Source organism: Kitasatospora sp. NPDC059648 (assembly GCF_042734825.1).
In the GTDB taxonomy this organism is placed as follows: Bacteria; Actinomycetota; Actinomycetes; order Streptomycetales; family Streptomycetaceae; genus Kitasatospora.
The window spans coordinates 1-46081 of the sequence record NZ_JBHWDU010000053.1 but is presented as its reverse complement, the minus strand read 5'-3'; the positions used below and the strand labels follow the sequence as shown (position 1 = coordinate 46081).

The following is a 46081-nucleotide window of genomic DNA, read 5'->3' as shown; positions in this document are numbered from 1 at the left end:
CGGCCGGGGGGCCGGGTTTTTCCCGTGTTCCCCGCAAAACGCGTCTTTCCCCACAACCCCCTGACAATCCCTGACGAGCGGTCAGGGCTCGTTTTGGCTGGTCAGGGATTTTCCCTGACATCCCTGACGGTTACGGGGCTTCCGCTCCGTCCACGGGGGTCGCAAGGGAGGGGTGGACACGGAACGTGATGGCGGGTTGGCGGCCTCGACGGCCGTCGGTGGGGGCCTGGTCGGAGCGGAGGTAACCGTGCTGTTCGAGCAGGGTCAGGGCGGGTTCGACGTCGGCGACCTTCTTGAATCGGCGGCTGCTGGCGACGGCGTCGTGGGCCTTGATGTGGGTGCGGTGGGCGCCGTCCTTCTTGGGCCGCTGGAGCCACTGGAGGATGGCATGGGCGTCCTCGGTGGCGGGGTCGGCGGCGATGAGGTCGAAGACGGCGAGGGTGTGGGCGGTGTAGTAGTCGGCGATCCGGGCGGCGCGCTCGACGGTGGCCGCGTCCAGGTCGGCCCGCCAGGCGCCGGGGTCCTGGTCGGAGGCGATGTGGTCGGCGAGGTGGAGCAGGACGGCGATGCGGGCGATGTGGCCGACGAGCTTGCCGGCCCAGTCCCGGATGTGGGCGAGCGGCTGGTCGGGGCGGAGCTGGACCTCGACGCGTTCCTGGAGCTTCTCGATGGCGAGGTCGGCGGCCTGGTCCATGACGACGGTGACCGGTTCGGTGAGGTCGGTCATGGCGCGGAGCAGGCGGGTGAGGTTGCGGTCGTAGGCGTTGGCCACGGTGTCGGGGATCGGGGTGGTGCGGATCTTGCGGTAGCCGAGGTTGGAGGGCGGGAGGGAGTAGAGGAAGCGGGCGAGCAGGCCGCGGTCGCGGGCGCCGGGGGCGGCGCCGAGTTCCTGGAGGACGGCGGGCTGCGGGGTGACGCCGATGGTGAGGGCGGGCCGGTCGGCGGTGGGCTGTTCGCGGGTGATGCGGTCGGTCTGGAGGCGTTCGCCCTTGTGGGCCTGGAGGAACACGCCCAGGTTCGGCTTGCTGCTGTAGCGGCCGGCGATGCTGTCGAACAGGTCGCCCTCGGGGGAGAGCGCGGCCAGGCAGCGGTGGACGCCGAGGTGGTGGGTGACGGTCTCCGGAGTGATGTCCCCGGACAGCGTCAGCCGCGGCGTGGGCGGGACGGTGATCTCCTCGGCGAGCATCTTGGCGGCGGAGATCTCCGCGACGAGCTGGGTGCGGTCGGTGTCGGGGTTCTTGCGGGCCTTGGCCATCAGGGCCTCGACCTCGGCGAGGGCCGCGTCGCGGGCGGTCTCGGCCTCGATGATCCGGGAGCGGGCCTCGGCCTGGAGCTCGGCCTCGACCTTGTAGACGGGGCCGGTGGTCAGGCCGAACACGTCGGACTTGCGGCTGGCCGGGGGCATCGCGCAGACCAGGTAGAGGTTGGACTGCTCGCACCAGCCGGGGCGAATCTGCACGTTCACCCGGCCGCCGGCGGCGGTCGAGAGCGCGGCGAGGGCCATGGTGGCGGCCATGTCGGGCGGGGTCTGGGTGAACTCGGCGACCGCCTCCACGTAGGCGCTGACCCACTTGGGCAGGGCGTCGACAGGGAAGGTCGGCAAGGCGCCGTGGGAACCGAGCGGGACGGGGTCGAGCCAGGCGTCCCCGGCGGCGAGGTCCGACAGGGCGGCGAGGGCGGCGGTGCGGACGGCCTCCAGGTCGGTCTGGTCGTCGCCGGCCATGTGGGCCAGGCGGCTGGTGGCGGTGCCGATGCGGCGGCGTTCGGCGGCGTGGCGCACGATCTCGGCGTAGTAGTCGCCGTTGGCGGCGGTGGGGGTGGCCTCGATGCAGGTGTGCAGGTAGCCCGGCCCGCCGATGCGGCCCAGGTCGCCCTGGGCGCGCAGGACGCCGGCCAGCAGCATCGGGTCGACCGGCCGCTCTCCGCCGGACATGCGGATGATGGCGCGCCAGATCGTCTCGTGCGCGGGGTGGTAGAACGCGCTCGGGTCGCCGAGCTGGGCGGCCAGCGCCGGGATCTGGGCGGGGTCGAGCAGGGCGGCGCCGATGACGGCCTGCTCGGAGGCCTTCACCTCGGCGGGCTCGGGGCGGAACGGGATCACGTTCGGGGCGTACTCGGTGCTCAACGCGGGCTCCTTTCGGGCGGAGCAGGGCGGCCCGCACCCGGGGCAGGTGCCGGGCGCGGGCCGCAGGTGGCGGGGGTCAGAAGTCGAGGGCGGTCTGTCCGTCGCACACGGCGGCCGGCGCGGGCGGCATCAGCGCGTCCAGGGCCGCCTGGTGGGCGTCGTCGTCGAGGAGGCAGATGACGCGGCCGTCGGTGGTGACCAGCCACTCGGGGTCGTCGTGGACCAGGTCGACGGCGTCCTCGCGGGTGGTGAAGTGAATCGCGCGCTCGAAGGCGCTGTCGGAGCCGTAGGCGGTGCCGCAGACGTCGCACTCGGCGACGTAGCGGGTCACCGTCTTGATGGGCACAGGGTTCTCCCGACGGGTCAGAGGTCGAAGAGGGAGTCCGGCTCGGCGGACGGGGTGGCCTGCGCGGTCTTGTCGGCGGCGCGGCGGGTGGCCTGGTGGCAGTGCTCGCACCAGGCGGCCAGCTGCCGCTTGGGCAGGGCCGCGGCCTGGTGCGGGGGCAGCAGAAGGTCGGCCGGGGCGGCCGGGGCGGCGATCAGGCGCACCCACCCGCGGCCGTGTTTGGTCTGGTAGGCGCCGTGGGCGGCGGGGCAGCGTCCGCCGTCCTTGTCGTGGTTGGTGCCGCAGGTGCCGCGGCACTGGCAGCGGCCGGAGGCGGCGGCGAGGACCGCCTTCCACAGGCCCTGGGCGTCGCCGAGCGGTGGGACGCGGTTCACGCGGCAGCCCCCAGACCCGTCGCCGGGGCGCCGGAGGTGGCACGGTCGAGGAGGAGATGGAGGGCGGCGGCGGCCTGGTCGGGCAGGACGCCGTTGCCGAGCGCCTTGAGCTGGGCGGTGCGGGACAGGTCGGGGACGGCGGTGACGTGCCCGGCGGGCAGGCCCATCATCCACTCGACGAAAACCGGGTTCAGGCGCCCGGAATCGTCTGTTGGCCGGGGTGCGGGGCGGCCGAGGACCGTTTCCCACCAGCGGACGGCTCGGCCGTACGGACCCCAATCCGTGCCGTTGCCGAGGGCAGCGTCAGCTCCCCTTGACCCTCGTCCCGGCTCGACGCCACCTTCTCGCCGTCTCTCGGTTCCGGTGTCGGCAGCAGGGTGACCGTGGTCCGCAGGTTCATCCCGCCCCGACCGGTGTGCCCGGTCCCGGTCGACTCCGACACGGTCGGGGTCGGCAGCAGCTCCACCACGTTCGGCAGCCTGTCCGGGAAGCCCCGGCCACGCGAGTTGCGGGCCCTGGGGGTGGGCAGGCCAGGCCAGGACGAAGACCCGGTTGCGCTCGTGGACGGCGCCGACGTCGGACGCTCGCACGCTCGTCCATTCCGCATCGAACCGGAGGCTGGCCAGGTCTCCCAGAACGGCGCCGAGAGCGCGAAGAGCGAGGGGCCGTCCGGTAGCCGGGTCCAGATCCGGCGCTCCGGATCCCATCCCAACACCCCGATCGGCTTTCCGCGAGAGGAGGCCTTGGACATTCTCGATCACCACCAGGGAGGGCCGGATTTCACGGACGGCGCGGGCGACCTCGACCCACAGGCCGGAGGCGGCGCCGGGGACGATCCCGGCGCCCTTGCCAGCCAGGCTGACGGACTGGCAGGGGAACCCGGCGGTCAGCACGTCCACCGGCTCCACCGTCGACCAGTCGACGGCGGTGATGTCACCCAGGTTCGGCACGCCCGGGTGGTGGTGGGCCAGGATCGCGGCCGCCCCGGGGTCGGGGTCGGCCACCCACGCCAGCTCCCCGCCCAGGACGGACAGGGCGGCCATGTCCAGGCCTCCGTACCCGGTGCACAGCGAGCCGATCCGGGGCCCGGTCACGACACGTCTCCGAGCAAGGCGGCGACGGCCGGACCGCCGATCCGGTTGATGTGCCCGGCGAGCCGGGCGACCGTGCGCTTCGCGGCGCGGGTCAGACCCGTACGGGCCAGCGGCGTGGCCGGGACGGTCAACTCCTCGGCAGGGATGGGCAGGAGGATGTCGGCGGTGAGGGTGAGCACCGGCTGCCGGCCGGGGATCGGCTCGACCTTGGCCGACCAGGGACCACACCGGTGGCAGTCCTTCTCCCAGTCCAGCCACCGGCCCTTCCCGGGGCGGGTGTTGAGCACGCGGTGCGGGAGGGGGGCGGTGATGCGCAGGACCAGGTCGGCGGGGTCGTCCTCGGCGGGGTTGGCGGTGATGGCGAGCAGGTCCGGGCGGATGCGCACGTAGCCCGGGGACATGGTCGGGGCGGTGGCGACGGTCCAGACGAGGGCGGCGAACTCCGCCCCGGAGATCCGGAAGTCGCTGTCGTCGAGGCCTGCGGCGTTCTCGTCGAGGTAGAGGCCGAAGCGGCTGTGACCGTGCCGCTCGTCGTAGTCGTCGTCGATGAATGCAAGCGTGGAGTGGTCGAACTCGGGCATGCTGGTCCCATCTCTGAGAGGGATGCACGGCCCCACGGCAACCGAACGTCACCCTGCAAGGTCGACGGTTGTAGTGGGGCTTCGTGCTGCTCGGGGCGGCCTGTCCGTCCCCCCGCACCGTCCGGGCCCTGCCGCTCGCGGCGGTGGGGCCCGGACAGCACGGCCGGTCGGGCAGGTGCTCAGGCGGCCCGGCGCGCGGCGCCGGGGAACGGGAGGACGGCAGCGAGGCGGATGGGGGTCTCGGAGGCGGGGGTGGGGATGCCCTCGCCGCCGTCGGGCGGGGCGATGTCCGTGGCGGCCGTTCGGGCGGCGCGTTCGGCGGCGGATTCCGCCAGCACCTGCATCACGGCGGCGGAGTCGGTGCGGGCGCCGCGCTGGGAGAGGACGATCGGGATGCTGAGGATCGCGCCGGGGGCCATGAGGACGGCGGCGGTGACGAGGTCGCTGGTGGTGCTCATCGGGTTCCTCCTGTGGCGGCGTGGGCGAGGACGTCGAGCAGGTCGGTGCCGAGCAGGTGGGCGCGCTGCTCGATCGCGGTCCAGGAATCGGGGTCGATGTGCATGAGGGCCGCGAGGGCGGCGGCGGGCCGGCGGTCGGCGGCGGCCTGGAGGGCCTCGCGCAGGTGGACGGCGGCGAGTGGACGGATCGGGGCGGGGGCGGTCATCGCGGGCGGCCAGTCAGTGGTGGAAGAGGTGGGCGACGGCGGCGAGGAAGGTGTTGACCGGGTCGGCGAGGCCGGTGCTGGCGGTGGTGAAGCCGGACAGCCAGAGGACGACGGCGGCGCCGAGCGAGGTGCGACGGGCCCGGATGAGGAGGATGGCGACGATGGCGAGCAGGACGGTGACGCTGATCGTGACGGCCATGACGGGCGGTCCTTTCCGTGGCGTGACGACTGGCGGTGGGTGGGGGACGGCCGGTTTCGGGCAACGGTGTCGCCTCCCCGCCGGTTGCTGTGTGTGGCCGTACTGGGGTGGTCACTGGGTAGTGGGTAGTGGGGAATCCACAGGACAGAACCCGTTTCGGCGCCCCTGGGGGCGGTTTACCGGGTACTGGGGTGGCCCCAGTACCCACTACCCGGTAGCTGTGCGTGACGGCGTGTCAGGCGTGGTCGGGGTGGACGAAAACGGACTGGGGGCCGTTCTCGCGGTAGATGAGCTGGCCGCGGTCGGCGGCGGCCTGGAGGGCGGTGCGGACGGTCTTGCGGTCGCGGCCGACCGTGTCGGCGACGGTGGCGACCTTGAGTCCCATGTGGCCGGCGGACTCGATCGCGTCGATCGCCTCGCCGAGCCAGGACGGCCCGGCCGGGGCCTGCTCCGGCTCCGGGGCGGGCTCGGGGGTGTCCTTGCGCAGGGAGGTGAGGTTCAGGCCCTGCGGGCGGGCGCCCGGGAAGGCGATGACCACCGCCGTCCCGTCCCCGTCGTCCCCGGCCGGGCTGTCGCTGGTCTGGTCGCGGAAGGCGGAGAGGTTCAGCCCGCCTCCGGCCGGTGCGGGCGCCGGAGCGGTCTCGGCGGTCGGGGCAGGGGCGGCGGTGCCGGTGGCGTTCGCCCAGAGCCATCCGGCACGCTCCGGGTCCCAACGGCGGGCGTAGTCCTCGCCAGCGGCCTGGGCGGAGACGGGGTCGAGGCTGGGGCGCCGAGCGTTGGTGGCCAGCACCACGTCGCGGACCATGCTCGGGCTGGTCTTCCAGCCCTTGAAGCCGGTGGGGGCGAATCCGTCGGCGCTGGCGTCGCCGATGACGCCGCAGCCCTTGGCGCGGAGCTGGCGGGTGTCGACCTTCGCGCTGGGGAACAGCTTGTTCACGTTGTTCCCGGCGGACTCTCCGGAGGTCAGGGCGACGCCGACCGGGGAGAACTTGCGGATCGCGGTGTCGCCGATCGCGCTCACGTTGCCGTCCACGGCGGTGAGGACGAAGCGGATACCCATGGCGCGGGTAGTCCGCATCGCCTTCTTCACGCCCTCCTGCAGGGCCTTCATGGTGCGGTCGGTGAAGGAGGCGGCGGACAGCAGTTCGGCGCCCTCGTCCACCACGACCTCGATTTGCGGCAGGTTCGCCGAGACGGGCAGCAACGTCGTGTCCTGCGCGTCCATCAGGTCCTGGTAGCCCTGCTGGCGGGCCGCGTTGATCCGCAGCACCGCCTGGATCATCAGCAGGGCCTCCTCCGGTGTGGAGGCCAGCCAGTCCACGCCCGGCCGGGTGTCCGCCGGGGGCTTCTCGGCTCCGGCCTTGGGGGCCTTGAGGCCCTGGGCTTCCAGCCAGGGGCGGACCCACGGGATCCCGGCGGCGCCGGCCTTCAGGTCGATGAGGAAGGTCAGCACGTCCACGCAGCGGGCGAACCCGGCGAGGATGACGTCCACGAAGGTGGACTTGCCGGATCCGGGCGGGCCCAGAATCAGCGCGCACGCCTCGCGCAGCAGCACCTGGGCCTGGTCGGAGTTGGGCAGCAGGCCCCAGGGGATGCCGGTGAGAATCGACAGGGCCGAGTAGTCGTCCGGGTAGGGGTACTCACCCGCCATGACGTTGACGGTGGCGATGTCCAGGACGACGCGGCCCTGCCGGTCCCCCTCCTCGACCCACACCGTGCAGCCGAGCGGCAGACGGGCGTCGGTGGCCAGCCCCCGTGCGGCGGCGGCGATGCGGTCCCAGGTGGCGGAGCCGCCGGGCAGTTCGGCAGCGAGGGAGAACCCGGCGCCGGTCTTCCAGAACTCGACCGCAAACACCGCGACCTGGATGCCGGTGACGCGGTGGATCCGCTCGGCCCACTCCCGGGCGAGGGCCTCGCGCTCCCCGTTCATCTTCCGGGCGGCGGAGCGGGCCTCGTCGCTCATGCGCTCCAGCTCCACGGCTTCCTCGCGGATCGCGGAGTTGGAGGCCATGGCGCCGATGCCGACGCCGAGCCCGGCCAGGGTGCCGGCCGCCGCCCAGGTGAGCGGGCCGGTGGTGATGGCCCAGGTGGTCCAGCCTCCGGCGAGCAGCCAGGACGCGGCCCGGGTCACCATGGTGCGGCCGGTCAGACGGCGCCTGATGCTCGCGCCGATGCCGTGGCCGAGGGCTCCGGCCGCTCCGACGGCGAGCGGGATCCCGGGCGGCATGTGGGTGGCGGCGCCGAGCAGGGCCATGGCTCCGGCGCCGGTCGCGGCCGAGACGGCGCCGGAGACGGGGCCGTGGGTGGCGGCCCAGTCCAGCGGCGGCACCCACGTGGTCTTCGGGTTGGGGGTCTTGCGGTTCTTCGGCTTGGGGACGTTGGTCAGGTTCAGGGTGTGCTCGGGCGGCTGGTTCACGGCAACTCCAGGCAGCAGCAGGGCGGTCGACGGGTGCACGGGGATGGGGAGGGCCGCCCCGCGAGGTGGCGGGGCGGCCCTGTGGTGGTGGGGTGTCTGGGATTACTGGTTGTTGACGATGTCCCACTTCTCCTCGCCGTTGCGGGGGTTCTCGTGGCGGGAGATGTCCTCCTCGTGGGCGCCGCGGAAGGCCTTGCCGACCTCCTCGGAGGCGCTGACGGCGGTCATCAGCAGGGTGTAGACCTCGTTGAGGGCCTCCCCGACGACCTTGTCGAGGGGGAACTCCTCGTCGGAGCGCTCCGCGAGGACGCGGAAGGTGTTGGCGATGGACTCCAGGCCCTCCGGCATGGCCTCGAAGGCGGCCAGGACGTGCATCATGCCTTCGGGGTTGTAGTTCATCGCCGAGCCGTACATCTCGGATGCGACCTCGGAGAAGTCGAAGCCGGAACTCTTGGCCATGTCGCCTCCCAGGGCGGTAGGGCTGGTGTGTGCGGGCTGGTGGTGCTTGGGGGCGCGGGGCACGGTGTCGGTCACGGCCTGCTCGCCGGTCGGGTCGTCGTTGTCGATGGCCTCGTCCACGGCCTGCTCGGCGTCGGCGAGTTCCTGGCGGATCGCGGCGTCGCGCTCGGCCCGCTGCTGGGCGGCCTTGCCGGCCAGGCGGCGGTAGAGGCGGCGGCCGGGGTACATCAGCCAGGACCAGCCGAGAGCGCGGCCTATCGGCGTGGTCACCATGCCGATCAATCCGACCGGCAGGGCCAGCAGCGCGGCGAGCACGCGCCGACCGTGGAAGCGGGTGGCGGAGCGGCGAAGCCGGTTGCGCGCCTCGCGACGGGCCGGGGCCTTGCGGGCCTCCCGGCGGGCGTCCGTCACCTTGCGCTCGGTGCTTTGGTCGGCGGCGGTGCGGGCCTTGCCCCGGGCCTTGTCCAGCGAGCGCCGGATGGCGGTGGCGGGCTTGGCCAGCGTCCGGCCGACCGGGCCGCGTTGGGCAGCGTTGCGGTCGCGCTCGGCGGCCTTGGCGGCGCGGCGCGCGTCGGTCACCTGGCGGCGGGCCGCGTTCTGCTGAGTGCGGCGCTCTGACCTGGTCGGCGCCGCCTGCCGGTCGGCGGCCCGGACTGCCTTCACCTCACCGGCCCGCGCGGCCACCCGGCCCAGCACGCTCTTGCCCGCGCCGGGCGACTTCTTCAGTACCGACCCGACGCCCCCGCTCCGACCTGTGTCGGAGCCGCGCGGGCCGGACGGCACCGGCCCCGCGCCAGTTCGTCCGGCCGTGCTGCCCGGCGACCGCAGCGACGACGGGCCCGATCGGGTGGACGAACCGCCCGCACCGCCGGGGGACTGGCGGGGCACGCCTACCGGACCGGCACCCGCCCGGCTGGTCGGCCCGGCCGCAGTGCGGGACCGCCCCAAGCCGCTAGACGGGGCCGAACCACGCTGCGAGGTGGGCGATTTAACGAGCGACAGGTGCGGGGCCCGCTGGCCGCCGCCGCTGGGGGTGGTCGCGGTGGCGCGCTGGGCGGCCTTCGCGGCGGCCCGGCGGGCCACCCGGGTGGCGATCGCGCTGGTCGCGACCGTCCCGGCGGTGGCCGCCAGGGCGACCACCGGGCCGGAGGTCAACGCGGCGGCCGAGGCCAACCCGACCACGCTGTTCGCCGTGGTCACCGCGAGCGGAACAGCGGGCAGACCGCCCCGGGTGTGCTCCAACTGCGGCTCCGCGCGCCGCTTGCTGGCGCCCGGCGCGGGGGCCGGGGCAGCCGACGCGGCGGGCGGCTGGATCGGAGCGTCGACAGCCGCACTGGCCTGCGCCGACGCGAGGGTCTCGGACATGATGGGCTTCCTTCCTCACTTCGATGTGGTGTGGAAAGGGCCCCGGGACGGCCGCTCTCGCCGGCAAGCTGCGCGGCCGTCCCGGGAATTCGAGCAGGACCGACTGGTCAGACCAGGTCGGCCTGCGGCCACGGGATCGCCCGGCACTCGGCGGCGTGGGCGTTGGCCTCGCTGCGGCCGGCACCCAGCTCCTTGGCGATGTAGCTGTGCTTGCCGCAGCCCAGGCAGAACCAGCTGGCCTTCGGGTGACCGTACTGGTCGGTGCCGTCGGCGTAGAGGGCGACCGCGGCGGCGCTGAGGTTAAGGAACACGGCGACGGTGCCGACCGGCATGCCGGTCGCGGAGTCCTTGTGGATGATCTGCTCGGACATGGCTGATGTCTCCCGGGGCGTCGGTCAGGCGGAGGCGATGAGGGCGGCGACGGTCTCAAAGGCGTGGTGCCAGGCCTGGTCGAGCAGGTAGGCGGCGTGGGGGTCGCGCTGGAGCCACCCGCGGCTGACGACGGCGAGCCGGACGACGCCGCTCGGCTGCTCGTCCCGCCAGTGGCCGCCCTGCCGGTCGGCGAGGTAGTGCGTGGCCGCGCTGAGGGCGAGGGCGGCGGCGACCGGGCCGGGCCGCAGGCGGATGCCGAGCAGCCGCGTGCCGGCCAGCAGGGCGGCGGCCTGGGTGGCGGTGTAGGTGGCGACGTGGGCGGCGCAGGCGCGGCGGCCGACCGCGCTCGACTGCCCGTCGTTGTGGTCGTGCTGGCCCTTGGTGGCGGCCTGGTCGTCGGTCTGGATCCAGTGGTCCGCGACGTCCGCGGCGGCGCGGAGCAGGGCGTAGGCGGCGGCGAACCGGGCGGCTCGGGTGCTGTTCATGGGACTCCGTCCATGAGCGAGTGGGTGTGCCGTCTCAGGCGGCGGCCGGCGGGTTGTTGCGCTCGGTCTCGACGTGGCGGCGCAGGCGCACGGCGTAGTCGTTGCGGCAGCCGAGGGCGTCGCGGACCTTCTTGGTCGTCAGCTCCTCGCCGCGTGCGGCGAGGTCATCGGCGAGGATGCGGACCCGGGTGAGGTCGACCGGGTCGAGGGGGCGTTCCCCGGCGGTCGCGGAAGCGTTCCCGATCACCTCGTCCGGGGAGCCCGGATCGGGAGTCCCGGAATCGGGTGCGGGTACGTACGACCCCGTTCCGTAAAGGGCTTCCAGGCTTTCGACCGTGATCGGGGAAGCGTTCCGCAACTCGTCGGGAACGGTGTCGAGGTAGACGCCGTCGGACGGCCCCGTGGGCAGCGGGAGGGTGAGGGCGGGGAACGGGTCGTCGGGCATTCCCGGCCACAGATCGGCTGGCGCAGGGAGGACGCTCAGCTCCGCGACCCGGGCGCGGGCGTTGAGCCGCTGGGCCAGCAGATCGGCGGTCAGGCCGGGGACGGTGACGCCGTGGACGTACTCCCACGCGATCCGCCACGCCTCATCGGCGGGCAACGCGCCGAAGGGAGCGGCGGACAGCAGGCGGTCGGCCACTTCCCGTACCTCGGGGTGATGGGCGGCGCGGCGGCGGGCGTGCTCGGCCTTCTCCTTCGCCTGCTTCTTCTCGGCGGTGGTCGGGCCGCGGCCGCCGTGGGTCTGGAGGTCGGTGAGCCAGACGGCGCCGATGCTGGACAGGGCCAGCACGAACGCCACCCAGTGGTGGGTCGGGTACTGCTGCCAGCCGTGGGCGAAGTTGATGCCCCCGGCGACCAGGCCGGCCGCCCATGCGCCGAGCCGGTAGGTGCGGGTGGAGCGCTCACCCTCGGCCTGCGCGCCCATGGCGACCAGCGCCCACGCGCCGCCCTCCAGCATCGCGGCCAGCAGCACCGCGAGCATCAGCGCGACGTCCGCGTGGTCGAGCGCGGCGACCTGCGAGACCACGGCCGGCACGATCGAGCACGCCTGTACCAGCCGCACGAACGCCCTCGCCGGGTTCGCCGTCACCCAGCCGGTCGCACGACCGAAGCGCTCGGCCCGCGCCGCCCGGCGCCGGCCCCGAGCCTCCTCGGCGGCGCGCCGGTCCGCCTCCCGCCGCAGGCGGGCCGCCTCGGCGTCCAGCCGGTTCTGCTCGCGTTCCTCCCGTCGGTCCGCCCGGGCGTCGGCCCGCTCGACCCGACGGTCCTCACGCCGCTCGGCGCGGTAGTCGCTCAGCCCGCTCACGCCGCCACCCGCTCGACGCTCGCGGTGCGGCGGATGACCGCCGGGCGCCGCAGCGGCACCGGCGCCACGCTCAGCAGCCGCTCGGCGTAGGCGGCGAGCGCCGGGTCCTCGCGGCGCAGGTCCGCCACGATGTCGGCCGCGGCGTCCATCCGGGCCTCGCGCTCGACCTCGCTCTCCCCGGGCACCCCGGTGAACAGCCGGGTGAAGTCCGAGTCCACGCCGAGCGCCAGCTCGGCGAACTCGTCCTCGTTCATGGCGGTCTGGCCTGCAACAATCGAATTCACGGGTCTACCTCTTCCTTGTTGGTGGGTGGCCCGGGGGCCGCCGCGCGTTCCTTGGCCGGAGCGCGGCGGCCCGCCTCACGTGGGCCCGGGCGACTCGAACGACACGAGTAGCCACGACCCCCGGCACCGGCCTCGCAGTCATGGATGCGAGGGGGTGTCGAGGGCCGTGGTTACTGGTGAATCAGGGGGTGGTCTCTGGACGCGGTCCTGGCTCGCTCCGGGGAGATCCCTTCCGGAGGTCGTCGCCGGCTCAATGTCGCCGCGTCGTTCTTTCGAGAGGCCGGTAGCTCCTCTCAGTCGGCTGCGTGTCCCATGTACGGCCGCCGTCTTAAGGGCGGACCGAGGTGTCAAGGCGTGCGCCCCTTCTCTGCCGACTGGTCTCCACTCACCCCGACCGGCGTGGTCACGGAAGGACTGCGGTGGTGGATCACTCTCTTGAGTTGTCGATGGTGCGTTTGTGCAGCTCAGGGCAGTCCAAAGAAGGACTGTCAGTTCGTCCGCCTCGGCATGCGAGACATGTTGAACATGTCTCTTACGATGCCGAGAAGCCGACGCTGCGTCAAGTCCTTCGCTTGGTTCGGTCGGAGATTCCGACCGTGCATCACTAGATTCGGCGTTCCGGCCCCGTCGGAACACGGCGCGTCTGGACGGCTACGATCCGACTTCGCTACGGTCAAGTCGTCCCAGATCGTCCAAGTGCCGCAACGTCGTCCAGGGGAGGGCGAGATGGCCAACGAGAGACTGCGAGGAGCGATCCTCGCGAGCAAGTTGACGATTGAGCAGATCGCCGAGCGGCTAGGTACGAGCCCCCGGACGGTGGAACGGTGGGTCGAGGCCAAAGACGGGCGACGGCCCTACCGGCGCTTCCAGTACGCGCTCGCCAACCTGTTGCAGCGAGAACTGTCGGAGCTGTGGTCCGACGAACAGACCAGCAGCGCGACCGCCGAGGCCGGGCGGGCGGAGCTGGTGAAGCTCTACCCTCACCGGGCTGTCGTGCCAAAGGAGTTGTGGACCTCGCTCTACGCGAAGGCCACACGCCACTTCGACCTGGTGGTCTATGCGGGCTTCTGGCTTTCAGAGGACCCTCTGTTCTTCCGACTCATCCGGGAGAAGGCCCAGGCTGGTGTACCCGTGCGGCTCATGCTGGGGGATCCCGACTGCCCCGGCGTGGCTCAACGAGGCGAGGACGAGGGGATCGGGCCTGCCATGGCAGGCAAGATCCGAAACGCGCTGGCCAACTACGCGCCGCTGTTCGGGACCCCCGGAGTCGAGTTCCGGCTCCACTCGACGACGCTCTACAACTCGCTCTACCGCGCCGACGACGACCTGCTCGTCAACGGACACGTCTACGGAGTCGGCGCATACCTGGCTCCGGTCCTGCACCTCTCCCAGGTGCCTGGCGGAGAGCTGTTCAGCACGTACGCGGCGAGCATCGAACGCATCTGGGAGGGCTCCCGGATCATCACCTCGCCCCAGCTCGAAAGTGAGGCTGCAGCATGAGCCGGATCGACTACTTCCATGACCCGGCTGCCCCGCCGGCGAACTCCGTGGTGCCCTCGGTCACCGCGGTAGTGACGGACGAGGTGGGACGGCTGTTGCTGATCCACAAGACCGACAACGACCTCTGGGCGCTCCCCGGCGGTGGGCACGACATCGGGGAGTCCGTGGCGGACACAGTGGTCCGCGAGGTGCGCGAGGAGACTGGAATCGACGTTGAAGTCGACTCCGTTGTTGGCCTGTACACGGACCCGGAACACGTCATGGCCTACGACGATGGGGAGGTCCGGCAGCAGTTTTCCATCTGCTTCAAGGCCCGCCCTATCGGTGGTGACCTGCGGACGAGCTCGGAGTCGAAGGAGGTCCGCTGGGTGGACCCGGCGGACCTCGACGACCTCGACATTCACCCGTCCATGCGGCTGCGGATCACGCATGGCTTGGAGCCTGCCCGAGTGCAGCCGTACATCGGCTAGGCGGTGGTGCGGGCCTGGAGCAATCGGTCTTCGACCCGGCGTGCGGCCGCGTCGATCTCCGGCTCGGCGCGGCGGATAAACCGGCCGACGACGCTGTCAGGCCCGTACCGGCCCACGATCTCCGCAATCCGGTCGGGGGTCGCTGTCGGCGTACCGTCTGGCGTGGTGGTCATGTCGCAGTAGATCAGCGCGTCCACCAGGTGCGGCTCCTCCAGCGGGAACTCCTCTTCCAGTTCTCGCCGCAGTCCGCGTTCCTCCGCTTCGAGCAGCGCGCACGAGTGGTGGGCGACCAGCCGCACGACACGCTCGTCCACGCTCTCCGCGCGCAAGAACCGCGCGCCGTCGAGCGGGTGGAAGCCGGTGTCGGCGATCCGCGGCGAGTAGCCGACATCGTGCAGAACGGCGGCGGACTCCAGCAGTTCGGCGTCCGGGCCGAGAATGCCGGCGAGGGTCCGCGCCTTGCTGGCCACTCCCTTGGAGTGGGACCAGCGGCGCGGCAGGTCGGTGGACAGAAGGGACTCGGCAAGCTCGTAGGCCCACACGGTTGTATCTGCTCCTTGGTACTTGTGGTCAGGAGTGATCGACGGGAAGGGCGCGAACTCGTCGCCCCTTTCCGTGGCGTACTTCGAGTACGCCAGCGCCCTCCAGTTGCGCGAGAGCCCGTCGGACGGTGCCTCGCGCGGCGCCGGTTGTCTCGGCGAGTTCCTTCTCCGAGGGGAAGTCGGCCCCGACGTCGAGCTGTCGGACGAGAGCGGTGAGCTGGTCGAGCACCGAGGCCTTGGGCGCGATGCTCATCACGACCCATCCGGCGCCGGGGCGCGACCTGATGAGGCCCTTGGTCGCGAGGGACTCAAGGGCGCGACGCACCGTGGTGCGTCCCACGCCGTGCCTCTCCATCAGCTGAGCTTCGGAGGGTAGCGACGTCAGTGAGGAGTCTCCGCTGATCTCGGTCTCGATCGCGTCGGCGATCCGGAGGTAGGTACCGCGCGGGCTCCGCTCGGACACTAGCCGCTCCCTTCTCTAGGCAGATACCTAGCCAGGATGAACGATTGCGGGGGCTCGCTGCCAGCCTCGGGCTGACCGCCCACAAGCGACAGCTCCTCAAGCCGCGGTCCGGCCCGCAACAGATCTTCTCTACGGGTTCAAGGCTCGCTTCGCTCGCGGCGCTGGCCCGCCGCCCGCCCCGGCCCTGTCTTCGCCCCGCGACGGCGGGGGCCGGCCGCGCCACAGAGAGTGGATGGCAGGACTGACCCGCGGACCAGGCAGTGACGGGCAGAGCCATGGGGCTCTGCCCAAACTCCGGCCCTCCTCGGAGGGGACAGGGCATGCGCGCAGGTGCAGCTTCGTCGTGGTGATCGTGGTCGGGTCGCAGGCGGCCCCCTCCTCAGCCAGAGCTCTGCTGGCGGCAGCGACGGCACACCGCGCCACAATCCTCGTATGAGCGATGCGCCGAACCGCCTTGAACCCCCCCTGCCTCTCAAAGCACAGGTTCTGATGGCTGGCACCGACTGGGCTGCGCTGGATCATGCCTGTGCGGATGAGCCGGAGGCAGATCGTACGGAAGAGATCCTGGTCGGGCTGCTGGCCAGTGACTTCGCCGTTCGGCGCCTGGCGGTGCGCGATCTGGCTTCGTTGGTGCTTCACCAGAACACGGTCTACGGATCGACGGCCGCGGCCTCACTGGTCGTGGCGGCCGTCCTCGCGGACGTGAGGACGGAGGAGCGCGGTGTGTTCTACGAGGAGGAACGCTGTCTGCGGGCGGAGTTGTTGGACTGGCTGGGCAGTGTCGCGGACGCGGTGGCCTGGGACGCCGGTGGTGAAGCGGATCTGGCCGCCGTGCGAGCGGTCTTGCCGGCAGTCTTTGATGATGTGTCCGGCTTTCTCGACGATCGTGACCCAGCGGTCAGTGAGGCTTCACTGGCTGCTGCCGCCACGATTCTCCTAGATCCCGGGCTCGCCGAACGGAGCCCGCTGATCGCCAACAGGGTAAGGACCGAGCTCGCGGTCAGCACCAGAAGCCATTACCGCGTCGAGGCACTCAGAGCCCTGGAAGCGTGGGGTGAGGACGTCACAGAGCTACGCGAGCGCCACGACATCGCATGGCAGGCCGAACGCGCAGCGTCGCTTGATGGCAGCGTGCTGTGGGCCAGCGGATGGAACGAGGAAGCGCCCTTCTGAGCATGCCGATGCCGAACTGGTGACCGTGCGCCCCAAGTCATCCGTTCCTGGGCCGCCTGTGGGCCGTCCGGGGCTGGCCGACAGTGACCAACAACACCGACCAACGACCGCTCCATGGCAGGCCTGCGGTGGCTGTTCGGACCTGTCCTGGGGAGACATCAGTTCCTGCGCAACAAGCGCCAGGAGTGGGAGGAGTACCGCTCCGAGGTCACCCCCTTCGAGCTGCGCAAGAACCTCCAGGTGCTCTGAGGGACCGCCGAAGGAGGCCCGCCCGGCGACCGTCGCCGGGCGGGCCTCCTCGCGTTCCCGGCGGCGGCTCCGGCGCTACTGCGTTCGGGGGAGCGGCGCCGCCCCGGAGTGTGTCTGCTTGCGGTCGGGCGGGGCGGGGCGCTGGAGTGGCGGCCGGTTCGGTGGCGGCGACGGGAGCCCGGGATGGCGCGGCAGCGGGGCGTGGTGGTGCGGGCGGTGGCCCGGTGGGTCGGGGACGGACTGTTGACGTTCGGTCTGCTGGTGGCGCTCTTCGCGGTGTACGTGCTCTGGTGGAGCAACGTGGTGTCGGACCGGGCGGCGGACCGGGCCGCCGGGCGGCTGCGCGACAGCTGGTCGGTCGCCGCGCCGCCGGCAGCGGATTCCCCGGTGGCCGGGTTGGGCCGCGGCGACCTCGGCTTCCTGCACGTGCCCGCCATGGGCCGGGACTACCAGGTGCTGATCAGGTCCGGTACGGACGAGGCGACCCTGGCGGAGGGGGTGGCCGGCGCGTACACCGTGCCGTACCGCTCGGTTCCGCCCTGGGAGGGCGAGGGCAACTTCGCCCTCGCGGCGCACCGCGACGGCCACGGCGCGAAGTTCCACGACCTGGACCGGGTCGGCCCGGGCGACGCCGTGGTGGTCGAGACCAGGGATCGCTGGTACGTCTACCGGGTCGACGGCGTGCTGCCGGAGACCTCGCCGGACGACGTGGGCGTGATCGCGCCCGTGCCCACCGGTTCGCCGTACCGTTCGCCGGGGCGCTACATCACGCTGACGACGTGCACCCCGGAGTACACGTCGCTGTACCGGCTGGTGGTCTGGGGGAGCCTGGTCCGGGAGGAGGCGATGGCGCCCGGGCGGGTGCCGCCGGCGGAACTGCGCTGAGCGGCGCCCGTCCGGTCCGTACGGTCGGGGCCCCTACCCGGGGCGTTCGACGCTCAGCAGGTCGACCTCCATGGTGACCGGATCGGTGCGGGTCGGCGGGTCGTGGAACGTCCCGTCGCCTATCGAGAGGCTGAGGATCAGGTAGGCGGAGAAGTCGGGCCCGACGCCCGTTCCGTCGGACCACACCGGGGTCAGCTGGTCCTGGGACGGTCCGACGTACCAGGTGTCGTCGTCGGCGCCGAGCCGGACGGCCACGTACACCCACCGCTCGGGAGCGATGTCCGGGCCGGAGTAGAGGGTGCTGCTCTCGCGCACGTGGTTGACGAACTCGATGCGGTCCGGATGGTCGGCGTACCACTCGAACAGGTCGAGCTCGTTGCCGCCGTCCCGCCAGGTCCACAGGCAGGGCCAGGCGGCGGTGCCCGCGGCGGGCAGCCGGACGTGCACCGTCACCAGGTCGCCGGTGCGGAGCCGGAACCCGCTGCCACCGGAGTCGCAGGAGTCGCCGGTGGTCAGCAGTCCGGTGTCCCAGTTGCCGTCGGCGCGGTGCTGGGCGGTGACGGTCAGGTGTCCGGCGGCCGTGCTCAGCGCGTCGGTGGTGAGTCGGTCGAGTTTCCAGCGGTTGGGGTTCTCGGTGCAGCCGGCGTAGGCGGCGGTCTGCCAGCCCCACTGTCGGCCCGGTCCCACATCCAGCGTGGTGAAGCGGTCCAGGAGAACGATGGTGCGCTGCGACCGGGGGGCGACGGCCACCGCCGCAGCGGGGGCGGCGGCCGACGTCGCAGCGGGGGCGGCCACCGTCGCAGCGGGGGCGGCGGCCGACGTCGCGGCGGTCGTCGCCGCCATCGCCAGCGCCACCAGCAATCGGATATCCATGCCGTTCACGATCCACGCCGGGCGGTCAGTCCGCGCCGCGGGCGGAGCCGACCGGATGAGTTCCGGGCGGCCGCATCGATTGGCGGGGCCCGTAATGGCGTGTTAAGGGCGGCAGTCGGCGGATTCGTGATAGAAGAAATGCGGGTTATGGCGGTGGCCCGATGTCGGCGAATTCCTTCGAATTCCCTCATTAATTCACCGATCGGCATTCAGGACAGTCAGTGAGGAACAGTTATGTACGGACTCGCTCACACCGGCGTCGCTTCGCTGGCGCTCCTGGCGACCGGCGGCGCCGCCGCCGCGATCGGCGCGGCCGTGAAGTGGCTCGCCCGGCGGTGACCGAATCGCTGACCGTGCTGATCCCGGCACACAACGAGGCGGACTTCATCGCGGACGCGGTGAAGTCCGCCTTCGAGCAGACGGTACGGCCGCGCACCGTGCTGGTCCTCGCGGACTCCTGCACCGACGGGACGGCGGAGATCGCCCGGCGGTGCGGCGCCGAGGTGCTGGAGGTCGACTGCAGGAGCAAGCCGGAGTCGCTCAACCTCGCACTCGGGGAGGTGACCACCGAGTTCGTCGCCCTGCTCGACGCGGACGGCTACTTCGCCTCCGACCGGGCGCTGGAGCTATGCCTGGCGCGCATGCGCGCCAAGGGCTACGGGGGCGTCTGCATGTCGGTCACGCCGCACAGCGTGAAGGGCGTCTTCCAGCGCTCGCGCGTGATCGAGTGGGCCGCGGCCCACCGGATGTCCCGGACGGTCGAGTCGTGGCACGGCTGGGTCGCCGTGCTCTCGGGCTGTGCGGGCGTGTACCGCGCGGAGGCGGTCCGGGCGGTCGGCGGCTGGTCCACCGACAGCCTCTGCGAGGACGTTGAACTGGCGCTCAAGATGAACCGCGCCGGGCTGAAGGCGGGATTCGTGCCCGGCGCGTACGTGTGCGTCCGCGACCCGGGCAGCTGGTCCGTCTACTGGGCGCAGACCCACCGGTGGGCGGCGGGCTGGGCGCAGGCGCTGTACAAGCACCGCAGTCTGTTCCTCCACAGCTGGGGCTTTACCCGGGTATTCGGCGCGATGCTCGTGGACAGCGTCCTGATGGCTTCCGGATACATCTCGCTGCTTTATCAGCTGGCCACCAGGTTCACTCATTTCGACGCATTCCGGTGGATGGGCCTGTGGTTCCTGACGATGGTGGTGCTGACTTTCGGGACGGCCGCCCTGCAAATCGGGATCCGGCGGACGCTCGCCTGCTATCCGGCGTATCTCGTCGTGGGCACGATGGGCACCGTCGTCTCCCTCTGGGTGATGTTCCGGGAATGGGTCCTGGGCCGACATCTGCTCTCCTGGACTGGCCGTCAGGGCCGCCGGGTGGAGATCACCCGGATGTCGGAACGGCGGCGGCTCGGCCTCGCGCTGACGGGTGCGGGCGCGGGGCTCGTCGGCGTGTTCTGCGGCCGCGTTCTCGACCGGGACCACCTGTTCCTGACGGGCGCTGCCGCGACCGGTTCGGTGCTGCTGTCGGCCCTGCTCTGGCACCTGGTGAACCGGATGCCGGAACGGGCATGACGCCGGAACGACCGCCCGCGCCACGGGCCCCGTGGCGCGGGCGGACCGGCTCCTGGGAAGGTAGGTCCAGGGCCGCGTGACCGCGTGGGCCACTGGGCGTTTCCGGGAGAGCGATGGCGGTGGAGGAGCAGCGGGCCGGGAGCCGGGTCAGCCGGCCAGAGATCAGGCTGGTCCGGCGCGGGTTCACGGATCCCGCCAAGGCCGTGCGGCTACTGGACGGGCCCGGCCTGGAGGGCCTGGCCGACGACCCGGTGCTGCTGGACGCGCTCGGCGCCACCGCCGACCCCGACCTCGCGCTGCTGGGCCTGGCCCGGCTGCTGGAGGCCGCCGACGAGCCCGAGCGGCACACCCTGCGCGACACCCTCACCACCTCCAAGCCGCTGCGCGACCGGCTGCTCGGGGTGCTCGGCGTCTCCACCGCGCTCGGTGACCACCTGGCCCGCCACCCCCGCGACTGGCACGTGCTGGTCACCTTCGAACTGCGCGACATGCACCCCGGCCCGCAGGACTTCCGGCGAGCCCTCGCCGAGGGCGTCAAGGACGACACCCTCAGCCCGGTGAACGCACTGCGGGTCGCCTACCGCCGCTGCCTGCTGGCCATCGCCGCCCGCGACCTCACCGGCACCACCGACCTCGCCCAGACCGCCGCCGAACTCGCCGACCTGGCCGGCGCCACCCTGCAGACCGCACTGGACCTCGCCGCCGCGCAGGACCCGGAGGCCGCCGCGGCCTGCCGGCTCGCGGTGATCGGCATGGGCAAGTGCGGCGGCCGCGAACTCAACTACGTCTCGGACGTGGACGTCATCTTCGTCGCCGAGCCGCGCGAGGGCGTGGACGAGCACGAGGCGGTCAAGGCCGCCACCCGGCTGGCCGCCGCCCTGACCCGGCTCTGCTCGGACACCACCGGTGAGGGCACCATCTGGCCGGTGGACGCCAACCTGCGCCCGGAGGGCCGCAACGGCCCGCTGGTGCGCACCCTGGCCAGCCACCTCGCCTACTACCAGCGCTGGGCCAAGACCTGGGAGTTCCAGGCGCTGCTCAAGGCCCGCCCGGTCGCCGGGGACGCCGAGCTCGGCGCCGCGTACGTCGAGGCGCTCGCCCCGATGGTCTGGCAGGCCGCCGACCGGGAGAACTTCGTCGCCGACGTGCAGCAGATGCGCCGCCGGGTGATCGACTCCATTCCGGCCATCGAACTGGACCGCCAGCTCAAGCTGGGCCCGGGCGGGCTGCGCGACGTCGAGTTCTCCGTCCAACTGCTCCAGTTGGTCCACGGGCGCACCGACCCGGCGCTGCGCAGCGGCAACACCCTGGAGGCGCTGGCCGCGCTCTCCCGCGGCGGGTACGTCGGCCGGGCGGACGCCGCCTCGCTGGACGCCGCGTACCGCTTCCTGCGCTCGCTGGAGCACCGCATCCAGCTGCACCGGCTGCGCCGCACCCACCTGATGCCCACCGCGGAGGAGGACCAGCGCCGCCTCGCCCGTTCGCTCGCCGCGCTGATCAACGACGACACCCGCTCCGACCCGGTGGCTGCGCTCCAGCGCGAGTGGAAGCGGCACGCGGTGGAGGTCCGGCGGCTGCACGAGAAGCTGTTCTACCGCCCGCTGCTCGACGCCGTCGCCGAACTGCCGCCCGGCGCCGCCGGGTTGACCCCGGACGCGGCCCGGGCCCGGCTGGAGGCGCTCGGCTACGCGGACCCGGCCGCCGCCCTGCGGCACATCAGCGCGCTCGCCTCCGGGGTGAGCCGCAAGGCCGCGATCCAGCGCACCCTACTGCCCGTGCTGCTCGGCTGGTTCGCCGAGTCCGCCGACCCGGACGCCGGGCTGCTCAACTTCCGCCAGGTCTCCGACGCGCTCGGCCGCACCCCCTGGTACCTGCGGCTGCTGCGGGACGAGAGCGCCGCCGCCGAGCAGTTGGCCCGGGTGCTGTCGGCCGGTCGGCTCGCCCCCGACCTGCTGCTGCGCGCCCCCGAGGCGGTGGCCATGCTGGGCGACCCGCAGGGCCTGGTGCCGCGCGGCCGGGCGGCGCTGCAGTCGGAGGTGCTGGCCGCCGTCGGCCGGGCCGGGTCCACCGCCGCCGCCGTGGCCGCCGCCCGCTCGGTGCGCCGCCGGGAGCTGTTCCGCACCGCCGCCGCGGACGTGCTCGGCTGGCTCGGCGAGGACCCGGCCGAGGCGCTGGACACCGCGGGGGAGGCGCTGACCGCGCTCAACGCCGCCACCCTGCAGGGCGCGCTGCGCGCCTGCACGGCCGGGTGGGAGGCCGAGCACGGGGACCTGCCGACCCGGATCGCGGTGATCGCGATGGGCCGCTTCGGCGGCCACGAGCTGGGCTACGGCTCGGACGCCGACGTGCTCTTCGTCCACGAGCCGGTGCTCGGCTCGCTGGAGCAGGAGGCGGCCCGGGCGGCCCAGGCGGTCTGCCACGAGCTGCGCACCCTGCTGGCCGCGCCGTCCACCGAGCCGCCGCTGCTGGTCGACGCCGACCTGCGGCCGGAGGGGCGCAGCGGCCCGCTGGTGCGCACCCTGGCCTCGTACGCGGCGTACTACCGGCGCTGGTCGCACGCCTGGGAGAGCCAGGCGCTGCTGCGGGCGGAACCGGTGGCCGGGGACGAGGAGCTGGGCGCCCGGTTCCGGCGGCTGATCGACCCGCTGCGCTACCCGGGCGTGGGGGTGCCGGAGCGGGACCTGATGGAGATCCGCCGGATCAAGGCGCGGATCGAGGCCGAGCGGCTTCCGCGCGGTGCCGACCCGACCACCCACACCAAGATCGGCCGGGGCGGGCTGGCGGACGTCGAGTGGACGGTGCAGCTGCTCCAGCTCCAGCACGGGCACGAGCTGCCGGCCCTGCGCACCACCCGGACCAGGGCCGCGCTGGCGGCCGCCGCCGGGGCCGGGCTGGTGGAGCGGGCCGACGCGGAGGTGCTGGAGGCGGCGTGGGTGCTGGCTTCCCGGGTGCGCTCGGCGGTGATGCTGGTGCGCGGACGGCCGGGGGACAGCTTCCCGGGGGACGCCCGGGAGCTGAGCGGAGTGGCCCGCTACCTCGGGTACGGCGCCGGGCACAGCGGCGAGCTGGTGGACGACTACCGGCGCACCACCCGGCGGGCCAGGGCGGTGGTGGACCGGCTGTTCTACGGGGCCGGCTGAGGCCTCGCACACGTGAGAAGGGCCCCTCGGAAGGGGCCCTTCTCACGTCTTCGGCCTTCGCGGAGCTAGCGCCGTGCGCTGCCGACCGTCGGCTCGCTCCACTGCTCGGGGACGGTGACCGGGCGGTCGGCCGTCTCCCGGGCGGGCACCTGCGGCAGCTTGTAGACCCACTCGTGGTAGAGCCAGCGGGCGGTGAGGAAGCCCACGGCGAGGCAGATCTCGCCGCCGACGGCATCCATCCAGAAGTGGTTGGCGGTCGAGATGATGACCGTCAGGGTGGCCAGCGGGTACAGCAGGCCGAGCACCCGGACCCAGGCCCGGCGGGCGAGGAAGAAGATCGCCAGGCCGCACCACATCGACCAGCCGATGTGCATCGAGGGCATGGCCGCGTACAGGTTGGAGACGTGCGCGGCGGGCCCCGAGGCGAAGGAGCCCCAGGTGTGGTGGGTCTGGACGGTGTCGATGAAGTTGCCGTCGGTCATCAGCCGGGGCGGGGCCAGCGGGAAGAAGTAGAAGCCGACCAGGGCGATCCCGGTGGTGACGAACAGCACCGTTCGGGCGGCGACGTAGCGGCCCGGGTGGCTGCGGTAGAGCCAGACCAGCACGCCGATCGTGATGATGAAGTGCAGCGTCGCGTAGTAGTAGTTCATCCCGGTGATGAGCCACCCGACGCTGTCCACGGCGTGGTTGACCGAGCGCTCGACGGCGATGCCGAGGTGGTGCTCCAGGTCCCAGATCCAGCGCGCGTTCCGCTGCGCCACCGCCTCCTGCTCGGGGACGGCGTTGCGCACGATCGAGTAGAGCCAGTAGCTGATCCCGATCAGCGCCAGCTCGAACCAGATCCGCGGGCGGGCCGGTGAGCGGCGCTGGTCGCGGACGCGGTCGCGCAGGACGGCGGTACGGGACTGGGAGGCACGGGTGGCTCCTTCGGGCTGCCGGGCCGTGCCGGCCCGGGCTGCCTCGGAGCCGCCGTCGTGGGCCGCGTCGGCGCGTGCGGCGTCGCCTCGCTGGATCTCGGTCGGTTCCCCCATGGACGAGAAGTCTGCCAGACCACTCGTAGCCGTCTGCTCATCCTCCGGAAGTGGATTCTTCACCGGTCGTCCCCCTCCAGGGGTAGGGGGCGGATCCCACCGGGGTAGGGGGTGCGGGCGGGTCTGGTGCTTACCGGTGGGACGGACATACGTCCCATTGTCACGCCGTGCGCCGTCGGCACGTAACCGGGGTCGCCGGCAGGGCCCCCGACCTGGATTTTTCCGGTACGAAACGTTTTCTGCATCTTGCTGAAACATATTGCAGGCCGCTAGCTTCCTGGGAAATCGATCGCCCCTTCCCCTAAGGGAGCCCCTCAGTGGCCGATACGCCGCTCCGCCCCCGACGGAGCCGTCCTCGCCGCGGCGCCCGCCACGCCGCACGGACCAGACGCGGCGGCCGCACGGCCGTGCTGCTGGCCGCCGCGCTGACCGCCGCCACCCTCGGCAGCGCCCCCGCGGCCCTCGCCGCCGCCCCGCCGCCCCCGCCCTCCGACGCCGCGCTGGCGGCCACCGCGGGGCGGCACGACCTCACCCGCGAGCAGTTCTACTTCGTCCTGCCCGACCGCTTCGCCAACGGCGACACCGCCAACGACACCGGCGGCATCACCGGCGGGCGGCTGGACAACGGCTTCGACCCCAGCGACAAGGGCTTCTACCACGGCGGCGACCTGGCCGGCCTGATCCAGAAGCTCGACTACATCCAGAACCTCGGCACCACCGCGATCTGGATGGCCCCGATCTTCAAGAACAAGCCGGTGCAGGGCAGCGGCGCCGACACCTCGGCCGGCTACCACGGGTACTGGATCACCGACTTCACCCAGGTCGACCCGCACTTCGGCACCAACGAGCAGCTCAAGGAGCTGATAGCCAAGGCGCACGCGCGCGGCATCAAGGTCTTCTTCGACGTCATCACCAACCACACCGCCGACGTCATCGACGACGCCGAGCAGCAGCACGGCTACCGCTCGACCGGCGCGTACCCGACGCTCGACGCGGACGGCAACCCGGTCGACGAGACCGCGGTCGCCGACGCCGGGGCACCCTGGCCGAAGATCACCAAGGACTCCTTCCCCTACACCCCGGTCTTCCGCAACCCGGCCGACGCCAAGGCCAAGAACCCGTCCTGGCTCAACGACCCGGCGCTCTACCACAACCGGGGCGACTCGACCTTCGTCGGCGAGTCCGCCACCGAGGGCGACTTCGGCGGCCTGGACGACCTCGACACCCAGAACCCCCGGGTGGTCAGGGGCTTCGAGCAGGTCTACCAGCAGTGGGTCAAGGACACCGGGGTGGACGGCTTCCGGATCGACACCGTCAAGCACGTCGACATGGCCTTCTGGCAGCAGTGGGCCCCCGCGCTCAAGGACTTCGCCGCCAAGCAGGGCGACAAGAAGTTCTTCATGTTCGGCGAGGTCTACTCCGGCGACCCCGCCGTCACCTCTCCCTACGTCACCAAGGGCAAGCTGCAGGCCACTCTGGACTTCCCGTTCCAGGGCGCGGCCCGCTCCTACGTCTCCCAGGGCGGCTCGGCGAAGAACCTCGCCGACCTCTACGGCCAGGACTACCGGTACACCAGCGCCGACACCGACGCGTACGAGCTGCCCACCTTCCTCGGCAACCACGACATGGGCCGCTTCGGCTCCTTCCTGCTCGCCGACAACCCGGGCGCCGACGACGCGACCCTGCTGAAGAAGGACCGGCTCGGCAACGAGCTGCAGTTCCTCACCCGCGGCCAGCCCGTCGTCTACTACGGCGACGAGCAGGGCTTCACCGGCGCGGGCGGCGACAAGGACGCCCGGCAGGACATGTTCGCCTCCAGGACGGCCTCCTACAACGGCGACCGGGTGCTCGGCGGCCCCTCCGGACCGGCCGACCGGTACGGCCAGGGCGGCGAGCTCTACCAGGGCATCGCGGGCCTGGCCAAGCTGCGCCACGACCACCCGGCGCTGGCCGACGGCGCGCAGATCGAGCGCTACGCCGCCGACGGCGCGGGCGTGTACGCCTTCTCCCGGATCGACGCGGGCCAGCAGGTCGAGTACCTGGTGGCGGTCAACAACGCCGCCGAGGCGAAGACCGTCACCCTGGACACCTTCTCGGCGGGCATGGGCTTCGACCGGATCTACCCGTCGGCGGGGGAGCGGGTCACCAGCGGCGGCGACCGCAAGGTGACCGTCACCGTCCCGGCGCTGTCCTCCGTGGTGTTCGAGGCCGGTGGCAGGCTCGCTCCCGTCGCGGCCGCGCCGCAGCTCTCGGTGCGGCCGCCCGCGGACGGCTCCACCGGACTGGTGACGGTCGGCGCCGAGGCGGACGGCGGCTTCGACCGGGTCAGCTTCGCCGCCCAGGTGGGCAACGGGCCCTGGCAGACGCTGGGCACCGCCGACACCGGGAAGTACGCGGTCACCCAGGACCTGAGTGCGGTCGCCCCCGGCACGGTGGTGCGCTACAAGGCCGTCCTGCAGGACTCCAGCGGCCACCTGCGCTCCGCCGCCGCGAGCTTCACCACCGGCGCCCCCGCGCCCAAGCCGGTGCCCACCGCCGGCGCCCGCCCGTACGCCGTCGTCCACTACAGCCGGCCGGACGGCGACTACGACGGCTGGAACCTCTACGCCTGGGGCGACCTCGCCGACGGCGAGGGCACCCAGTGGCCCGCCGGGCACCCCTTCACCGGACGGGACGCGTACGGCGCCTTCGCGTACGTGCGGCTCAAGCCCGGCGCCTCGGACGTCGGCTTCGTCGTGGAGAAGAACGGCGTCAAGGACGTGGACGCCGACCGGCACATCGACGTCGGCACCACCGGCGAGGTGTGGCTGAAGCAGGGCGACCCCACCGTCCGCACCGCCAACCCCGGCCCGGCCGACAGCCAGCCCGCCGACACCGCCGTCATCCACTACAACCGGGCCGACGGCGACTACGACGGCTGGGGCCTGCACGACTGGACCGGCGCCGCCAACCCCACCGACTGGGGCAAGCCGCTGATGCCGGTGCGCCGCGACGCCTTCGGCGCCGTCTTCGAGGTGCCGCTCGCCCCCGGTGCGACCAGCCTCAGCTACATCCTGCACAACGGCAACGACAAGGACCTGCCCGCCGACCAGTCGCTGGACTTCGCCGTCAACGGCAAGGAGGTGTGGATCCTCGGCGGCCGCGAGGGCTACCTGCTGCCGCAGAACCCCGCCGCCTCCTCGCAGTTGGACCTCTCGGGCGCCAAGGCCCAGTGGATCGACGCGAGGACCGTCGTCGTCCCGGCGAACTACGGCGCCACCGATGCCGCGCTGGCCGGCGGCACCAGCGCCCAGCTGGTCTACGACCCCGAGGGCGGCATCCGCGCCGACAAGGGCGTGCTGTCCGGCCCGGGCAAGTGGATCCGGCTCAGCCCCGTCGCGGGCGGGCTGACCGACGCCCAGAAGGCCAGGTACCCGCACCTGGCGGGCTACCGGGCCTTCACCGTGGACGCCCGGGACACCGCGCGCGTCCCGGCCGCGCTGCGCAGCCAGCTGCTGTTCACCGAACACCTGCCCAGCGGCGCGGCGTTGGCCGCCACCGGGGTGCAGACCCCCGGCGTGCTGGACGACCTGTACGCCGGCCGCACGGGCAAGGTGGACTTCGGACCGGCCTACTACGACGGCAAGGTCGCCCTCTCACTCTGGGCGCCGACCGCGCAGCAGGTGTCCGTCCAGGTCTTCGACAGCGCCACCGGGGGCAGCCCGAGGACGCTGCCGCTGAAGCTGGACGACGAGACCGGTGTCTGGGAAGTCGTCCGGGACAAGCGGGAGTTGGACGACAAGTACTACCTGTACCAGGTGAAGGTCTGGGCGCCCTCGGTGCAGCAGCTGGTGGTCAACACCGTCACCGACCCGTACTCGGTGGCGCTGTCCACCGACTCCAGGCGCAGCCTCGTCGCCGACCTGGACGCCAAGGAGCTCAAGCCCGCCGGCTGGGACGACCAGCCCCGTCCGGCGGCCGTCCCGCCAGGGAAGGAGCAGATCCAGGAACTGCACGTCCGGGACTTCTCGGTGGAGGACACCACCGTCCCGGCCGCCGAGCGCGGCACCTACCTGGCGTTCACCGAGTCCGACTCGGCCGGGATGCGGCACCTGCGGGACCTCGCCAAGGCCGGGGTGACCACCGTCCATCTGCTGCCGACCTTCGACATCGCCACCGTCCACGAGAACCGGGCGGACCAGAAGCTGCCGCCCTGCGACCTCAGGTCCCTCGCCCCGAACAGTCCCAAGCAGCAGGAGTGCGTGGCGGCCGTCGCCGCCGACGACGCGTACAACTGGGGCTACGACCCGCTGCACTACAACGTGCCCGAGGGCTCGTACGCCACCGACCCGAACGGGACGGCCCGTACCGTGCAGTTCCGGCGGATGGTCCAGGCGATGCACGCCGCCGGACTGCGGGTGGTGCTGGACGTGGTCTACAACCACACCGCCGCCAGCGGCCAGGCCGAACACTCGGTGCTGGACAAGGTGGTGCCCGGCTACTACCAGCGGCTCGACGCCAACGGCAGGGTGACGACGGACAGCTGCTGCGCCGACACCGCGCCCGAACACGCCATGATGAACCGCCTGGTGGTCGACTCGGTGACGCTGTGGGCCCGGGAGTACCAGGTCGACGGCTTCCGCTTCGACCTGATGGGCCTGGACCCGAAGTCCACCATGCTGGACGTGCAGGCCGCGCTGCGGAAGATGACACCGGCCTCCGACGGGGTGGACGGCAAGAACGTCTTCCTCTACGGCGAGGGCTGGAACTTCGGCACCGTCGCGAACAACGCCCGGTTCGTGCAGGCGACCCAGGCCAACATGGCCGGCACCGGCTTCGCCACCTTCGACGACCGGCTCCGCGACGCGGCCCGCGGCGGCAACTTCATGCTGAGCTCCGCGCCCCAGCAGGGCTTCGCCTCGGGCCTGTACACCGACCCCAACGGCTCGGCGGCGAACGGCAGCCCGCAGGAGCAGAAGGCCCGGCTGCTGCACCAGATGGACCAGCTGAAGGTCGGGCTGACCGGGAACCTGGCCGGTTACTCCTTCACCGACAGCTCCGGGAAGGCCGTCACCGGCGCCCAGGTCGACTACAACGGCTCCCCGACCGGGTACGCGGCGAGGCCGGGCGAGGCGGTGGAGTACGTGGACGCCCACGACAACACCGACCTGTTCGACGCGCTCGCGTACAAGCTGCCCACCGGCACCGCGCCCGCCGACCGGGCCCGGATGCAGGCGCTCGGCCTGTCGCTGACCGCGCTCACCCAGGGCGCGGGCTTCGCCCAGGCGGGCAGCGACCTGCTGCGCTCCAAGTCGCTCGACTCCAACTCCTACGACTCGGGCGACTGGTTCAACGCGATCCACTGGAACCCTGCTCAGGGCAACGGTTGGGGCCGCGGCCTGCCGACGGCGAAGGACAACCAGGAGCTCTGGCCGACGGCCGGGTCGCTGCTGGCCGACCCGAGGCTGACCGTGGGCGCGGCCGACATCCGGGCGACGACCGCGCAGTACCAGGACTTCCTGCGGATCAAGCAGTCCTCGCCGCTGTTCTCGCTGCCCACCCTGGCCGACGTCCAGCAGCGGCTGTCGTACCCGCTCTCCGGCACGCCCGGTGAGACGCCCGGGGTGATCACCCTGCACCTGGACGGCACCGGGCTGGCCGGCGCGGAGAAGGGCATCACCGTGGTCTTCAACGCCACGCCCACCGCGCAGACGCAGACCCTGGCGGCCCTGAAGGGGACGAGCCAGGCGCTGCACCCGGTCCAGGCGGGCGGAGCGGACCAGGTGGTGAAGCGGTCCGGCTTCGACGCCGCGACCGGCACCTTCACCGTGCCGGGTCGTACCGTGGCGGTGTTCGTGCAGGGCTGATTCCGCCGACGTCCGGCTCCCGGGCCCCGTACCGCCGTCGAGGCGGTGCGGGGCCCGGTTCCGTTCCGGCCGGGGAATGGCCGGAAACAGGCGGTGGCACGGCCGGAAGTGTGACGTGCCGCCCCGGCGCGGCGCTGCTCGGTACCCGGCCGGGCGAGCGCCGGGCCTGAGCGCTGGTCAGTCACCTCCGGAGGTGGTCGAACTCACCGAGTGGCATGAAAACCGTGTTCAAGACTTGGTCATGCCGTAACACAACTGACTAACCGTCGTGCATACGGTTTCGGTAATGAATCGGCCAATCAGTGGCATGCATCTGTCATTAACGGCGCGTTTGCTGCCACGATTCCTCCGGCTGCAGACGAGGGGGCCCCACCTCCCGGTGCAGCTGCTCAAGTTCAGGTGCAGCGCGTCCAGACCTGCAACGAACCCCTGCACGACTTGTGAGCACCGCAGCCCGCACCCCCGTTGCACCCGGCGGGGGCCCCCACTGCGCCGCAACCCCGCGGCCCAGGTTCTCTCCACCGGGCACGCCGAGTTGATCCCTCGGCGCGCCGGTCGGATAAGGAGTCCGCATGTCACGTCACGCTCACGCCCGGAAGGCAGCCGTTGTCATGGCCGCCACCACCGCGCTGCTGGTCACCGGCATACCGGTGATCGCGCAGGCCGCTCCGGACGCGCCGACCGCCGTCGCCTCCCAGCAGGCCACCCGGGCCGCGCTGATAGCCTCGGCGAACCAGCAGACCACCTCCCTGGCCCAGGCCCTCGGCCTGGACGGCAAGGAGAAGCTGGTCACCAAGGACGTCGTCCAGGACGCCAACGGTGGACGCCACCTGCGCTACGAGCGAACCTACGCCGGGCTCCCCGTCCTTGGCGGCGACCTGATCGTCCACCAGGACGCGGCCGGCGCCACCAAGAGCGTGACCAAGGCCAGCGAGGCCAACCTCGCCGGCGTGGACACCACCCCCGCCCTGGCCGCGCCGAAGGCCCAGGAGGCCGCCCTCGCCGCCGAGCAGGGCTCCGTCGACGGCGCGCCCCGCCTGGTCGTCTGGGCCGCCGACGGCACCCCGAAGCTCGCCTACGAGACCGTGATCGACGGCCGCGAGTCCGACGGCACCCCGAGCAAGCTGCACGTCGTCACCGACGCCAAGACCGGGGCCGTGCTCAGCAAGGCCGACGGCATCAAGCGCGGCAGCGGCACCGGCGTCTTCGTCGGCAACGTCCCGCTGACCACCACCCAGAGCGGCTCGACCTACTCGCTCAAGGACGCCACCCGCGGCGGCCAGTACACCACCGACATGAAGAACGGCACGTCCGGCAACGGCACGCTGTTCTCGAAGTCCTCCGACACGTGGGGCAACGGCCAGGCCAGCAACCGGGAGTCGGCCGCCGTCGACGCCCAGTACGGCGCCGCCGTCACCTGGGACTTCTACAAGAACACCTTCGGCCGCAGCGGCATCAAGAACGACGGCGTCGGTGCGATGAGCCGGGTCCACTACGACACCGGCTACGTCAACGCGTTCTGGGACGACAGCTGCTTCTGCATGACCTACGGCGACGGCTCGGGCGACACCCACCCGCTCACCGAACTCGACGTGGCCGGCCACGAGATGAGCCACGGCGTCACCTCGGCCACCGCCAACCTGAACTACTCGGGCGAGTCCGGCGGCCTCAACGAGGCCACCTCCGACATCATGGGCTCGATGGTCGAGTTCTACGCGAACCTGCCCGCCGACAACCCGGACTACCTGATCGGCGAGCTGATCGACATCAACGGCAACGGCACGCCGCTGCGGTACATGGACAAGCCCTCCAAGGACGGCCAGTCGGCCGACTCGTGGTACTCGGGCGTCGGCAACCTCGACGTCCACTACTCGTCCGGTGTCGCGAACCACTTCTTCTACCTGCTGGCCGAGGGCAGCGGCGCCAAGGTGATCAACGGCGTCAGCTACAACAGCCCGACGGTCAACAACATCACCGTCAGCGGCATCGGCCGGGACAAGGCGCAGCAGGTCTGGTACAAGGCGCTCACCGCCTACATGACCTCGACCACCGACTACGCCGCCGCCCGCACCGCGACCCTGAACGCGGCCACCGACCTGTACGGCGCCAACAGCGCCGAGTACAACGCGGTCGCCACCGCCTGGGCTGCCGTCAACGTCGGCTCGCTGCCCAACCCGGGCGGGGTCAGCGTCACCAGCCCGGGCAACCAGTCCACCGCGGTGGGCGGCTCGGTCAACCTGCAGATCAAGGCCTCGGGCGGGACGGCCCCGCTGTCCTACTCGGCCACCGGCCTGCCGGCGGGCCTGGTCATCAACGCCGGCACCGGCGTGATCACCGGCTCCCCGACCACGGCGGGCAGCTCCAACGTGACGGTCACGGTGAAGGACTCGGCCGGCAAGAGCGGCACCACCAGCTTCACCTGGACGGTCACCGGGGGTGGCGGCGGTTCCTGCACTCCGGCGCAGCTGCTGGGCAACCCGGGCTTCGAGACGGGCTCGGCCGCGCCGTGGACGGCTTCGAGCGGTGTGGTCGACAACAGCTCCTCGCAGGCGGCGCACGGCGGCAGCTGGAAGGCCTGGCTGGACGGCTACGGCAGCAGCCACAGCGACACCCTGTCCCAGACGGTGACCATCCCGGCGGGCTGCAAGGCGACGCTGAGCTTCTGGCTGCACATCGACACCGCCGAGACCGGCTCGACGGCGTACGACAAGCTGACCGTGTCGGTGAACGGCACCACGCTGAAGACCTACTCCAACGTGGACGCCGCCACCGGTTACCAGCAGCGCACCTTCGACCTCTCGGCCTACGCGGGCCAGACGGTCACCGTGAAGTTCGCCGGCACCGAGGACTCCTCGCTGCAGACCAGCTTCGTGATCGACGACACCTCCGTCCAGACCGGCTGAGGCCGCACCGGCTCCTGAGGGACCGGTGAACCAGGACAGGTGAGGGGCCCGGCGGCTACGGCTGCCGGGCCCTTGCCGTGTTCCGGGTGCGGGTGCGGGTGCGGGTGCGGGTGCGGGTGCGGGTGCAGGTGGGGGTGGCTGCGGGTGCGGGGCTGCGGAGACGTCTCGCAGAGACGTGTTGCAGAAACGTTCAGTCCTGACTCTTGACGGCCCCTTCGGGTCGCCCTAGGTTCAGCGCTGCAAGTTTCCGGCAAGTTACAGAAACTTCCTGCAGGCGTCACCCCCCGGCTGCCCCACCCCAGCCACCCCCAGGAGACAACGTGGTCACCACCGCCCCCAATCACCGGCCCACCCGCCGGTCAGCCCGCCGGTCCGCCCGCGCGGCCGGTGCGCTCGCCGCCTCGGCGGCGCTCGCGCTCTCGCTCACCGGGAGCCTCGGCGCCCCCGCCGCCCAGGCCTCCCCGTCCGCGAACAACGGCAAGGACGTCACCGCCACCCTCTTCGAGTGGCGCTTCGACTCGGTCGCCCAGGCCTGCACCACGACCCTCGGCCCGAAGGGCTACGGCTTCGTCGAGGTCTCGCCGCCCCAGGAGCACATCCAGGGCCCGCAGTGGTGGACCTCCTACCAGCCCGTCAGCTACCGGATCGCCGGGCGGCTCGGCGACCGCGCCTCCTTCAAGAACATGGTCGACACCTGCCACGCGGCCGGGGTCAAGGTGATCGCCGACGCGGTGATCAACCACATGTCGGCCGGTTCCGGCACCGGCACCGGCGGCACCGTCTACACCAAGTACAACTACCCCGGCACGTACCAGGACTCGGACTTCCACACCTGCCGCCAGCCGATCACCAACTACCAGGACCGCACCAACGTGCAGTCCTGCGAACTGGTCAACCTCGCCGACCTGGACACCGGCAGCGCCTCCGTCCAGACCACCGTCGCCCACTACCTGGACGACCTCGGCTCGCTCGGCGTCGACGGCTACCGGATCGACGCCGCCAAGCACATCGCCGCCACCGACCTCGCCGCCATCAAGGCCAGGACGGCCAACCCCAACGCCTACTGGGTGCAGGAGGTCATCTACGGCGCGGGCGAGCCGATCCAGCCCTCCGAGTACACCGGCAACGGCGACGTCGACGAGTTCCGGGTCGGCACCGACCTCAAGCGCGTCTTCACCGGCGACAAGCTGGCCAGCCTCAGCAACTGGGGTGCCTCCTGGGGCTACCTGCCGAGCAACCAGGCGCGCAGCTTCGTCGACAACTGGGACACCGAGCGCAACGGCTCCACCCTCAACTACACCTACGGCAACACCTACACGCTGGCCAACGTCTTCCTGCTGGCCTCGACCTACGGCTCGCCGAACATCTACTCCGGCTACGGCTTCACCGGCAACGACGACGGCCCGCCGAACGGCGGCACCGTCAACGCCTGCTACCAGGACGGCTGGAACTGCACCCACGCCTGGCGGCAGATCGCCAACATGGTCGGCTTCCGCAACGCCGTCTCGGGCACCGGGGTGACCGACTGGTGGTCCGACGGCAACAACGCGATCGCCTTCGGCCGCGGCAACCGGGGCTACGTCGCGATCAACCACGAGGGCGGCGCGATCACCCGGACCTTCCAGACCGGCCTGCCGGCCGGGACGTACTGCGACGTCCAGCACGGCGACCCGCAGCCGGGCGGCGGCTGCACCGGCCCGACGTACCAGGTCGGTGCCAACGGGCAGTTCACCGCGACGGTCGGCGCGGGCGACGCGGTCGCGCTGTACGTCCAGCCGGCCACGACCGTCTCCGGAGCCTCCTTCAACGTCAACGCGACCACCGCGTACGGGCAGAACGTCTACGTGGTCGGCGACGTCCCGGCGCTCGGCGGCTGGGACCCGGCCAAGGCTCTGCCGCTGTCCTCGGCCGGCTACCCGGTCTGGTCGCTCGCGCTCTCGCTGCCGGGCGGCACGTCCTTCCAGTACAAGTACGTCATCAAGGACGCGAGCGGGGCGGTGACCTGGGAGTCCGGTGCCAACCGGGCGGCTACCGCACCGGCCTCGGGGAACGTCACGCTGAACGACACCTGGCGGCCGTAGGCCCCGGCGTCTCGGGGACCCCGTCAGCCGTGGGCTGACCGGGGTCCCCCGTGGGAGTGGCGGCACCGTTTCAAACCCCCCGGAGGAGGGCAGCGCTGCCACCATCGCGGGATGAGAGCCACCTCCCTCGTCCTGGACCTCGAACTCTGCGGCGGCCGTTGGGACGGCCACCGCAAGCGCGTCAACGCCGCCGCCCCGCCGCCCGGGCTGCGGATGGTGCTGCGCGCCGAACTGCCCGTCGCCGAGAACGGCGAGTACTGGCCGACCACCAGCGTCCACCGGCTGGACGAGGAGGACGGCGCCGCGCTGGGGTACCGCTACTCCCACGACGAGTGAGCGTGGTCCGGACCGCTCGCTCCGTCCCGCTCTCGTCCGTTCCGTTCTCCGGCCCGGGCCGTTCCGTCAGCCCCGCCCGATGTACGGCATGGCCGTCGCCATCACCGTGGCGAACTGGACGTTGGCCTCCAGCGGCAGCGCGGCCATGTGCCGGACGGTGCGTGCCACGTCCGCCACGTCCATGGTCGGCTCGGGCGCGATCCGGCCGTCCGCCTGCCGCACCCCCGCGCCCATCGCGGCCGTCATGTCGGTCGCCGCGTTGCCGATGTCGATCTGCCCGCAGGCGATCCGGTACGGGCGGCCTTCCAGCGACAGCGACTTGGTCAGGCCGGTGACCGCGTGCTTGGTCGCCGTGTAGGCGATCGAGTGCGGACGCGGGACGTGCGCGGAGATCGAACCGTTGTTGATGATCCGGCCGCCCTGCGGGTCCTGGCCCTTCATCTGCCGGAAGGCGGCGCGGGCGCAGAGGAAGGCGCCGGTGAGGTTGAGGTCGACCACCGCCCGCCAGTCCTCGACCGCCAGCTCCTCCACCGGGACGGCCGGGCCGAGGGTGCCCGCGTTGTTGAACAGCAGGTCCACCCGGCCGCGGCGCTCGGCGGCGGCGAACAGCGCGTCCACCGCGGCGGGGTCGGTGACGTCGGTGGGCACCACCTCGGCGGGCAGGGCGCCCGTGGGGAACGCCCCGGCCGTCTCCCGCAGCTGCTCGGCCCGGCGTCCCGCCAGCACCAGCCGCCAGCCGGCCGCGGCCAGTTCGACCGCGACGGCCCGGCCGACGCCGCTGCCGGCTCCGGTGACGACGGCGACCTGCTCGATCATGGCGCTCTCCCAGGGGTCGGTGGGGTGACTCGGTACCGGTACGGTCACGCTCTTCCCGCTCGGCGCCGGAGGCGTGTCGTGGAGATCGTTCCGGATGTGCGGGCCGCCGTCACTGGTCAAAGCACCCAAAAACCGGACGGCCGGACAGGCCGCAGGCCGTGGTCCCCGCCGACCGGCCCCCGCCGACCGGCGGGAGCGGTGAAGGGCTTTACCTGATCGCGAACAAACATTGGATTCCCGGTGGCCGCCTCGCAACCGGGCGGCCCCGGCCCACGTCATAAGATCGCAGGAAGGTGCGCCACCGCGAGGTACGGCGCGCCAACGCTCCGGGGGTCGCACAGCCCCGCGCCCCCGGGCCTGTCCGGCCCCACCGGGGGGCCGCCGCCCGGTCAGACGGACCGGGCGCGACATCGGTCGGAGAGTCCTCACCGTGCTTAGGCAGTCGTCCCGTTCCCGTGCCGTCCTGACCGGCGCCGCCGTGCTCGCCCTGGCCGCCTCGCTGGCGGCCTGCGGGGGGTCCGACGACGGCAAGGGCAAGAGCTCCTCGGCCGACGGCACCCCTGCGGCGACCGCCGACCCGGGCACTCCGGGCGCCTCGGGCAGCGCGGTCCCGGGCACGCCCACCGCCGAGCAGCCCACCCCGGCTAACGGGAAGGTGCTGATGCCGACCGGCCCGGCCGCCGGCCTGAACAAGGTCCGGGACACCGCCGCCGGTCCGATCATGACGACCAAGGTGACCGGTGCGAAGTCCGGCGTCACCGGCCAGGTCTGGGTCTGGCTGCCGCCCGAGTACAACGACCCCAAGTTCGCCAAGACCGGCTTCCCGGTGCTCACCCTCTACGCGGGCGGCCAGAGCAACGGCTACAACACCTGGACCGACAACCAGCTGCCGATCCAGGAGGTGGACGAGCAGCTGGTCAAGCAGGGCAAGGCCCACCCGTTCATCATGATCATGCCGGTGCAGAACTTCAACAGCGACGAGAAGAACGCGCTGGACTGCTCCGACATCCCGGGCCAGCCCAAGATGGGCACCTGGATGGCCGAGGACATCCCGGCCTGGGTGCGCGCCAACTTCCGCACCCTGCAGGGCCGCGACAGCTGGGGCATCATGGGCGCCTCCACCGGCGGCTTCTGCAGCGCCAAGCTCGCCCTGCAGTACCCGAACGTCTACAAGGCCGCGGTGCCGATCGACGGCTACTTCATCCCGGACTCCGGGCTGTGGAAGGGCCACGACGCCGAGAAGGCCGCCAACAACCCCAACCTGCTGGTCACCCAGGGCAAGGCCGACGTGAAGATGTACGTCACGGCGGGCGGCGCCAACGGCTACGAGAAGGAAGTGGTCAAGAGCTGGGTGGCCAAGGCCGTCGCCCCGGTGTCCATCCAGTACTACGAGCAGCCCGGTGGCAAGCACCTGACCTCGGACTTCAAGAAGATGATCCCGGACACGCTGCAGTGGCTCAGCGCCAACCTGGCGGGCCCGGCCTCGGACTGACCGGGGAGCACCGGGCCCTCCTCTCCCGGCGGAGGGTCCGGAGCCCGCGCAGGCCCGTGACCTGCGCGTCAATCGGACATTGATTCGCTTCTGATCGACTGCGAGCACCTTGGATGGGGCGGTTCTCACCGGCCGCCCCGTCCGCCTCACCAAGTCGTGAAGAGAGTGCCATGCCGATCCACCTGCTGCCCCAGCCCGCCCCCTCCGTCCCCGCGCAGGCGGGGTCCGGGGCCGACTCCCGGGGCGCGGACGCGTACGGGTCGGCCGCCGACGAGGAGCCGTTCACCGTCCGGTTCGCCGGACTGCGGCTGGTGCACTCCGCGCTGCGCCGGGACCTCGCCCGGCTGCCCAACGCCTTGCGGCTGCTCCAGCCCGATGAGGAGGACAAGGGCGAGGCGCTGCTGCGGCACTGGACCTTCATGACCGCGATGCTGACCTGCCACCACGAGCAGCAGGACACCCGGATCTGGCCGATCGTGCGGCGCTTCGCGCCCGAGTTGCGGCTGCTGCTCAACTGGCTGGAGGCCGACCACCACAACCTCGACCACTCGTTCACCCGGGTCACCACGCTGGTCCGGATCGCCAGCCGGGACACCGGCAGTGCCTGGCCGGTCGCGTACGCGATGGAGGACCTGGCGGCCCGGCTGGAGACCCACCTGCGGATCGAGGAGCGGCAGTTGCTGCCCCGGATGGAGCGGGTGGTCCCCGACAGCTCCCGGCTCGGCGGCCTCGGCGAGCTGCTCGACCTGCTGCGCTCGGCCGACGGCCCGGGCACGGCGGACGCGCTGGCCTGGCTGCTGGACGGGGTCGACCCGGGGCAGGTCGAGCGGCTGCTCGCCGAGTGCGACGACGACGTGGCCCGCAACTGGCCGCACTGGCAGGCGACCTACCAGCGCTGCACCGCGCCGTTGTGGGGGCCGTCGGACGGCGGCGCGGTGGAGGGCAGCCTGGGGAGCCTCGTCGACTGAGCGCTGGGCTTTTCGCCGGCTGTCGATCTACGCGCGTGGCATGTGCCGGTGGCATATGCCGAGCAGTCACGACCGACGGGGCCGACGCCTCCAAGACGTCAAGGTCTTCGGCGGCGACCACCGGCTGGACATGACCGTCGGCCACATCGCCGACCAGCAGGCCGATGTGACGATCGGCGGCGAGAAGAAGACCGCGGACAAGGGCAGCGAGGCGACCGTCGGCGGGGTCAAGGTGACCCTGCGCAAGGCGGACAAGGGCGACCACTATGCCGAGTTGCGCCTCAGCCGCTGACCGCCCGGCGCCGCTGCCCGCGGTTCCGCTACTCCGGCAGGCGGTTGAGCCACTCCAGCGGAGCGACCCGGATCGCCGTCCGCGGCGAGCCGTTCCACTCCACCGGAAGGCCGACTGCCTCCAGTGCGGCCACCACGGCCCGGCCGACCTCCGCCGTCCGCCTCCCCGCCTCCTCCTCCGACTCCTCGCCCGACCCCTCGCGAGGTTCACCGATCGGCTCCTCCGCGGTGCGGAAGGTGCCGTAGCGCAGCATCAGTCCCCGTCCGGCCGCGGCCGCCTCGGTGTCCTGCTGGTGGAAGAAGACGAAGCCCCGCGAGTCCTCGTCGGCCTCGCCGCCGATCTCCGCGTAGCCGCAGCCGGCGCAGCAGGTGAAGTCCATCGCCGCGACGATGCCCTGATCCTCCAGCAGGTCGAAGGCGTCCATCAGCCGGTCCACGTCGGTGGTCTCCGGCCAGCCGGCCTGCTCGGCCAGCCGCTCGGTCCACAGCGGAGCGACGATCCGCTCCGCCTCCTCCTGCGTCAGTCCCTGGTCGTCGAGGACCTCGACCAGGGACTCGGCTATCTCGTCCGGCTCCTGGAAGCCGCACCGGATCAGCTCGCGAGCCCGCTCCCGGGCTTCGAGCAGCACGTCGGGGGAGAGCGCCGTGTCCGTGTCCTGGGTCATGCCCGGATCCTCGCACCAGCCACTGACAATTCCGGTCCACGGGCCCCGCCGGTGCGCTACCGTCCGCCGGTGACCTCTCTGCTGCAACCCCCGCTGATCACCCGGCTGCTGGCTGCCGAGCGCATCCTGGTCGCCGGAGCCGGCGGGGGGTTCGACGTGTACGCCGGACTCCCGATCGCCCTCGCCCTGCGCGCCGCGGGCAAGGAGGTGCACCTGGCCAACCTCTCCTTCACCCACCTCTACGGCCTGCCCGGCGAGGTCTGGCAGGCGCCCGACGTGGCCAGGATCGAACCGGACACCGCCGCACCCGAGGGCTACTTCCCGGAACGCACCCTGGCCCGCTGGCTGCGGCTGCACGGGATGCCCGACACCGTGTGGGCCTTCCCGGCGGTCGGCGTCAAACTGCTGCGCGAGGCCTACCGCGGACTCGTCGCCCACCTGGGCGTGGACGCGGTCCTGCTGGTGGACGGCGGCACCGACATCCTGATGCGCGGCGACGAGGCCGGACTCGGCACCCCCGAGGAGGACATGGCCAGCCTGGCCGCGGTGGCAGGCCTGACGGAGGTGCCCGAACGGCTGGTCGCCTGCCTGGGCTTCGGCATCGACGCCCACCACGGCGTCAACCACGCCCTGGTGCTGGAGAACCTCGCCGCGATCGACCGGGCCGGCGGCTACCTCGGCGCCTTCTCCATCCCGCGCGGCAGCCGGGAGGGCGCGCTCTACCTGGACGCCGTCGAGCACGCCCGAGCCGCCTTCCCGCAGCATCCCAGCATCGTCAACGGCTCGGTGGCGGCGGCGCTGCGCGGCGAGTTCGGCGACGTCCGGTTCACCGAGCGGACCAAGGGCGGCCAGCTCTTCGTGAATCCGCTGATGACGCTCTACTTCGGCGTCACGGTCGAGGCGCTGGCCGCCGAGAACCGCTACCTGGACCGGCTGGAGCACACCGTGCAGACCCGCCAGATCAGCACGGTCATCGAGGAGTTCCGGGACGAGCTGCCCCGGCAGCGCCCGCCCCGGCAGTTCCCGCACTGAGGGGGCTCGGCAGGTCAGTGCGGGGCGAGCCGGAACTCCAGGTTGCCGAACCGGACCTGGTCGCCCGGCCGCACCGGGATCCCGCCCGCGATCCGCCGCCCGTTCACATGGGTGCCGTTGGTCGACCCGAGGTCGTACAGCACCCAACCGCCGTTCTCGTGCCGCAGCTCGGCGTGGCGCCGGGAGACCGAGGCGTCGTGCAGCCGCAGCCCCGAGCCGGGGACGCGTCCGATCGTCAACAGCACCGCCCCGGCCTGCGGCAGGCTCAGCCCCGGCAGCCGCTCGCTGCGCCAGGCGCGGTTCAGCCGGTCCCCGAAGGCGGACACCCGGCCGACCGTCCGCAGCACGAACCGCTCGACCGGCCCGCCGGTGGGCAGCCCGGCCACCGCCGCGTCCAACTGGTCGCGGCTGGTGGCCTGGAGGACGATGTCCATCCGGCCGAGGAAGGTGTCGTGCGACAGCCGGCCGCTGCCCGCGCCGTCCCGCAGTACGCCGAGCGCCTGGTCCCGTTCGGCGTCGGAGGGCCGCACGGCGCCGGTGGGGAGCTCAGGCTGCGTCATGGCCAGATTGTCGGATCGACCGGCTCGGACTGTCCAGATCACGCCGCGGCCCGGCGCACGGTTCGTACGTCACTGAGCGACAGACGCCCGGCCCACCCGCGCGGTTCCAGCACCCGCCCGTCGGGCCCCGGCGTGGCGGACGACCCGTCAGCCCTTCCGGGCGGCCGCCAGGATCTTCTCCGTGGTGTGCAGGAACCGGGAGGTCACGGCGCCCCGGTACTTGCCGCCGAACATCTCCTTGGTGACCCACCTGCCGTCCTGGAGGTGGACCACGATGTACGCGGCCCCCGGATCGGCGCCGAGCACCTCGAAGTCGCCCTTCACCGAGCGGTGCGGCAGGGCGAGTTCGGCCGGCAGCGGTTCGGAGAGGAAGGCGATCACCAGCCGGACGTCCGGCGTCACCTCGACGCCCCGGAACGGCTCGGCGGCGAGCAGCCCGGCCACCTCGTCGACGGTCCGAAGCAGCACCGGCACCGGGTAGCCGAGCGAGCGCTCCAGGTGCTCCTCGATCCGCGCGGTGAGCGCGGCGCGGTCCTGCTCGTCGGTGGTGAAGAAGACGTTCCCGCTCTGGATGTACGAGCGGACGTTCCCCAGCCCCAGTTCGGCGAAGAGCGCCCGCAGCCGCTCCATCCTCACCGTCCGGCCGCCGACGTTGATGGCGCGCAGGAAGGCGATGTACGTGGTCGTGGTGGTCACCCCGCCAGTCTGGCACCGGCCACCGACAACGGCGCCCACCGCCCACCGACGAGGCCGCCCACCGCCCGGGGGACGACGCCCGGTGCACGGCGTCCTCGGGGCCCGGCGGTTGCCGGTGCCGGATGCCAGACTGGCGCCATGGCTACCTGGCAGGATTTCGAGCAGCAGGCACCCGACCTCGCGGCCCTGGTACGGGCCCGGTTCGAGGCCGAGAAGCACCACGTCCTGGCGACGCTGCGCAAGGACGGCTCACCCCGGGTGAGCGGCACGGAGGTCGACTTCGTCGGCGCCGACGCCTGGCTCGGGTCGATGTACGGCGCGGTCAAGGCGCGTGACCTCCAACGGGACGGCCGCTTCGCGCTGCACGCCCACCCGGGGGACGAGACCATGGCCGGCGGGGACTCCAAGCTCTCCGGCCGCGCGGTGGAGATCACCGACGAGGCCGAACTCGCCGCCTTCGCGGCCGACCTGCCCCAGCCGCCGCCCACCCCGTTCCACCTGTTCCGGCTGGACCTCCAGCAGGTGGTGCACACGGCCCTGGAGGGGGACGCCCTGTGGGTCCTCAACTGGCACCCGGGCCGGCCGGTGGAGAAGATCCAGCTCCACTGACCGGCCGGACGGGCCCCGGGTGTCCTACGGGCCTTTCGGCTCCTACGGGCCTTTCGGCTCCTACGGGCCTTTCGGCTCCTACGGGCCTTTCGGCTCCTACGGGCCTTTCGGCTCCTACGGGCCTTGCTGTTCCTACGGGCCTTACGGCAGAACGGACTTGAGAGCCTCGGGGGTGCGGGCCACGACGGCGTGCCCGTCGTCCGCGGTGATGATCGGGCGCTGGATCAGCACGGGGTGCTCGGCCATCGCCGCGATCCAGCGCGCCCGTTCGCCCGCCTCCCGGGGCCACTCCTTCATCCCCAGGTCCTTCGCGACCGGCTCGTCGGTACGGGTGATGTCCCAGGGCTCCAGGCCCAGGCGCTCCAGCACCTGCTCCAGTTCGGCCGCGGTCGGCGCGTCCTCCAGGTAGCGCCGCACGGTGTACTCCACCCCGGCGGCGTCCAGCTCGGTGAGCGCCGTCCGGCACTTGCCGCAGCGCGGGTTGATCCAGATCTCCATGCCCGCCAGCTTATCGGGGGCTCAGGCCGTCCCACCGGTGGCGGGAACTCCGCCGACCCACCGGCGGTTCACGCACCAGGAGCCGGTACGTCGGAAGAGGAGCCCGCATGGACGGCGCTGCGATCATCGAGCAGCTGATGACCACCGAGGTCAGGACCGACCCGTACCCGCTCTACGCCAGGGCGCACGAACTCGGCCCGGTACTCCCGGCGGGGGACGGGATGTTCGTGGTGAACGGCTACGCGGCGGTCAACAAGGTGCTGCGCACCTCCGCCTTCGGCGTGGCGACCGCCGACATGATGGCCGGCCTCGCCCCCGAGTTCGCCGAGCACTCCTCGCTCGCCCTGTTCGGCCGTTCGATCCTCCAGCGCAACGCCCCCGACCAGCCCCGGGTCCGCTCGCTGATCGCCTCGGTGTTCACCGCCCGTCGGGTCGCCGCGCTGCGCCCGGCCGTGGAGGCGGCGGTCGGCCGGCTGCTGGACGAGATGGCAGAGCAGGGCGCCGACGGCTCCCCGGTGGACTTCATGGACGCCTTCGCCTTCCGGCTGCCGGTCGGGGTGATCTGCGAGCTGCTCGGTGTCCCCGAGCGGGACCGCTACCGCTTCCGCGGCCTCGCCTCCGACCTGACCGTCGCCCTGGAGATCGTCCAGGGCCTCGACGACCTGGACGAGGCCGATCGGGCCGCCGACGAGCTGTCCGGGTACTTCGCCGAGCTGGTCGCAGAGCGGCTGGCCCACCCGCAGGACGACCTGGTCAGCGACCTCGCCCGGATCGCCGTCGACGACGGCGGGCGGCTCTCCGGGCAGGAGCTGCTGGCCAACCTGGTGCTGCTACTGGTGGCCGGCTTCGAGACCACCACCAACCTGCTCGGCAACGGCCTCGCCCTGCTGTTCCGCCACCCCGAGGCGGCCGCCGGGCTGCGCAGCGGCGCCCTCGGCCCGGCCGGGTTCACCGACGAGGTGCTGCGCTTCGACTCCCCGGTCCAGGCCACCGGCCGGGTCGCCCTGGCGGAGGGCCTGTCGGTCGAGGGCCTGCCCGTCCCGGCCGACAGCGGGCTGACCCTGCTGATCGGCGCGGCCAACCGCGACCCGGCCCGGTACGACCGGCCGGGGGTCTTCGACCCGACCCGCACCGACAGCCAGCCGCTCAGCTTCGGTGGCGGCACCCACTTCTGCCTGGGCTCCCAGCTGGCCCGGATGGAGGGCGAGGTCGCGGTGCCCGCCCTGCTGGACCGTTTCCCCCGGCTCGCCCAGGGCGGCGTCCCGACCCGGCGTGACCGCCTGGTGCTGCGCGGGTACGAGACGCTCCCGGTGACCGTCCGATGAGAGTCCGGTGAGCACCGGCTGATCCGCGCCGCTCCCGCGGACCCCGGGACGTTCGGCCTTCGTGACCGGGCCCTTCGTAGAGGAGCATGGAAGGACGAATCCGTTCATCCCTCGCTATTCACCCCGACCGGTCAGCCAGGAGGTCCCCGCGTGTCAGCACCCCGCCCGCCGCAGCTCCTGGTCGCGAAGCCCCGGGTGCCGCGCTGGGTGCCCTGGCTGCCGGTCATCCTGCTGCTCCTGGACCTGACCGTCGAGGCCGTCGTCCCGAACGCGGTCGCCGCCGGCTTCCTGCTGACCGCCCTGCCCGTGGTGGCCGCGTTCAGCTATGGTCCGGTGCTGACCGCCGGGACCACCGTCGGAGCCCTGGGCCTCCAGCTCCTGCTGGCCCTGCGTGCGGGCCACATCGACGAACAGCACCACGTCTGGGTGTACATCGCCACCGCGCTCTCCGGTGCGATGGGCACGGCCCTGTCCTGGCAGCGCACCCGGCAGAACCGCAACCTGCTGCAGGCCCGCACGGTCGCCGAGACCCTCCAGCGCACCGTGCTGCGGCCGGTGCCCGAGCGCGTCGGCGGCCTGCGGGTCGCCGGGCTCTACCGCCCGGCGCAGGCCGAGGTGCTGGTCGGCGGGGACCTGTACGAGGTGTGCGACACCCGCTTCGGCGTCCGGGTGCTGCTCGGCGACGTACGCGGCAAGGGTCTCGGTGCGGTCCGCACCGTCGCCGACGTGCTCGGCGCCTTCCGGGCGGCCGCCCACGACACCCCGGGCCTGGTCGAGCTCGCCGACCAGCTGGACCGCGCGGTGCTGCGCGATGCCGCCGACTGCGGCGACGACGAGCTCTTCGCCACCGCCGTCCTGCTCCAGTACCGCCAGGGTGCCGACTGCGTGGAGGTCGTCAACCGCGGCCACACCACCCCGCTGCTGCTCGCCGGGGGCACCATCACCCCGGTGGCCTGCGCCGACGAGCTCCCGCTCGGGCTCGGCCACCTCGGCCCCGAGGACGCACCCGCCAAGCCGACCACCGTGGCCCTGCCCCCGGGCCACACCGTCCTGCTCTACACCGACGGCGTCAGCGAGGCCCGCGACGCCTCCGGCGCCTTCTACCCCCTCGCCCCGCGCCTCGCCGCCCTGGACAGCACGGCCCCCGACCGCCTGGTCTCCTTCCTGGCCCAGGACGTCCACCGGTACGCCGGCCTCCTCGCCGACGACCTCGCCGTCCTCGCCCTCAGCCCCGAGCCGGGCCGTCCGGACCAGGGCCGTCCGGAGTAGGGCCCGGCCACTCCCACAGGTTCGCGAACAGCACCGCCTGCTCCCGCGCGTCGTCCAGGGCGTGGTGCGTGTGCGGCAGGTCCGGCAGCAGCTCCGCGGGCATCGACCGCTTCCCGATCCCGGCGAACGGCACTCCGGCCCGGGCCGCGTACAGCGTCTTCAGGTCCAGGCACCCGGAGTGCCCGAACGGGCTGGACCCGGTGAACCGCATCAGGTACCAGTACAGGAACTGCCAGTCGTACACCGCCGGGTACGCCACCATCACCGGCCGGTGGCGCCGCCCGTCCGGCCCGGTCCGCACCCGCTCCACCCACCGCGCGAACTCCCGCAGGGCCACCCCCGGCTCCGCCCCGCCCGCCTCCAGCGCCGCCCGCTCCAGCCCGGACACCGCCAGGGCCTCCGGGTCGTACTCCGCGCTGATCGGCCGCAGCTCCCGGTAGAACCCCGCTGCCCCCGCCTCCGCCCGCCGGAACCCCTCCCCGTCGTCCCGACCGGCCACCACCGCCCCGAAGCTCACCATCGAGTACGGGCCCGGAATCGGCCCGTCGGCCTCCACGTCCACCGACAGGTACACCGTCGGCGTCACTTTCCGCTTGCTCCCCATGCCCCCATCCAACCGCCCCCCTCAACCGGTTTTCCGGGCCGGGACACGGGCGTGGGCCCCCCCGCGGGGGGTGCCGGCCGGGGCCGCCAGGCCCCCGGGGCGGGCGGGAAACGACGGTGGAGAGCACAAGAA

The 46081-nt window shown here is 72.3% G+C and carries 41 protein-coding genes and 2 pseudogenes; 18 read left to right on the top strand and 25 right to left on the bottom strand.

Annotated features, from left to right (window positions below):
• Window positions 1-130 precede the first annotated feature (130 nt).
• The 15 genes and pseudogenes from ACFV1W_RS26570 to ACFV1W_RS26500 form a co-directional block, all read right to left on the bottom strand.
• The gene (locus ACFV1W_RS26570; protein ID WP_380419753.1) at window positions 131-2125 is read right to left on the bottom strand and encodes a DUF3987 domain-containing protein; all 1995 of its coding nucleotides are present in this window, start codon (window positions 2123-2125) and stop codon (window positions 131-133) included.
• A gap of 76 nt (window positions 2126-2201) precedes the next feature.
• On the bottom strand, window positions 2202-2471 hold the full coding sequence (locus ACFV1W_RS26565; RefSeq protein WP_380419752.1) for a hypothetical protein: 270 nt from the start codon (window positions 2469-2471) through the stop codon (window positions 2202-2204).
• A gap of 17 nt (window positions 2472-2488) precedes the next feature.
• Window positions 2489-2845: a hypothetical protein gene (locus ACFV1W_RS26560; protein ID WP_380419751.1), complete on the bottom strand. Its 357-nt coding sequence runs from the start codon at window positions 2843-2845 to the stop codon at window positions 2489-2491.
• Window positions 2842-3015 carry a hypothetical protein gene (locus ACFV1W_RS26555; RefSeq protein ID WP_380419765.1) on the bottom strand — a complete coding sequence of 58 codons (174 nt, stop codon included), beginning with the start codon at window positions 3013-3015 and terminating at the stop codon, window positions 2842-2844. Before ACFV1W_RS26555 ends, ACFV1W_RS26560 begins: the two co-directional genes overlap by 4 nt.
• A gap of 423 nt (window positions 3016-3438) precedes the next feature.
• Window positions 3439-3888: pseudogene (locus ACFV1W_RS26550) on the bottom strand (DNA cytosine methyltransferase); the annotation flags it as partial.
• A 47-nt stretch (window positions 3889-3935) separates the two neighbouring features.
• On the bottom strand, window positions 3936-4520 hold the full coding sequence (locus tag ACFV1W_RS26545) for a hypothetical protein (protein ID WP_380419750.1): 585 nt from the start codon (window positions 4518-4520) through the stop codon (window positions 3936-3938).
• A 179-nt stretch (window positions 4521-4699) separates the two neighbouring features.
• Window positions 4700-4978 carry a hypothetical protein gene (locus ACFV1W_RS26540; RefSeq protein ID WP_380419749.1) on the bottom strand — a complete coding sequence of 93 codons (279 nt, stop codon included), beginning with the start codon at window positions 4976-4978 and terminating at the stop codon, window positions 4700-4702.
• On the bottom strand, window positions 4975-5184 hold the full coding sequence (locus tag ACFV1W_RS26535; protein ID WP_380419748.1) for a hypothetical protein: 210 nt from the start codon (window positions 5182-5184) through the stop codon (window positions 4975-4977). Before ACFV1W_RS26535 ends, ACFV1W_RS26540 begins: the two co-directional genes overlap by 4 nt.
• Before the next feature lie 13 nt (window positions 5185-5197).
• On the bottom strand, window positions 5198-5383 hold the full coding sequence (locus tag ACFV1W_RS26530; protein WP_380419747.1) for a hypothetical protein: 186 nt from the start codon (window positions 5381-5383) through the stop codon (window positions 5198-5200).
• A gap of 235 nt (window positions 5384-5618) precedes the next feature.
• Window positions 5619-7799 (bottom strand): hypothetical protein, encoded by a 2181-nt coding sequence (locus ACFV1W_RS26525; protein ID WP_380419746.1) that lies wholly within the window; start codon window positions 7797-7799, stop codon window positions 5619-5621.
• Window positions 7800-7901: 102 nt separating this feature from the next.
• A complete protein-coding gene (locus tag ACFV1W_RS26520; RefSeq protein WP_380419745.1) occupies window positions 7902-9623 on the bottom strand; it encodes a hypothetical protein in 1722 nt (573 codons plus the stop codon).
• Window positions 9624-9730: 107 nt separating this feature from the next.
• Window positions 9731-9994 carry a hypothetical protein gene (locus ACFV1W_RS26515; protein WP_380419744.1) on the bottom strand — a complete coding sequence of 88 codons (264 nt, stop codon included), beginning with the start codon at window positions 9992-9994 and terminating at the stop codon, window positions 9731-9733.
• 24 nt (window positions 9995-10018) lie between these two features.
• A complete protein-coding gene (locus tag ACFV1W_RS26510) occupies window positions 10019-10480 on the bottom strand; it encodes a hypothetical protein (RefSeq protein ID WP_380419743.1) in 462 nt (153 codons plus the stop codon).
• A 34-nt stretch (window positions 10481-10514) separates the two neighbouring features.
• Window positions 10515-11786, bottom strand: a complete 1272-nt coding sequence (locus ACFV1W_RS26505) for a hypothetical protein (protein ID WP_380419742.1) — start codon at window positions 11784-11786, stop codon at window positions 10515-10517.
• Window positions 11783-12070 (bottom strand): hypothetical protein, encoded by a 288-nt coding sequence (locus ACFV1W_RS26500; RefSeq protein ID WP_380419741.1) that lies wholly within the window; start codon window positions 12068-12070, stop codon window positions 11783-11785. The genes ACFV1W_RS26505 and ACFV1W_RS26500 overlap by 4 nt, the downstream gene beginning before the upstream one ends.
• Before the next feature lie 726 nt (window positions 12071-12796).
• Between ACFV1W_RS26500 and ACFV1W_RS26495 the strand changes: the two genes are divergently transcribed.
• Both ACFV1W_RS26495 and ACFV1W_RS26490 read left to right on the top strand, forming a co-directional pair.
• Window positions 12797-13570: a helix-turn-helix domain-containing protein gene (locus ACFV1W_RS26495; protein ID WP_380419740.1), complete on the top strand. Its 774-nt coding sequence runs from the start codon at window positions 12797-12799 to the stop codon at window positions 13568-13570.
• Complete coding sequence (locus tag ACFV1W_RS26490) at window positions 13567-14040, top strand: NUDIX domain-containing protein (RefSeq protein WP_380419739.1); 474 nt, start codon at window positions 13567-13569, stop codon at window positions 14038-14040. The genes ACFV1W_RS26495 and ACFV1W_RS26490 overlap by 4 nt, the downstream gene beginning before the upstream one ends.
• On the opposite strand, the gene ACFV1W_RS26485 is transcribed toward ACFV1W_RS26490, so the two are convergent.
• Both ACFV1W_RS26485 and ACFV1W_RS26480 read right to left on the bottom strand, forming a co-directional pair.
• A complete protein-coding gene (locus tag ACFV1W_RS26485) occupies window positions 14037-14582 on the bottom strand; it encodes an HD domain-containing protein (protein WP_380419738.1) in 546 nt (181 codons plus the stop codon). The genes ACFV1W_RS26490 and ACFV1W_RS26485 overlap by 4 nt on opposite strands.
• 28 nt (window positions 14583-14610) lie before the next feature.
• A complete protein-coding gene (locus ACFV1W_RS26480; RefSeq protein ID WP_380419737.1) occupies window positions 14611-15045 on the bottom strand; it encodes a GntR family transcriptional regulator in 435 nt (144 codons plus the stop codon).
• A 432-nt stretch (window positions 15046-15477) separates the two neighbouring features.
• Here ACFV1W_RS26480 and ACFV1W_RS26475 point away from each other — a divergent pair, with 432 nt between their 5' ends.
• The 3 genes and pseudogenes from ACFV1W_RS26475 (at window position 15478) to ACFV1W_RS26465 (ending at window position 17352) form a co-directional block, all read left to right on the top strand.
• A complete protein-coding gene (locus ACFV1W_RS26475; protein WP_380419736.1) occupies window positions 15478-16218 on the top strand; it encodes a hypothetical protein in 741 nt (246 codons plus the stop codon).
• A 159-nt stretch (window positions 16219-16377) separates the two neighbouring features.
• A pseudogene (locus tag ACFV1W_RS26470) lies at window positions 16378-16467 on the top strand (glutamine synthetase); the annotation flags it as partial.
• Window positions 16468-16650: 183 nt separating this feature from the next.
• A complete protein-coding gene (locus ACFV1W_RS26465; protein WP_380419735.1) occupies window positions 16651-17352 on the top strand; it encodes a class E sortase in 702 nt (233 codons plus the stop codon).
• A 33-nt stretch (window positions 17353-17385) separates the two neighbouring features.
• On the opposite strand, the gene ACFV1W_RS26460 is transcribed toward ACFV1W_RS26465, so the two are convergent.
• Entirely contained in the window at window positions 17386-18225 is an 840-nt protein-coding gene (locus ACFV1W_RS26460; protein ID WP_380419734.1) for a beta-glucanase, read from the bottom strand.
• Between the two features lie 335 nt (window positions 18226-18560).
• Here ACFV1W_RS26460 and ACFV1W_RS26455 point away from each other — a divergent pair, with 335 nt between their 5' ends.
• Together ACFV1W_RS26455 and ACFV1W_RS26450 are read left to right on the top strand one after the other, a co-directional pair.
• Window positions 18561-19787, top strand: a complete 1227-nt coding sequence (locus ACFV1W_RS26455) for a glycosyltransferase (RefSeq protein WP_380419733.1) — start codon at window positions 18561-18563, stop codon at window positions 19785-19787.
• A 113-nt stretch (window positions 19788-19900) separates the two neighbouring features.
• Window positions 19901-22927: a bifunctional [glutamine synthetase] adenylyltransferase/[glutamine synthetase]-adenylyl-L-tyrosine phosphorylase gene (locus ACFV1W_RS26450; RefSeq protein ID WP_380419732.1), complete on the top strand. Its 3027-nt coding sequence runs from the start codon at window positions 19901-19903 to the stop codon at window positions 22925-22927.
• 65 nt (window positions 22928-22992) lie between these two features.
• Here the strand turns inward: ACFV1W_RS26450 and ACFV1W_RS26445 are convergent, their stop codons facing one another.
• Window positions 22993-23958: a phosphatase PAP2 family protein gene (locus ACFV1W_RS26445; RefSeq protein WP_380419731.1), complete on the bottom strand. Its 966-nt coding sequence runs from the start codon at window positions 23956-23958 to the stop codon at window positions 22993-22995.
• A 317-nt stretch (window positions 23959-24275) separates the two neighbouring features.
• Between ACFV1W_RS26445 and pulA the strand changes: the two genes are divergently transcribed.
• The 4 genes from pulA to ACFV1W_RS26425 all read left to right on the top strand — a co-directional run bounded on the left by pulA (window position 24276) and on the right by ACFV1W_RS26425 (window position 35124).
• Window positions 24276-29804 (top strand): pullulanase-type alpha-1,6-glucosidase, encoded by a 5529-nt coding sequence (gene pulA, locus ACFV1W_RS26440; protein ID WP_380419730.1) that lies wholly within the window; start codon window positions 24276-24278, stop codon window positions 29802-29804.
• A gap of 572 nt (window positions 29805-30376) precedes the next feature.
• Window positions 30377-32707: a M4 family metallopeptidase gene (locus tag ACFV1W_RS26435; protein ID WP_380419729.1), complete on the top strand. Its 2331-nt coding sequence runs from the start codon at window positions 30377-30379 to the stop codon at window positions 32705-32707.
• Between the two features lie 320 nt (window positions 32708-33027).
• Window positions 33028-34788 carry a carbohydrate-binding module family 20 domain-containing protein gene (locus ACFV1W_RS26430; protein WP_380419728.1) on the top strand — a complete coding sequence of 587 codons (1761 nt, stop codon included), beginning with the start codon at window positions 33028-33030 and terminating at the stop codon, window positions 34786-34788.
• 111 nt (window positions 34789-34899) lie between these two features.
• A complete protein-coding gene (locus ACFV1W_RS26425; RefSeq protein WP_380419727.1) occupies window positions 34900-35124 on the top strand; it encodes a hypothetical protein in 225 nt (74 codons plus the stop codon).
• A 66-nt stretch (window positions 35125-35190) separates the two neighbouring features.
• Here ACFV1W_RS26425 and ACFV1W_RS26420 read toward each other — a convergent pair whose 3' ends face one another.
• Window positions 35191-35940: an SDR family oxidoreductase gene (locus ACFV1W_RS26420; RefSeq protein ID WP_380419726.1), complete on the bottom strand. Its 750-nt coding sequence runs from the start codon at window positions 35938-35940 to the stop codon at window positions 35191-35193.
• Between the two features lie 430 nt (window positions 35941-36370).
• Between ACFV1W_RS26420 and ACFV1W_RS26415 the strand changes: the two genes are divergently transcribed.
• The 3 genes from ACFV1W_RS26415 to ACFV1W_RS26405 all read left to right on the top strand — a co-directional run bounded on the left by ACFV1W_RS26415 (window position 36371) and on the right by ACFV1W_RS26405 (window position 38692).
• Window positions 36371-37432 (top strand): alpha/beta hydrolase, encoded by a 1062-nt coding sequence (locus tag ACFV1W_RS26415; protein WP_380419725.1) that lies wholly within the window; start codon window positions 36371-36373, stop codon window positions 37430-37432.
• A 170-nt stretch (window positions 37433-37602) separates the two neighbouring features.
• On the top strand, window positions 37603-38400 hold the full coding sequence (locus tag ACFV1W_RS26410; RefSeq protein WP_380419724.1) for a hemerythrin domain-containing protein: 798 nt from the start codon (window positions 37603-37605) through the stop codon (window positions 38398-38400).
• Between the two features lie 55 nt (window positions 38401-38455).
• On the top strand, window positions 38456-38692 hold the full coding sequence (locus ACFV1W_RS26405; RefSeq protein WP_380419723.1) for a hypothetical protein: 237 nt from the start codon (window positions 38456-38458) through the stop codon (window positions 38690-38692).
• A gap of 28 nt (window positions 38693-38720) precedes the next feature.
• Here the strand turns inward: ACFV1W_RS26405 and ACFV1W_RS26400 are convergent, their stop codons facing one another.
• Complete coding sequence (locus tag ACFV1W_RS26400; RefSeq protein ID WP_380419722.1) at window positions 38721-39356, bottom strand: DUF6891 domain-containing protein; 636 nt, start codon at window positions 39354-39356, stop codon at window positions 38721-38723.
• Between the two features lie 69 nt (window positions 39357-39425).
• Between ACFV1W_RS26400 and ACFV1W_RS26395 the strand changes: the two genes are divergently transcribed.
• Window positions 39426-40388: a DUF1152 domain-containing protein gene (locus ACFV1W_RS26395; protein ID WP_380419721.1), complete on the top strand. Its 963-nt coding sequence runs from the start codon at window positions 39426-39428 to the stop codon at window positions 40386-40388.
• Between the two features lie 14 nt (window positions 40389-40402).
• Here ACFV1W_RS26395 and ACFV1W_RS26390 read toward each other — a convergent pair whose 3' ends face one another.
• Together ACFV1W_RS26390 and ACFV1W_RS26385 are read right to left on the bottom strand one after the other, a co-directional pair.
• Window positions 40403-40948: an FHA domain-containing protein gene (locus ACFV1W_RS26390; protein WP_380419720.1), complete on the bottom strand. Its 546-nt coding sequence runs from the start codon at window positions 40946-40948 to the stop codon at window positions 40403-40405.
• Window positions 40949-41095: 147 nt separating this feature from the next.
• The gene (locus ACFV1W_RS26385; RefSeq protein ID WP_380419719.1) at window positions 41096-41644 is read right to left on the bottom strand and encodes a DUF1697 domain-containing protein; all 549 of its coding nucleotides are present in this window, start codon (window positions 41642-41644) and stop codon (window positions 41096-41098) included.
• Window positions 41645-41782: 138 nt separating this feature from the next.
• Here ACFV1W_RS26385 and ACFV1W_RS26380 point away from each other — a divergent pair, with 138 nt between their 5' ends.
• Window positions 41783-42253, top strand: a complete 471-nt coding sequence (locus tag ACFV1W_RS26380) for a pyridoxamine 5'-phosphate oxidase family protein (RefSeq protein WP_380419718.1) — start codon at window positions 41783-41785, stop codon at window positions 42251-42253.
• A 141-nt stretch (window positions 42254-42394) separates the two neighbouring features.
• Here the strand turns inward: ACFV1W_RS26380 and ACFV1W_RS26375 are convergent, their stop codons facing one another.
• Window positions 42395-42751, bottom strand: coding sequence for an arsenate reductase family protein (locus ACFV1W_RS26375; RefSeq protein ID WP_380419717.1), 357 nt, complete (start codon window positions 42749-42751; stop codon window positions 42395-42397).
• A 107-nt stretch (window positions 42752-42858) separates the two neighbouring features.
• Here ACFV1W_RS26375 and ACFV1W_RS26370 point away from each other — a divergent pair, with 107 nt between their 5' ends.
• Together ACFV1W_RS26370 and ACFV1W_RS26365 are read left to right on the top strand one after the other, a co-directional pair.
• Entirely contained in the window at window positions 42859-44076 is a 1218-nt protein-coding gene (locus ACFV1W_RS26370; RefSeq protein ID WP_380419716.1) for a cytochrome P450, read from the top strand.
• 150 nt (window positions 44077-44226) lie between these two features.
• On the top strand, window positions 44227-45345 hold the full coding sequence (locus ACFV1W_RS26365) for a PP2C family protein-serine/threonine phosphatase (RefSeq protein WP_380419715.1): 1119 nt from the start codon (window positions 44227-44229) through the stop codon (window positions 45343-45345).
• Here ACFV1W_RS26365 and ACFV1W_RS26360 read toward each other — a convergent pair.
• On the bottom strand, window positions 45302-45931 hold the full coding sequence (locus tag ACFV1W_RS26360; RefSeq protein WP_380419714.1) for an exonuclease: 630 nt from the start codon (window positions 45929-45931) through the stop codon (window positions 45302-45304). The genes ACFV1W_RS26365 and ACFV1W_RS26360 overlap by 44 nt on opposite strands.
• Window positions 45932-46081: the final 150 nt, after the last annotated feature.

Bases quoted from the DNA above. Each gene is read 5' to 3' on its own strand.
- ACFV1W_RS26435 (WP_380419729.1), top strand. From the start codon at position 30,377: ATGTCACGTCACGCTCACGCCCGGAAGGCAGCCGTTGTCATGGCCGCC.
- ACFV1W_RS26490 (WP_380419739.1), top strand. From the start codon at position 13,567: ATGAGCCGGATCGACTACTTCCATGACCCGGCTGCCCCGCCGGCGAAC.
- ACFV1W_RS26410 (WP_380419724.1), top strand. From the start codon at position 37,603: ATGCCGATCCACCTGCTGCCCCAGCCCGCCCCCTCCGTCCCCGCGCAG.
- ACFV1W_RS26545 (WP_380419750.1), bottom strand. From the start codon at position 4,520: ATGCCCGAGTTCGACCACTCCACGCTTGCATTCATCGACGACGACTAC.
- ACFV1W_RS26555 (WP_380419765.1), bottom strand. From the start codon at position 3,015: ATGATGGGCCTGCCCGCCGGGCACGTCACCGCCGTCCCCGACCTGTCC.
- ACFV1W_RS26390 (WP_380419720.1), bottom strand. From the start codon at position 40,948: ATGACGCAGCCTGAGCTCCCCACCGGCGCCGTGCGGCCCTCCGACGCC.
- ACFV1W_RS26370 (WP_380419716.1), top strand. From the start codon at position 42,859: ATGGACGGCGCTGCGATCATCGAGCAGCTGATGACCACCGAGGTCAGG.
- ACFV1W_RS26535 (WP_380419748.1), bottom strand. From the start codon at position 5,184: ATGACCGCCCCCGCCCCGATCCGTCCACTCGCCGCCGTCCACCTGCGC.
- ACFV1W_RS26475 (WP_380419736.1), top strand. From the start codon at position 15,478: ATGAGCGATGCGCCGAACCGCCTTGAACCCCCCCTGCCTCTCAAAGCA.
- ACFV1W_RS26510 (WP_380419743.1), bottom strand. From the start codon at position 10,480: ATGAACAGCACCCGAGCCGCCCGGTTCGCCGCCGCCTACGCCCTGCTC.
- ACFV1W_RS26460 (WP_380419734.1), bottom strand. From the start codon at position 18,225: ATGGATATCCGATTGCTGGTGGCGCTGGCGATGGCGGCGACGACCGCC.
- ACFV1W_RS26540 (WP_380419749.1), bottom strand. From the start codon at position 4,978: ATGAGCACCACCAGCGACCTCGTCACCGCCGCCGTCCTCATGGCCCCC.
- ACFV1W_RS26465 (WP_380419735.1), top strand. From the start codon at position 16,651: ATGGCGCGGCAGCGGGGCGTGGTGGTGCGGGCGGTGGCCCGGTGGGTC.
- ACFV1W_RS26495 (WP_380419740.1), top strand. From the start codon at position 12,797: ATGGCCAACGAGAGACTGCGAGGAGCGATCCTCGCGAGCAAGTTGACG.
- ACFV1W_RS26375 (WP_380419717.1), bottom strand. From the start codon at position 42,751: ATGGAGATCTGGATCAACCCGCGCTGCGGCAAGTGCCGGACGGCGCTC.
- ACFV1W_RS26445 (WP_380419731.1), bottom strand. From the start codon at position 23,958: ATGGGGGAACCGACCGAGATCCAGCGAGGCGACGCCGCACGCGCCGAC.
- ACFV1W_RS26420 (WP_380419726.1), bottom strand. From the start codon at position 35,940: ATGATCGAGCAGGTCGCCGTCGTCACCGGAGCCGGCAGCGGCGTCGGC.
- ACFV1W_RS26520 (WP_380419745.1), bottom strand. From the start codon at position 9,623: ATGTCCGAGACCCTCGCGTCGGCGCAGGCCAGTGCGGCTGTCGACGCT.
- ACFV1W_RS26450 (WP_380419732.1), top strand. From the start codon at position 19,901: ATGGCGGTGGAGGAGCAGCGGGCCGGGAGCCGGGTCAGCCGGCCAGAG.
- ACFV1W_RS26530 (WP_380419747.1), bottom strand. From the start codon at position 5,383: ATGGCCGTCACGATCAGCGTCACCGTCCTGCTCGCCATCGTCGCCATC.
- ACFV1W_RS26405 (WP_380419723.1), top strand. From the start codon at position 38,456: ATGCCGAGCAGTCACGACCGACGGGGCCGACGCCTCCAAGACGTCAAG.
- ACFV1W_RS26425 (WP_380419727.1), top strand. From the start codon at position 34,900: ATGAGAGCCACCTCCCTCGTCCTGGACCTCGAACTCTGCGGCGGCCGT.
- ACFV1W_RS26400 (WP_380419722.1), bottom strand. From the start codon at position 39,356: ATGACCCAGGACACGGACACGGCGCTCTCCCCCGACGTGCTGCTCGAA.
- ACFV1W_RS26515 (WP_380419744.1), bottom strand. From the start codon at position 9,994: ATGTCCGAGCAGATCATCCACAAGGACTCCGCGACCGGCATGCCGGTC.
- ACFV1W_RS26380 (WP_380419718.1), top strand. From the start codon at position 41,783: ATGGCTACCTGGCAGGATTTCGAGCAGCAGGCACCCGACCTCGCGGCC.